At 60.5% G+C, this 55,051-nt stretch carries 60 protein-coding genes and 1 pseudogene (1 of these 61 cut by a window edge); 13 read left to right on the forward strand and 48 right to left on the reverse strand.

The genetic code is table 11. From position 1 onward, the window contains the following. The first annotated feature begins 58 nt into the window (after window positions 1-58). Window positions 59-1,327, forward strand: a complete 1,269-nt coding sequence (locus NATPE_RS19720) for an orc1/cdc6 family replication initiation protein (protein ID WP_015299284.1) — start codon at window positions 59-61, stop codon at window positions 1,325-1,327. Window positions 1,328-1,886: 559 nt separating this feature from the next. On the opposite strand, the gene NATPE_RS19725 is transcribed toward NATPE_RS19720, so the two are convergent. After that, window positions 1,887-2,210: a hypothetical protein gene (locus tag NATPE_RS19725; protein WP_006183420.1), complete on the reverse strand. Its 324-nt coding sequence runs from the start codon at window positions 2,208-2,210 to the stop codon at window positions 1,887-1,889. Between the two features lie 138 nt (window positions 2,211-2,348). Between NATPE_RS19725 and NATPE_RS19730 the strand changes: the two genes are divergently transcribed. Together NATPE_RS19730 and NATPE_RS19735 are read left to right on the forward strand one after the other, a co-directional pair. Then, window positions 2,349-3,275, forward strand: coding sequence for a MarR family transcriptional regulator (locus NATPE_RS19730; protein ID WP_006183421.1), 927 nt, complete (start codon window positions 2,349-2,351; stop codon window positions 3,273-3,275). Further along, window positions 3,272-4,075, forward strand: coding sequence for a DUF6036 family nucleotidyltransferase (locus NATPE_RS19735; RefSeq protein ID WP_015299286.1), 804 nt, complete (start codon window positions 3,272-3,274; stop codon window positions 4,073-4,075). The genes NATPE_RS19730 and NATPE_RS19735 overlap by 4 nt, the downstream gene beginning before the upstream one ends. 11 nt (window positions 4,076-4,086) lie before the next feature. Here NATPE_RS19735 and NATPE_RS19740 read toward each other — a convergent pair whose 3' ends face one another. Together NATPE_RS19740 and NATPE_RS19745 are read right to left on the reverse strand one after the other, a co-directional pair. Then, window positions 4,087-4,902: a hypothetical protein gene (locus tag NATPE_RS19740; RefSeq protein WP_006183423.1), complete on the reverse strand. Its 816-nt coding sequence runs from the start codon at window positions 4,900-4,902 to the stop codon at window positions 4,087-4,089. Between the two features lie 98 nt (window positions 4,903-5,000). After that, window positions 5,001-5,939: an ArdC-like ssDNA-binding domain-containing protein gene (locus NATPE_RS19745; RefSeq protein ID WP_006183424.1), complete on the reverse strand. Its 939-nt coding sequence runs from the start codon at window positions 5,937-5,939 to the stop codon at window positions 5,001-5,003. A gap of 244 nt (window positions 5,940-6,183) precedes the next feature. On the opposite strand from NATPE_RS19745, the gene NATPE_RS19750 reads away from it, so the two are divergent. Then, a complete protein-coding gene (locus tag NATPE_RS19750) occupies window positions 6,184-7,191 on the forward strand; it encodes an arsenic resistance protein (RefSeq protein ID WP_049804980.1) in 1,008 nt (335 codons plus the stop codon). Window positions 7,192-7,227: 36 nt separating this feature from the next. On the opposite strand, the gene NATPE_RS19755 is transcribed toward NATPE_RS19750, so the two are convergent. The 3 genes from NATPE_RS19755 to NATPE_RS19765 form a co-directional block, all read right to left on the reverse strand. Continuing rightward, on the reverse strand, window positions 7,228-7,575 hold the full coding sequence (locus tag NATPE_RS19755) for a hypothetical protein (protein ID WP_006183426.1): 348 nt from the start codon (window positions 7,573-7,575) through the stop codon (window positions 7,228-7,230). A gap of 70 nt (window positions 7,576-7,645) precedes the next feature. Then, complete coding sequence (locus NATPE_RS19760) at window positions 7,646-8,647, reverse strand: DUF6610 family protein (RefSeq protein ID WP_015299288.1); 1,002 nt, start codon at window positions 8,645-8,647, stop codon at window positions 7,646-7,648. Window positions 8,648-8,999: 352 nt separating this feature from the next. After that, a complete protein-coding gene (locus NATPE_RS19765; protein WP_006183428.1) occupies window positions 9,000-9,419 on the reverse strand; it encodes a RidA family protein in 420 nt (139 codons plus the stop codon). Window positions 9,420-9,561: 142 nt separating this feature from the next. Here NATPE_RS19765 and NATPE_RS19770 point away from each other — a divergent pair, with 142 nt between their 5' ends. The 3 genes from NATPE_RS19770 to NATPE_RS19780 are packed head-to-tail and all read left to right on the forward strand — an operon-like array spanning window position 9,562 to window position 11,575. Next, complete coding sequence (locus NATPE_RS19770; protein WP_006183429.1) at window positions 9,562-9,960, forward strand: ArsR/SmtB family transcription factor; 399 nt, start codon at window positions 9,562-9,564, stop codon at window positions 9,958-9,960. Continuing rightward, window positions 9,953-11,116 carry an ACR3 family arsenite efflux transporter gene (gene arsB / locus NATPE_RS19775; protein WP_015299289.1) on the forward strand — a complete coding sequence of 388 codons (1,164 nt, stop codon included), beginning with the start codon at window positions 9,953-9,955 and terminating at the stop codon, window positions 11,114-11,116. The genes NATPE_RS19770 and arsB overlap by 8 nt, the downstream gene beginning before the upstream one ends. Window positions 11,117-11,128: 12 nt before the next feature. Continuing rightward, on the forward strand, window positions 11,129-11,575 hold the full coding sequence (locus NATPE_RS19780) for a low molecular weight phosphatase family protein (protein ID WP_006183431.1): 447 nt from the start codon (window positions 11,129-11,131) through the stop codon (window positions 11,573-11,575). A gap of 13 nt (window positions 11,576-11,588) precedes the next feature. On the opposite strand, the gene NATPE_RS19785 is transcribed toward NATPE_RS19780, so the two are convergent. Both NATPE_RS19785 and merA read right to left on the reverse strand, forming a co-directional pair. Continuing rightward, window positions 11,589-11,804, reverse strand: coding sequence for a hypothetical protein (locus NATPE_RS19785; protein WP_015299290.1), 216 nt, complete (start codon window positions 11,802-11,804; stop codon window positions 11,589-11,591). 178 nt (window positions 11,805-11,982) lie between these two features. Beyond that, entirely contained in the window at window positions 11,983-13,437 is a 1,455-nt protein-coding gene (gene merA / locus NATPE_RS19790) for a mercury(II) reductase (RefSeq protein WP_006183433.1), read from the reverse strand. Between the two features lie 78 nt (window positions 13,438-13,515). Between merA and NATPE_RS19795 the strand changes: the two genes are divergently transcribed. Further along, window positions 13,516-13,869, forward strand: a complete 354-nt coding sequence (locus NATPE_RS19795) for a winged helix-turn-helix transcriptional regulator (RefSeq protein ID WP_081597659.1) — start codon at window positions 13,516-13,518, stop codon at window positions 13,867-13,869. A gap of 54 nt (window positions 13,870-13,923) precedes the next feature. Here the strand turns inward: NATPE_RS19795 and NATPE_RS19800 are convergent, their stop codons facing one another. The 21 genes from NATPE_RS19800 to NATPE_RS19890 form a co-directional block, all read right to left on the reverse strand. Further along, window positions 13,924-14,235 (reverse strand): hypothetical protein, encoded by a 312-nt coding sequence (locus NATPE_RS19800; RefSeq protein ID WP_006183435.1) that lies wholly within the window; start codon window positions 14,233-14,235, stop codon window positions 13,924-13,926. A gap of 97 nt (window positions 14,236-14,332) precedes the next feature. Beyond that, window positions 14,333-15,493, reverse strand: coding sequence for a hypothetical protein (locus NATPE_RS19805; RefSeq protein WP_006183436.1), 1,161 nt, complete (start codon window positions 15,491-15,493; stop codon window positions 14,333-14,335). 168 nt (window positions 15,494-15,661) lie between these two features. Continuing rightward, a complete protein-coding gene (locus NATPE_RS19810) occupies window positions 15,662-16,198 on the reverse strand; it encodes a hypothetical protein (protein ID WP_006183437.1) in 537 nt (178 codons plus the stop codon). Continuing rightward, window positions 16,195-16,350, reverse strand: coding sequence for a hypothetical protein (locus NATPE_RS22870; protein ID WP_006183438.1), 156 nt, complete (start codon window positions 16,348-16,350; stop codon window positions 16,195-16,197). Before NATPE_RS22870 ends, NATPE_RS19810 begins: the two co-directional genes overlap by 4 nt. Then, window positions 16,350-17,036, reverse strand: coding sequence for a DUF6166 domain-containing protein (locus NATPE_RS19815; protein ID WP_006183439.1), 687 nt, complete (start codon window positions 17,034-17,036; stop codon window positions 16,350-16,352). Before NATPE_RS19815 ends, NATPE_RS22870 begins: the two co-directional genes overlap by 1 nt. A gap of 140 nt (window positions 17,037-17,176) precedes the next feature. Then, the gene (locus NATPE_RS19820; protein WP_006183440.1) at window positions 17,177-17,476 is read right to left on the reverse strand and encodes a hypothetical protein; all 300 of its coding nucleotides are present in this window, start codon (window positions 17,474-17,476) and stop codon (window positions 17,177-17,179) included. A gap of 53 nt (window positions 17,477-17,529) precedes the next feature. Then, complete coding sequence (locus NATPE_RS19825) at window positions 17,530-17,751, reverse strand: hypothetical protein (RefSeq protein ID WP_006183441.1); 222 nt, start codon at window positions 17,749-17,751, stop codon at window positions 17,530-17,532. A 49-nt stretch (window positions 17,752-17,800) separates the two neighbouring features. After that, a complete protein-coding gene (locus NATPE_RS19830) occupies window positions 17,801-18,079 on the reverse strand; it encodes a DUF7389 domain-containing protein (RefSeq protein WP_006183442.1) in 279 nt (92 codons plus the stop codon). 23 nt (window positions 18,080-18,102) lie between these two features. After that, window positions 18,103-18,504: a DUF6166 domain-containing protein gene (locus tag NATPE_RS23145; RefSeq protein ID WP_006183443.1), complete on the reverse strand. Its 402-nt coding sequence runs from the start codon at window positions 18,502-18,504 to the stop codon at window positions 18,103-18,105. Window positions 18,505-18,583: 79 nt separating this feature from the next. After that, entirely contained in the window at window positions 18,584-18,979 is a 396-nt protein-coding gene (locus tag NATPE_RS19840) for a DUF7567 family protein (protein ID WP_006183444.1), read from the reverse strand. A gap of 77 nt (window positions 18,980-19,056) precedes the next feature. Beyond that, the gene (locus NATPE_RS19845) at window positions 19,057-19,422 is read right to left on the reverse strand and encodes a DUF7568 family protein (RefSeq protein ID WP_006183445.1); all 366 of its coding nucleotides are present in this window, start codon (window positions 19,420-19,422) and stop codon (window positions 19,057-19,059) included. Between the two features lie 3 nt (window positions 19,423-19,425). Then, window positions 19,426-19,917 (reverse strand): hypothetical protein, encoded by a 492-nt coding sequence (locus NATPE_RS19850; RefSeq protein ID WP_006183446.1) that lies wholly within the window; start codon window positions 19,915-19,917, stop codon window positions 19,426-19,428. Window positions 19,918-20,024: 107 nt separating this feature from the next. Next, window positions 20,025-20,447, reverse strand: coding sequence for a hypothetical protein (locus NATPE_RS19855; RefSeq protein ID WP_006183447.1), 423 nt, complete (start codon window positions 20,445-20,447; stop codon window positions 20,025-20,027). A gap of 121 nt (window positions 20,448-20,568) precedes the next feature. Then, complete coding sequence (locus tag NATPE_RS19860) at window positions 20,569-22,941, reverse strand: heavy metal translocating P-type ATPase (protein ID WP_015299293.1); 2,373 nt, start codon at window positions 22,939-22,941, stop codon at window positions 20,569-20,571. Window positions 22,942-23,001: 60 nt separating this feature from the next. Continuing rightward, window positions 23,002-23,751 carry a helix-turn-helix domain-containing protein gene (locus tag NATPE_RS19865; RefSeq protein ID WP_006183449.1) on the reverse strand — a complete coding sequence of 250 codons (750 nt, stop codon included), beginning with the start codon at window positions 23,749-23,751 and terminating at the stop codon, window positions 23,002-23,004. A gap of 61 nt (window positions 23,752-23,812) precedes the next feature. Continuing rightward, window positions 23,813-24,097, reverse strand: coding sequence for a hypothetical protein (locus NATPE_RS19870; protein ID WP_006183450.1), 285 nt, complete (start codon window positions 24,095-24,097; stop codon window positions 23,813-23,815). Between the two features lie 37 nt (window positions 24,098-24,134). Continuing rightward, a complete protein-coding gene (locus NATPE_RS19875) occupies window positions 24,135-24,797 on the reverse strand; it encodes a DUF6735 family protein (RefSeq protein ID WP_006183451.1) in 663 nt (220 codons plus the stop codon). Window positions 24,798-24,865: 68 nt separating this feature from the next. Continuing rightward, complete coding sequence (locus NATPE_RS19880) at window positions 24,866-25,246, reverse strand: hypothetical protein (protein WP_006183452.1); 381 nt, start codon at window positions 25,244-25,246, stop codon at window positions 24,866-24,868. 106 nt (window positions 25,247-25,352) lie between these two features. After that, a complete protein-coding gene (locus NATPE_RS21805) occupies window positions 25,353-25,541 on the reverse strand; it encodes a hypothetical protein (RefSeq protein ID WP_015299294.1) in 189 nt (62 codons plus the stop codon). 144 nt (window positions 25,542-25,685) lie between these two features. Next, window positions 25,686-26,573, reverse strand: a complete 888-nt coding sequence (locus NATPE_RS19885) for a biosurfactant protein 1 (RefSeq protein WP_006183453.1) — start codon at window positions 26,571-26,573, stop codon at window positions 25,686-25,688. Window positions 26,574-26,673: 100 nt separating this feature from the next. Then, the gene (locus tag NATPE_RS19890) at window positions 26,674-27,600 is read right to left on the reverse strand and encodes a transcription initiation factor IIB (RefSeq protein WP_006183454.1); all 927 of its coding nucleotides are present in this window, start codon (window positions 27,598-27,600) and stop codon (window positions 26,674-26,676) included. 258 nt (window positions 27,601-27,858) lie between these two features. On the opposite strand from NATPE_RS19890, the gene NATPE_RS19895 reads away from it, so the two are divergent. Continuing rightward, window positions 27,859-29,388: an SIR2 family NAD-dependent protein deacylase gene (locus NATPE_RS19895; protein WP_006183455.1), complete on the forward strand. Its 1,530-nt coding sequence runs from the start codon at window positions 27,859-27,861 to the stop codon at window positions 29,386-29,388. A gap of 176 nt (window positions 29,389-29,564) precedes the next feature. Then, a complete protein-coding gene (locus tag NATPE_RS19900) occupies window positions 29,565-30,488 on the forward strand; it encodes a hypothetical protein (protein ID WP_233506125.1) in 924 nt (307 codons plus the stop codon). Between the two features lie 72 nt (window positions 30,489-30,560). On the opposite strand, the gene NATPE_RS19905 is transcribed toward NATPE_RS19900, so the two are convergent. Both NATPE_RS19905 and NATPE_RS22490 read right to left on the reverse strand, forming a co-directional pair. After that, complete coding sequence (locus tag NATPE_RS19905; protein WP_006183458.1) at window positions 30,561-31,034, reverse strand: hypothetical protein; 474 nt, start codon at window positions 31,032-31,034, stop codon at window positions 30,561-30,563. Window positions 31,035-31,149: 115 nt separating this feature from the next. Further along, entirely contained in the window at window positions 31,150-31,326 is a 177-nt protein-coding gene (locus tag NATPE_RS22490; protein ID WP_015299296.1) for a hypothetical protein, read from the reverse strand. Between the two features lie 96 nt (window positions 31,327-31,422). On the opposite strand from NATPE_RS22490, the gene NATPE_RS19910 reads away from it, so the two are divergent. Further along, a complete protein-coding gene (locus tag NATPE_RS19910; protein WP_006183459.1) occupies window positions 31,423-32,070 on the forward strand; it encodes a hypothetical protein in 648 nt (215 codons plus the stop codon). A 480-nt stretch (window positions 32,071-32,550) separates the two neighbouring features. Here the strand turns inward: NATPE_RS19910 and NATPE_RS19915 are convergent, their stop codons facing one another. The 5 genes and pseudogenes from NATPE_RS19915 to NATPE_RS19935 all read right to left on the reverse strand — a co-directional run bounded on the left by NATPE_RS19915 (window position 32,551) and on the right by NATPE_RS19935 (window position 35,919). Further along, window positions 32,551-33,417 carry a hypothetical protein gene (locus NATPE_RS19915; protein WP_006183460.1) on the reverse strand — a complete coding sequence of 289 codons (867 nt, stop codon included), beginning with the start codon at window positions 33,415-33,417 and terminating at the stop codon, window positions 32,551-32,553. A 720-nt stretch (window positions 33,418-34,137) separates the two neighbouring features. Continuing rightward, window positions 34,138-34,639, reverse strand: a pseudogene (locus tag NATPE_RS19920) (hypothetical protein). Further along, the gene (locus tag NATPE_RS19925) at window positions 34,636-35,235 is read right to left on the reverse strand and encodes a DUF7437 domain-containing protein (RefSeq protein ID WP_006183462.1); all 600 of its coding nucleotides are present in this window, start codon (window positions 35,233-35,235) and stop codon (window positions 34,636-34,638) included. The pseudogene NATPE_RS19920 and the gene NATPE_RS19925 overlap by 4 nt, the downstream one beginning before the upstream one ends. Window positions 35,236-35,290: 55 nt before the next feature. Beyond that, on the reverse strand, window positions 35,291-35,629 hold the full coding sequence (locus tag NATPE_RS19930) for a DUF7558 family protein (RefSeq protein WP_006183463.1): 339 nt from the start codon (window positions 35,627-35,629) through the stop codon (window positions 35,291-35,293). Next, entirely contained in the window at window positions 35,629-35,919 is a 291-nt protein-coding gene (locus tag NATPE_RS19935) for a hypothetical protein (protein WP_006183464.1), read from the reverse strand. Before NATPE_RS19935 ends, NATPE_RS19930 begins: the two co-directional genes overlap by 1 nt. Before the next feature lie 200 nt (window positions 35,920-36,119). On the opposite strand from NATPE_RS19935, the gene NATPE_RS19940 reads away from it, so the two are divergent. Continuing rightward, the gene (locus tag NATPE_RS19940; protein ID WP_006183465.1) at window positions 36,120-37,832 is read left to right on the forward strand and encodes an MBL fold metallo-hydrolase; all 1,713 of its coding nucleotides are present in this window, start codon (window positions 36,120-36,122) and stop codon (window positions 37,830-37,832) included. Between the two features lie 109 nt (window positions 37,833-37,941). Here NATPE_RS19940 and NATPE_RS19945 read toward each other — a convergent pair whose 3' ends face one another. Continuing rightward, window positions 37,942-38,700: a creatininase family protein gene (locus tag NATPE_RS19945; RefSeq protein WP_006183466.1), complete on the reverse strand. Its 759-nt coding sequence runs from the start codon at window positions 38,698-38,700 to the stop codon at window positions 37,942-37,944. A gap of 234 nt (window positions 38,701-38,934) precedes the next feature. Between NATPE_RS19945 and NATPE_RS19950 the strand changes: the two genes are divergently transcribed. Further along, complete coding sequence (locus NATPE_RS19950; protein ID WP_006183467.1) at window positions 38,935-39,168, forward strand: hypothetical protein; 234 nt, start codon at window positions 38,935-38,937, stop codon at window positions 39,166-39,168. Window positions 39,169-39,358: 190 nt separating this feature from the next. Here the strand turns inward: NATPE_RS19950 and NATPE_RS19955 are convergent, their stop codons facing one another. From NATPE_RS19955 to NATPE_RS20010, 11 genes are all read right to left on the reverse strand, one after another. Continuing rightward, window positions 39,359-40,630 carry a phage NrS-1 polymerase family protein gene (locus NATPE_RS19955; RefSeq protein WP_006183468.1) on the reverse strand — a complete coding sequence of 424 codons (1,272 nt, stop codon included), beginning with the start codon at window positions 40,628-40,630 and terminating at the stop codon, window positions 39,359-39,361. Window positions 40,631-40,987: 357 nt separating this feature from the next. Further along, entirely contained in the window at window positions 40,988-44,047 is a 3,060-nt protein-coding gene (locus NATPE_RS19960) for a TraM recognition domain-containing protein (protein WP_015299298.1), read from the reverse strand. After that, window positions 44,040-45,167: a hypothetical protein gene (locus tag NATPE_RS19965; RefSeq protein WP_006183470.1), complete on the reverse strand. Its 1,128-nt coding sequence runs from the start codon at window positions 45,165-45,167 to the stop codon at window positions 44,040-44,042. The genes NATPE_RS19960 and NATPE_RS19965 overlap by 8 nt, the downstream gene beginning before the upstream one ends. Continuing rightward, window positions 45,160-48,417, reverse strand: coding sequence for a VirB4 family type IV secretion system protein (locus NATPE_RS19970; protein WP_006183471.1), 3,258 nt, complete (start codon window positions 48,415-48,417; stop codon window positions 45,160-45,162). The genes NATPE_RS19965 and NATPE_RS19970 overlap by 8 nt, the downstream gene beginning before the upstream one ends. A 4-nt stretch (window positions 48,418-48,421) precedes the next feature. After that, complete coding sequence (locus tag NATPE_RS19975) at window positions 48,422-49,618, reverse strand: hypothetical protein (RefSeq protein WP_006183472.1); 1,197 nt, start codon at window positions 49,616-49,618, stop codon at window positions 48,422-48,424. After that, a complete protein-coding gene (locus NATPE_RS19980; protein ID WP_006183473.1) occupies window positions 49,619-50,323 on the reverse strand; it encodes a hypothetical protein in 705 nt (234 codons plus the stop codon). 182 nt (window positions 50,324-50,505) lie between these two features. After that, window positions 50,506-52,266: a hypothetical protein gene (locus tag NATPE_RS19985; RefSeq protein ID WP_015299300.1), complete on the reverse strand. Its 1,761-nt coding sequence runs from the start codon at window positions 52,264-52,266 to the stop codon at window positions 50,506-50,508. 51 nt (window positions 52,267-52,317) lie between these two features. Beyond that, the gene (locus tag NATPE_RS19990) at window positions 52,318-52,803 is read right to left on the reverse strand and encodes a pilin (RefSeq protein WP_006183475.1); all 486 of its coding nucleotides are present in this window, start codon (window positions 52,801-52,803) and stop codon (window positions 52,318-52,320) included. 14 nt (window positions 52,804-52,817) lie between these two features. Next, window positions 52,818-53,087: a hypothetical protein gene (locus NATPE_RS19995; protein ID WP_006183476.1), complete on the reverse strand. Its 270-nt coding sequence runs from the start codon at window positions 53,085-53,087 to the stop codon at window positions 52,818-52,820. 461 nt (window positions 53,088-53,548) lie between these two features. After that, window positions 53,549-54,484, reverse strand: a complete 936-nt coding sequence (locus NATPE_RS20000; protein ID WP_006183478.1) for a WD40/YVTN/BNR-like repeat-containing protein — start codon at window positions 54,482-54,484, stop codon at window positions 53,549-53,551. A gap of 472 nt (window positions 54,485-54,956) precedes the next feature. Continuing rightward, window positions 54,957-55,051: the 3' portion of a DNA-binding protein gene (locus tag NATPE_RS20010; RefSeq protein ID WP_004048632.1), read on the reverse strand. Its footprint extends 73 nt past the window's final position; the window shows 95 of its 168 coding nt (coding positions 74-168); the start codon falls outside the window, past its right edge; it ends in the stop codon at window positions 54,957-54,959.

Consider the following 55,051-nt stretch of genomic DNA (forward strand, 5'->3'; position numbering starts at 1 on the left):
AAATCAATCACACCGAGGGTGGACAACCTATATGTGAATGGGGCGAATTGGTCCGCTCATGCCAAACAACGATTCCACACAAACCACCGTCGACGAGATATTAAATGTCGACGAGGGGGATAGCGAAGATGAATCGGATATTTTTGAGAAACCGTGGTTGCTCGAGATCGATAACGTTCCTGACGCCAATCGAATTGTCGGACGAGACGACCATATCACGTTCTTGGCCAAGAATCTCCGAAAAATGCGGACAAATAGCGTCCCGGATAACGTCCTGGAGTGGGGCGAAACCGGGACGGGGAAGACACTAGTTGCAAGACACGTCTGCGAGCGGCTTGAAGCAGCAACTGCAGGAACGGACTCCCCCATCGTTACTGCCTACATTAACCCAGACCCCATCTCTACGTATACCTCCACCTTCCGAAAGATTGCAGAGCAGGTGAACGCGAAAGCAGAGAATCCGCTTGATGTCCCCTATCAGGGCCTCTCAGCCGAGCATTATCGGGATCAGAAATTGTGGCCCGTTGTTCAGCGGGAGTTTTCTGGCGGTCTTGTCGTCATTATCGATGAAATCGACAAGCACGGAGAAGTGAACGAAGTCCTCTACACGCTATCACGGTCACAATCAAAAGACGACGTTGACTTCCCAGTCCTTACAATCGGGATTTCGAACGACATCGAATTCAAAGGAGAAATCGAGTCACGGGTTCAATCGACTCTCCAGCCAGAACACCGAACGTTCACGCCGTACGAAGAAGACCAGCTCATTGCAATCCTCGAAAATCGACGGGACGCATTTTATGACGGTGTCCTCGATGAGGAAGTGATTCCAACCACAGCTGAACTCGCAGCTGAAGAACACGGTGACGCTCGACGAGCAGTCCGATTGTTCCGGAATGCGGGCGAGATCGCCGACGAAGAAGGCGATGATATCGTGACCGCGAATCACGTTCTCGAAGCTGACGAACTCGTCGAAGTTGAGCTCTTTATGGAGATGGTGAAAGGGACTCCGTTGTCCGGGAAATTACTCCTGTTTGCTCTCACACGTCTTGACCGGAATAACCCGGAGAAAGAATGGTTCCGGACGTCAGAGATTCACGAGGTTTACCAAACAGTAGCACGGGACGTCGAAGTAGAACCCAAGGGGTACAATCGTGCACTTGAGCTTCTGAACAAGCACGTGACGACAGGAGTTCTCGAATCGAAAAAGAAGGAGGGGGGAGATCAGGGGAAGTTCAGGTCGTATTCGCTCCAAGGAGACGTCGAGAGTACACGAACTGGACTGATCAACTCGACGCCGGAACTCCAGACGTTGATGGGATGGTGACACCCCCACCCCTCGGTGTGAATGGTCCCCCATAGGATACGACGGTTGTAGGGATAGAGCGGGAGTCGAGGAAGCAGGGTCGTTTGTCTGAAGGACCTAGTACGGCACGGAGAGCGGCTTACACGTTCTTCCCCGGCAGCTGGCCCGACCCGCTACTGCACCGCACCGCAGCTGTAGTTATCTTTATTATACTACAGTCTAAACAGTCCGCCGAGTAGACGCATTCTGAAAGGCGAGGCCTTGTGCCGAAGCCGAAGGTTCGCCACTGAGGCGAGAACCCTCCCTACGGCGTGAGGACTTCTGCTGTTAAGGGCTTCTTAATCGCGGTACCCTGGGTGGTGGACCATTCACACTGAGGGGTGTGGGGGTAAACGAGGCGTAATCTATCCGCGTGTTGCTCTGTCTTCTCTCGACGTGAAGTCTCGTTAGAGAGTGCCGGTTGGTAGCCCATTCACACCGAGGGGTGTCGGGTAAACTGATTCCATTCACACTCTGGGGGGTGTCATCTGCTACGCTATGAATCACGTTGAAACGACATCAGGCTTCAGTTCCATCTCGTTTACTCGTCGGGATTCACTGGCCCTTTGTACTTCGACGTCACCGAATCGCCTTCCCGCCACTGCCAGTAGTAGTAGCGGTTGTCGTTGATCTCCTTGATCGTGATCGTCGCCTTCGCCGGCACGTCGTCTGGGAGGTCATCGGGGCGCTCCTCGACCTCTTCTTGATCTGCCGACTCCTCGAGACGGGCCTCTCGTTCCTTGTGCTCGGCGAGCGCTTCAGCGTACGTCGCAACGTCTCGGAGCTGCTCCGGGCTCGACTCGTTGAGCGTGTTGACGATCTCCGTCGGGAGGTTCGCCGGTGGGGCCGGGGGTTCGTAGGACATCGGCTACTCTCGTGTTAACCAACACGTCCCACGAATCCATAGTTTTGTTGGTTAAGGCGATGGAGACGACTCTCGTGCCTGCTGACTGTAACACTACTCGAAACTTCTTTATATACAAGTTTCGTACTATGTTACACCGTGCTCCGGCGCATCGAACTCGAGGTCCTCGCCACGGTCGACCGCGGCGACACGATCTCCGAACTCGCGACGAAGCACAACCACAGCGAGAGCTACCTCTCTCGTGCCGTCGCCGACCTCGTCGAAAAGGGACTCGTCTACACGGAACGCGACGGGCGGCGAAAACGAGTCGTTCCGTCGGATGCTCGCGCCGTCGAACTCTACCGGGACCTCGTCCGCCAGCACTCCCATATCGACTTCCCCGAGCTGCTGACCGGGAAGACACTCGAGGTGCTGTACTACCTCGACCAGCCGCGAACCGTCTCCGAGATCGCCGACCGGAGCGACAACTACCGCAACACGGTCAACCGCGTCCTCAAGCGGTTTCGCGACCGTGGGCTCGTCGGGACGGCCGACGGCCACTACGAGTTCAACGCCGACTTCGACCGCCTCCACGAGTTCGCCCGTGAACTCGCACACCATCTGCATCGCCACCGCCTCGAAGCCGTCGCCCCGAAGGGCACGATTCTCTGGGAGGACTACGACGAATTCCTCGCCCAGACCGAGACAGAGATCGATGCGGAGGCGTTCCACGAAACCGGCCTCGCTCGATTCGCGGGCTTCGACCTCCAGTTCCTGCTCACCGGCCATCGCTACTACTTCTACTCCGAGGATCTCGACGCAGTCTCGCCGGCGGAACTTTGCTGTCACACACTACTGATCGACGACGGCAGCCGCCACCGCTCGTACTGTCTCCTCCTGCTCAGCCACGTCGACGTCGACGAGGCGGACCTCCGAGATCAGGCGGCGAAGTATGGTCTCGAAGACGAAATCGACGCCCTGCTCCGCTACCTCGAGACGCACGGCGAGGTCGACGACGACCGGCTCCCGGAGTGGGACGAGTTTCAAAAACTGGCGGCTGACTACGAGGTGCCACTACCACAATGAGACCAACATTCGGACGCGAGTACATCGAGAACGAATTCCAGCGAATCGGGAACGGGCTATCTGAACCGCTCACGGTCTACCTGATCGGTGGTGGCGCGATGTCGCTGCGCGACCTCAAGGGGGCGACGAAAGATATCGACCTGGTCGTCCCAGATGGCGACGCGTACGGTCAGCTGTGGGCGGTCCTGATGGACCTCGGGTATGCGGAGGTCCAGTCGCTGGATCCAGATTACCGGGCGCTTGGCGCGACGAACTGCGTCGAGAACGACGACGGGTGTCGCCTCGACATCTTCAACCAGCAGGTCGCGAACAAGCTCGTGCTCACCGACGGGATGCAACAGCGCAGCGAGCAGTTCCTCGACACGGATCGACTGACGGTCCGGCTGGTCAGCAACGAGGATATTTTCCTGTTCAAGGCAATCGCAGGCCGCGATGACGACATCGAGGACATGAATATGCTCGTGCAGGCCGGGCTCGATTACGACGTCGTCCGGGATGAACTCGAAGCCCAGATCGAACGCCTGGGTGACGATCAGTTCGCCACGTTCGCGAACGAGGCCCTGGTCGAACTCGAGGAGCGGTACGGAGTGACCACGCCGATCGAGGGCCACGTCCAAGAGCTCACGAATAGGTACTACCGGGGGCTCGAAGTCCTCCAGGCACTCGATGAACCGATGACCGTCGACGAACTGGCCGCGGAACTGGAGCTGGATGACGAGGAGGTTCACGACCGGATCGCGTATCTCTCAACGTTCGACCGGGTCCGTCGGGATGGCGACACAGTCCGTCCCGTGGAGTAGTCTGGCCACGACTACGGGGAGGGAAGGCGGCCGTCTGGTCGGGGAACGCGGCCCCGTTTGATCTCGTGATCGACGCGGCGCAGGTGCTTGCAGCCGCCTTCGGGTGAACGTTGCTGCCAGTCGGGACAGGTACACGATTCGTCGATGACGTCGACTTCGTACCGGTTCCCGGACGCAGACTGTACCTCGTAGCGGCCACCCTTCGAGAGGAGTGAGATGTCCATCGCTTCGGCGACGGCACGCTTCGTGCGGGGCTCAAGATCGTCCTCCGACTGTGCGTTCTCGTCGACGACCAGTCGGTCGCGAACATCGCCCGTTCGGCCACCGTCGGGAGCGATGGCTTCCGCAGGCCCCCTGAGCCGCTCGTGGAGCACTTCCTCCACCGGATGGCCTTCCGGCCACAGGTAGTGGACTTCGCGGCGCTCGCGATGGTCATAGGAGCCGCACGCGGCTGCGCTCCCGGTCCAGACGCGCCAGGCACCGAGCGTGGCCATCACGTCGACGATGTCGCGGGGGACCGTCTGGTGGTCGTCCGGGAAGAACACCCGGAAGCGGGTACACGCTTCTTGCGGCGGGACGGTCTCCCACCAGTCTTCGCTGGAGCCCCAGCTGTTGAACATCGCCTCATCGCTCCCGTAGCCGACGGTCACGCCGTCGATCGGCGTCCAGTCTGCTGGGAGGTGGTCCGCCTCTCCTTCAAGCACCCGAAGAACGGCGTATCGGAGGTACTCGTGGGCTTGGTTGTCTGTCGTTCGAGCGACCTGGTCGTGCTGCTCGGCAACGTGCTCGGCTTCCTCGAGGACCGTCGTGAGATAGGGTTCAGTCATCATTCGACGGAGGTCAGAACGCGCCTCCGCCCCTCGGCGGGCGCAAAAAACTTAACCAACACAACGGAAGGACCCCATCACTCTGTTGGTTAACTGTGTTAGGACGAGGATTCGCTTTCGAGCACGTCGATGAGCTCTTCTGCTGTGGAACTGATCCGTCCGAGCCGCTCGCGAACGACCTCGGGATCGTCCGACTCCCACGCAGCGAGGTAGAACGCCGACCCACTAGTGTCGAGCCCGCAGTACCGCCCGACGACGTACGCGACGGCTTCGGCCTCGACTTCGCGTTTCGCCCGCTCGGTGTCGTCGTCGACGTCGAAGTGGAGCAGAGCGTGGGCGTACTCGTGAATCAGCGTCCGCGCGAGGTCGGCCTCGTTCTCCCGATCACGCACCTCGACGAGCGGCTGAACGTCGACGAGACTCAGCTGCTCGCAGATGCCCTTCGCCTCGCCGTGGGTCCACTCCTCGGCTGGAACGATCCGCACCGTCACGCCGAGGTCGTCAGCGGCGGCAGTCAACTGCTCGACGAGGCCGCCGGCGTCCCCGGTTGCTTCTGTGTCCAGGTCGGGAAGCGGCTCGCCCTCGGTCTGGGAGATGTCGAACACCGGCGCGGGCTTGAACCCGACCAGGCCCTCGGACCACTCCTCGGGCGACGTCTCATCGTAGTCACAGTCGCTGTCCTCGTGGTAGCTCGGGGAGTTCTCGCACTCCGGGCACTGTTTCGCGATGATTGGCGCCCAGATCCAGATGGCCGACTCACCCTCCGTGACGTGGCGGTCGAACTCCTCCTGCCACGTCCGGTAGCCCGCCACCCGGCTCGCCTCGGGACACTGCCGCTTGATGAGGAGCGTGTTCCGGTAGGAGTAGTCGTGGAAACGACTCTGGACGTCCAGCCACTCCTGGAACTCCGCGCTGGCTTGCGCGTCGTCGACGCCGGCGACGAGCTCGTCGATCCACTGTTCGATGGTACTGTTCATCTCGTCTGATCGCGTGTCGGTCTGGTCGAAGGAGACCGACGAATCACTGGTCGTAGCCATTGTGTTCACCGAATCACGTTCACGGCGACTGCGTCTGTTCAGACCGCGCCGCACCCCTCAGGGGCGTTCAAAAAACACATCTCCACAGCGCAACTGACTGATTTTAGCGACTCTGCGGGAGAACACTCGAAGAACTCTTACGACAGCTCGGTCACCGATGGGGACTTACGACTGCTCCTACCATCTCTACAAAACGAGGGTCGGGTTGATCGACATCGGTACTGGCCCCTCTCTCCGCTCATCTATGACCACACTCTCGAAACAGTGGATTCAGCACAATCAGGTCGCGATCTACGCCGTCGCCGTTCTCCTCGCGATTGGGGTCGGGCTCGGGCTCCCGAGTGCGAGCTCGGTGCTGGAACCGCTCATCAATCCTGTCTTAGCCGTACTGTTGTACGTCACATTCCTCGAGATTCCGTTCGTCCGGATCCGGCGTGCCTTCCGGAACGGGCGATTCATGGCGGCTGCGCTGGGTATGAACTTCGTGGTCGTGCCGGTCGTCGTGTTCGGCCTCACGCGGTTCCTTCCGCAGGAGCCCGTGCTACTCGTCGGCGCGTTTATGGTGTTGTTGACGCCGTGTATCGACTACGTCATCACGTTCACTGAACTCGCCGACGGTGACGCCGAACAGATCACGGCCGCGACGCCGGCGTTGATGCTTATCCAGCTGTTGTTGCTCCCGCTGTACCTCTGGCTGTTTATGGGCCAGCAGGTGGCCGAGTTTATCGAAGCCGGGCCGTTCATCGAGGCGTTCGTCGTCATTATTGCGCTCCCGCTGACGCTCGCGTGGGCGACTGAGTACTGGGCAGAGCACTCCGAGCGCGGCGATCAGTGGCAGGATACGATGGGCTGGTTGCCGGTTCCGATGATGGGGGCGACGCTGTTCGTCGTGATTGCCTCCCAACTGCCGCGCGTGCAGGATTCGATCGGACAGATCGCCTCGGTCGTCCCCGTCTATGTGGCGTTCTTGGTAATAATGCCGTTGCTCGGCCGATTCGTCGCTGGAGTGCTCGGGATGGAGGCTGGCGAGAGTCGGGCGCTCGTGTTCACCTCCGTCACCCGGAACTCGCTGGTCATACTTCCGCTCGCGCTCGCGCTCCCGTCGGGCTATGCGCTCGCACCAGCGGTCGTCGTCACCCAGACGCTCGTCGAATTGACGGGGATGGTCGTCCTCACACGAGTCGTCCCAGCGTGGTTGGTGCCGGATTCGTCCGACCAGCTCCTTGATCTTGATGTTGGGCAGAGTGACTGAGCTACGCCCTCCCGCGATCCGGACGATGGACTTCAGTCAGCGGAGCTCGTGGCGTTCGTCCGCAAAGCCAACCGAGACGAGGTACTCGAGGAACTCGTCGAACCGCTCGACGTCACTGGGGGTGTCGGTCGCAAGGTGACGTGCCCACTCGATGGCCCATTGGAAGGCGGGATCTGTGCCGCCCTTGCCGTGAATGTACCACCACCGGGCCGCTTTCAACACGACCAGCGGATTCGTCGGCGGCTGCTCACCGGCGAGCCCACGGGTGATGGATTCGATTTCGTCGGGCACGTCGGCGGAATCGACCTCCGCTGATTGCGTGTTGTCGATATCGACCGGGATCTCGTCGATCGAGACGTTGTCGGGACTCTGTTGTTGACTCACTGGAAGTCACCTCTGAGAGCTTTCGAAGGAGCCCTCGCCCTCTCGGGGGCACAATAAACAGGTCGCGAAGTCACGCCGGCGGGAGGTAGACGCTCTGCTCGCCGGCGATTTCCTCCAGGTTGTTCCGGTGACGGTGGCTGAAGTAGCACTCGTAGGTGCAGTATCCATAGATTGCGCCGGTATCGTATTCGGCAACGTACGGGCCGCGTCGAGTTTGCCAGACGTTCGTCCCGCACTCGGTACAAGCGGCGTCCTCGAGATCGGCAGGACTCGGACCCTTGTACTCGACGGTCAGCCCCTCGTCTCGCGGTGTCGTTTCGGGCCAGATTCCGTGGGTCCTCCAAAACTCACGAACGCGAGCGAGGCTGTGGCGCACCGTCTTTCGGACGGTGACGTGGTCGGCGTCGCGACCGCTGTCGTCCCAGCCGTCGGCCGTCCAGAACTCACCGAACTGCGCGCCGCGATGCAGCCCGTTCCAGTCGACGCCGACGATGTCGGCTGGTGGCTCATCCGTGAGTGTCGGCCTGGTCAGCTGTCGAATGGCGTCGAGCTGCTTGGGCGGACTCCCGCCGAGGATGTGGACGCGCCGACCTCTCCAATCGGCAGGGTCAGAGAACTCGTGGGCCAGGCGGTCGGCGTATCCCCGTGAATACCCGAGGACGAGGGGCTCGGGTATCACGTCGATCACCGCCCGCGACTTCGGAACGACGATGATCTCGGCCTCTGGATAGCTCGCTTGGATCTCACGAGCCGCAGCGACGTGGGCGTCGACGTCGTCGATTTCGTCGACGTCCCCGATGACCCCGACCTGAGGTTCGTACTCGAAGAAACGGTCGACGAACCGCTCCAGATCGGGATTCCGGAAATCGTTGTCGAGCATCCCAACGGGGAGGCTAAGGTTCTGATACTGCGCCTCTTGGTACCCACAGTCCTCGCGAAAGCCGGGAAGGAACCCGAGGTCGAAAGCGTCGACGACAAACGGGGCTCGATGCAGAAACGCCACGTAGTCTGCCTGTCTGGCGGCGGCGATTTCGCGGGCGGTGCTGGCGCTGGAGCTCAGCTCGGGGGACATGATTAGGCTCGCGAGGCCGCTGCTGGCTGCCCCGCGTCCCCTGATGGGGGCGAGAAAAACGACTGGCCGCATAGAAATTAACCAACAATATTGAGCAAGTCCCGTGCTTGTTGGTTAATCATGGGAGCACCTCGTTCACGAAGAATTCGAATATCCACTGAACGAGTGGCTGAGTTTGGACGAAGATGATGGACTGCTCTCCTCAGAATCGTCCTCCCGTCATATCCTCTGAGAATTCGACGGACTTCTCTATAGATGAGTGGAGATAGATGCGTCTTCTACGGTCTCAGATTGGGTCGCGATTTGATCATACCCTCTTGTTGAGGAGGTATCTGTGACGACTGCCTTGGCGTTATTCGATGGCAACGACGGCATCAACGGTCACTGTCGCATCGCCGAGCAGGTCACAGACGCCAACCGTCGTCCGGGCGGGATACGTTTCATCGAAGTACTGCTCATAGGTGTCGTTCACACGCTCGTATGCATCCATCTCGGCGAGATACATGGTGAGCTGTAGAACGTCACTCATCTCTTTCCCCTGCCGTTTGAGCTCGGTTTCGAGGTTCTGTAAACACAAGTCAAGCTGACGCTGAGGGGACGCATCGCTCGCGATCCGGTCTCCTTCTTCCGGCAACTGTCCTTCGATGAAGAGGAGGTCCGAGTCTCCCGTTTTCTTGCCGTAGCCGCCGATAAATTCCGTTCCGTCACGCTGCTTGCGGCTACTCTCACTGGCACGATCGAGCTGGGATTCGCTCACTGAGTTCGCCTCCATATCTCGGTTTAGAAAGTATTCAAGTATAATGCTTTCCGTCCGTTCTCAGAAATTGGTGTTACCCAATCAGGGAGGGGCTCGTTCGGGCTACCTGTCGACTGTATCGAAACCATTATTTGAGAATCCACTCAATTCAACACCGATGGCACAAGCTACGGAACGACTTCGACGCTATCTCGATGACGAACTCGGGGAGTGTCGCAGTGAGGATGTCGAGCGCCGCCTCGACGAACTCAGCACCCTTGAAGCGGCACTCGGGACAGCGCAAATGGGCGCTGAACTCGATGTGCTTTCGGCACTCTCCAACGAGATGAGATATACACTCGTCCGCGTTCTCGTCGCCGCAGGGGAGGAGCTCTGCGTTTGTGAACTGAATGCCGTCGTCGACGTGACCGAGAGCGGGCTCAGTCACGCGCTCTCACAGCTCGTGGATGCCGGACTGGTCGACGGCCGCAAGGACGGCCGGTGGAAGAAGTACCGGGCCACCAACCGAGCTGTTGCGCTCGTCACTGTCCTTGAGGGGAGTGTGAGCGATGAGTAATGTCGACGCCCACGACCACGGTCCCAATTGCGACTGTGAGAGCTGTGGCGACCCGCGGTCGATGGACTTTCTCGATAAGTACCTCACCGTCTGGATCTTCGGCGCGATGGCAATCGGCGTGGGACTCGGTTTCGTCGCCCCGTCGGTGACCCAACCGATTCAGAATTTCCACCTCGTCGAGATCGGGCTGGTTCTGATGATGTACCCGCCGCTTGCGAAGGCCGATTACTCGCAACTTCGGACCGTCTTCAGCAACTGGCGCGTGCTCGGGTTGAGCCTTATCCAGAACTGGCTGATCGGCCCGACACTGATGTTCGGGCTCGCAGTCATCTTCTTCAGCGGGCTCGTCCCGGGGCTTCCGGCGCGTCCCGAATACTTCCTCGGGCTCGTGTTCATCGGGATGGCCCGGTGTATCGCGATGGTGCTCGTCTGGAACGAACTCGCGGAGGGGTCGACCGAGTACGTCACCGGCTTGGTCGCGTTCAACAGCCTCTTCCAGATCATCACGTACGGCGTCTACGTCTGGTTCTTCGCGCTCTTCTTGCCGCCCCTACTGGGGATGGAGTCCCTGGTCGCCGGCATCACGACCTTCGACATCACCCCAATCCAGGTGTTCGAGGCAATCGTGGTCTTCCTCGGGATTCCGTTCGCCGCTGGGTTCCTGACACGCTACGTTGGCACGCGTGCCAAGAGTGAAGCCTGGTACGACGACGAGTTTATCCCAAAAATCGATCCGTTGACGCTCATTGCGTTGCTGTTCACCGTCATCGTGATGTTCGCCACGCAAGGTGAGAACATCGTCGCCTCGCCCGGTGACGTGCTCCTAATCGCGGTGCCCCTGACGATCTACTTCGTCGTGATGTTTCTCGTGAGCTTCGGGATGGGGCGGGGCATCGGCGCGGATTACTCGACGACAACTGCAATCGGATTCACGGCGGCGTCAAACAACTTCGAGCTGGCCATCGCTGTTGCCGTGGCCGTGTTCGGTGTCGGCTCCGGCGTCGCATTCGCAACGGTTGTCGGCCCACTCATCGAGGTCCCCGTCCTGCTTGCGCTGGTCAACGTCGCCCTGTACTTCCAGCGGAAGTTCGACTGGGGCGGCTTCGACACTGGGAGCCTCGATTCCTCCGCATCTGAACCGACGACTGACGACTAACCCCTCAAACCTATGTCAACCAACACTGAAACAGAGGACCTGATTCGTATCGCCTTCATGTGCGTCCAGAACGCTGGCCGCTCGCAGATGTCCACGGCGTTTGCAGAACGTGAACGAGAACGACGTGGCCTCGAGGACCGCATCGAGATCCTCACCGGCGGAACTCACCCGGCCGACCACGTCCACGACGAAGTCGTCGAGGTGATGGCCGAGGAGGGATTTGACCTCTCCGACCGGACGCCTCGTGAGATCACGCTGGACGAACTGCGCTCCTGCGAGTACGTTGCTACGATGGGCTGCTCGACCCTCGATGTAGGCGATGTTGGCGAGGACGTCGATGTTCGTGATTGGGCCCTGGAGGACCCTGACGGCCAGGACCTTGACCGGGTACGCGAGATTCGTGACGAAATCGAACAACGGGTTATCTCGTTGTTCGACGAAATCAGCACAGCTGAGTAAATCGTCCTGAGTATCACTCTTCGTCTTCTCGCAACTCTTCCGCTTTCCACTGGAGCCGACGCAGGATCTGCGTCCGATTCTGGTGGGCGTTCTCGTAGGCAACACACTGCTGGAGGGTCTCCATATCCGGAATCGTCGCGATTCCTGCCTTGACCAGGCGCGTATTCGATGCTTCAAGCCGGTTCTCTGGCGGGAATTCGTCATTTTCGGCATCGTCTGCTCTCTCCATTTCGGTGCCCTCCACCCCTTGAGGGCCAACAAAAACGATACTCTATACAGCGCCGGCTGGTTTTCCAAAAAAGGTGGCTGCCGAGCGATGATCCTCAGCTGGAATCTCAAACCAGAATTTCCTCCTCCTACGCAACTTCGATTCACGATATCTCGCTACCAGTGGCAATGAGCCCGTTTCATTCGATACAGCAGCTCATCGTCGATGTGTCCCGACGGAACGCCTGACAGGCCTGTTTGAACGCCTCGGAGAACGTCGGGAACGGGTGGACAGTATCGATGATGTTGTCGACAGTCAGCCCGAACCTCACAGCCAGTGTAGCTTCCATGATCATGTCGGCGGCACGTGGGCCGACCATGTGGACACCGACGATCTCGTCAGTCTCGTGGTGCTTCACCACCTGAACGAGTCCATCCGTATTCTCGGCGGCCTTTGCCCGAGGGACATCTTCCATCTGAACCGTCCGGCAGGAACAGGTACCGTGTTCGTCCATATATTCGCGTTCAGTTGTCCCAACGGCTGCTACCTCGGGACTGGTGAAGACGACTGCCGGGACGGCGTCGTAGTCGATGTCCACGCTTTCGTCGCCGAAGGCATTCTTGACAGCGTGGTTGCCTTCCTTGGCGGCGACCGTCTCCAGTTCGGGCTCGCCGATCACGTCGCCAGCCGCGTAGATGTCGGGGTTCGTCGTCTGGAAATGCTCGTCGACGCGAATCGCGCCATCGGATTCGGTCCCGACGCCGACTGCTTCCAAGCCGATGTCCTCGCTGTTGGGCTGGACGCCGGTCGCGACGAATAACGCCTCTGCGGTGAACGCTTGCTCCTCGCCCTCGATGACAGTCTCCACAGCGACGCCCTGCTGACCAGGGTCAGCACCACTGTCGGTAGCCACATCCTGAACCTGCTGGAAGTCGTTACTGGTCACGACGTCGATTCCCTCCTCGTTGAAGGCTCCTTGCATCTCCCGGCCGAGCTGACCTTCCATATCTGAGAGCACGTGACCGGAGCGCTGGAGAACCGTCACGTCGACGCCGACACGGTGGAGGATCTGGCCCCACTCCAGCGCAATGTATCCGCCACCGAGCATCACGATGCTTTCGGGAAGGTCGCGCTCCTCAAGGATTGTCTCGCTCGTGTAGTAGTCAACGTCGTCGAGGCCGTCGATGGGTGGCGCCCATGGTGAACTTCCGGTCGCGACGAGCGCTTTCTCCCCAGTGATGCGCGCGCCCTCGTAGGGACCGTCGACGACCTCGATGGTTGTGTCGTCGACCAGCTGGCCGTAGCCCTCGTAGATGTCGGTCTCGAAGTGTTCGGCGACATCGACGTAGTTCTCCTGGCGGAATCCCTCGACGAGGTCGTCGGTCCCCTCGAGTGCGTCGGCCCAGTCGATAGTCGGTTCCTCAGGGTATCGAACGGCGTCGAAGGGATTCTCCGACGCTGCAGCGCCGCTCTCGGCGACGGCGAGCAGATGCTTGCTCGGGACACAGCCGACGTTCACGCACGTCCCACCGATGGGCAGGCCGGTGTTCACCATCGCTGTCGAGAGGTCCCGCCGACTTGCTTCAGTGATCGCGGCGAACGCTGCGGCGCCACCGCCGAGAATCACTAGATCATAGTCGGAGGTGTGGGTCATCAGTGCCTATACTTTACGACGGGAAGTTCTTATACTCCAGAGTCCGAAGCTATAGAGTAGGTTGGAGGCTACGAAGCTATGGCAGATACTACTTCACCGGCGCCAATGTGCGATGTTGAGGGGACGTGCTACTGTCCGCTTACAGGAGTTATCGACACGTTGAGCCGAAAATACGCGATGCAACTCGTCAGCATCATCGGCGCACACGACTCACTGCGGTTCGCGGAGATCGAAGACCACCTCCCAACGGCGAGCACGTCGACAATCTCGAAACGCCTAAACGAATTCAAGGAGGCAGGGCTCGTCTCCCGGACGCAGTACAACGAAATCCCACCGCGTGTCGAATATGCGTTGACAGAGGATGGCTACGAGGTCCGAACACGACTGGAACCGTTACTCGAGTGGGCGACAGCAAATAGCGGAAATGCGTAAACCGGGCCAATGCAAAAGAGAAACCAATTCTCCACGGACTCCCCTTAAGTCTGGTTAGGCCTCTGGGGATTCGAGTACTGTGAGATTCTGGACTGGAAAGGGATTGCCTTCGCCGGCGAACTCGTCCTCAGGGACGTAATGCCAGAGGTGGCCGTTTACCTGGTAGAGAAACGACTCGCCGCCTTCTGCTTCAACTCGTACTCGCTTCCCGACATTATCGTCTTCTTCCCAACCGATGACAGTCAACGGCTCGACGGGCCACTCAAAGAATTTGACAGAGTCACCACGCTCCAACTCTTCAAAAGTCTCTATATCCCCCTGCTGTGGCTCTCGCGCGTCGAGAGTCGGATTATGCTCAATAGACATGGTCTCTGGGTACGCCCCTACTCACTTAATACTGTCAGCAGTGGATTCCAGCCGCTAGAACGGAAGCACGCCTGGCGAATCATCTCTTCAACTGGTCTTAGCCCATCGCCTCTTGGAACCGCTCACGCAGTGCGTCCTCACGTTCTTCGAACTGCTCGACTTTCTCCTGCAGGTCGTCGCTGACGCGCTCGATGCTCGCCAGCGCTCGTTCGCCGGCCAGCGAGGCTTGCGACCCGTCCTCCCCGTCCGCCTCTAGCTGCTGCTCGTACGCCTGCTCAACGCGCTCGATCGTGCCTTCCGGGTTGAACAGGATGTCGTTGGCGATCCGAACGTACTGATCGAGGGACGCCCCCTCTTTCCCCTGGAAGAAGTGGGTGAGAGCGTACGTCGCGCCGGAATGCAGCGTCCACATATCGATCTCGAAGGGGGACGCCGCATTGGCTTCTGCATCGCCGGCGGCACGCTCGGCCAGGTAGTCCGGGAACCCCAGCAGGGTGTAGAACTCCGTGACGGTGAACGGGAGCTCCGAGAACTCGAGATCAATCTCCTGCGCATCTCGGATGAACTCGAAGAGATCGTCAGCGACGAGCTCGACCTGTGCGAGAATCTCTTCCCACCAGGTCCGGAAGTCCCGAACGTCCCCGACGTGCTTGATGACCTCCTTATCGGTGAGCGAGCGCATCGAATTCGAGCAGTACCCGTCCTGAGCGAATCCCTCTACGTAGACTGCGTGCTCACCGAAGAAGTCGTAGCCGGAGGTCACGGCCATCGTGATCGGGTCCGCCCGGCCGGGAAGCCGGACTTCGAGGCCGTCGAACATCACGTCCATATGGACCTCGCCACCGCCCCGGTAGCGCCGGATTTCGCCGAACATCACGTCATCCAGCGGCGTCCCGTCGATGGTCTCCTCGCGAAGGACCTCTTCCAAGGGCCTGTACACGTCCACCGGGTTGATGATCGCGTAACTGTCCGTGGGGACGTGAAATAATGGGTCTGCGCCGGGCTCATCGTCTGTCGCGTGGTCGCGCGCTCTCGTCGGCTCGACTAAGGCGTTGAAGCGATCCGTTTCGACCCACTCGTCGGAGTAGGGATTCCGGTATGCGACTGTCGTCTCGACGGCCTGGGGGAGGTCACGAATCGTCTCGGCGAAGGACTTCGGTTCGTCGACCGTTTTCTTCCGGCGGTACCAGTCGGGTAGTTCTGTATCGGTTCGTCCGTCGACGCCGGCGAACACGGTTCTGGATTCTGGGTCTTTCATCTTGTCTCCTCGAAATTGAATTCGTCACCCGCGACAGCGCTCTCATCACGCGCCCTGCGCCCCTCTCACGGGCGCAAAAACAACCTCTTAACCAACATTCTACCCAAAAATCCAGTACTGTTGGTTAATCATCTGGACGGTCCCGACACCTGGCTTCGGCTCTTCAATTCACTCGTCGGCTTCGCGTCGACGGCGCACCTGTTCAGGATTTGGCACCCACGGATGGTCGTCCCAGCAGTGGAGGGCGTGCTCTCGTGACGTGTCGAACAGCGTCTCACACGACCCACACTCGTAGGCGGTCTCAGGCCAGCGTTCCGTGACGAACATCGCCGTCACCGTCGACCTGACTGGATCTGGTGCGGCCGACCGCTGAACATAATCATAGCCGGTCACTGTCCGTCGACGAAGCGCTGACTGTGCCAGCCGTTCGGGCCGGTCTGCTGGGAGATACACCCAGCGGACGAACGCCTCTTCTGAGTCCTTCGCCGAGGGTTGAAGGATGAACCACCGGTCGTGATCGTCGCGGAAAAGATACCGTTCTGTTCCCCGATTTTGGAGATAGAGCGGATCCTCGCGACCGGGAATCACCCGCAGACCGATGGACGGGGATATCGGGGCGAGGAGTCGCTCTTCCAGCGTGAGCGAGCGAGACTCACCGGCTGAATTCTCGCCCTCGAAGTAGTCAAGCGTCGCTTCGTCAGTCATGATTCGCTGGGATTCGTCTCATCTGTGTCTTTCCCAGCTGTTCGCTCATGCCGGTCGTTGTATCGCTCGAGTTCTCGGCCGATGCACTCCAGCGCCGTGACGGCGCGTTCGATGAGTTGGTACGTGGCCCGCGAGAGTCGGATGTTCTCCATCAGATGTCCTCCTCTGGCTCGACGAGATCGTTACTCTCAGCGACGAGTGCCTGCACGGTTGAAGCAGGATTGTTCTCGACCGGAAGTGTTCGATGGTCGAGTGGGGCGGGATACGCCCGGTCCCCCTGCGCACAAAGTATGATCAACCACTCCTCGCTCCCTTCGGCGAGGACGACGTAGTGGTCGATATCCCGACGTTGGAAGACTGTCCGATCTGTCCGGCTCACCGCACTCCAGTTCGCCGGTAGTGACGATGACGGCGTCCCACCATCTGGCGTGAGTGCTCGGTACTCTTCGAATTCAGCGAGTGCCGCCTCGATATCCTCCCCGGTGAGGTGCCAGCAGTCGGCCGGGCCATCACACACCAGCTGACTGACCACGTCGTTGCGGAACTGGATGTAGTGATGCTGGGCGACAGTTTCGTCGTCGGTATAATCGAGGAGGAGCGCACAGGCGAGCTGTGCCGGTCCGCTCCCGACGTAGCCCCAGTCGAATCCCGCCGGGCTATGCCGCACGAGACCGAGACTTTGATGGGGGGAGAGGCGTTCGTGTGCGGTGAGGTTCAGGACAACTGGCGTTCCGTCGACACGCATCCCGACGTACTCGACGCGGTCTGTACTCGCCTGACATCGCTCATCCGTATCCTGTACGACTGCTCGTGGGTCGGTAGTCGAATTCGTCTCCATCGGTTGAATGCGGGCGTTCGGATTCCCCGCACCCCTGCTGGGGGTCGAAAAACCACCACCGGCTATTAGACCCTCAACGTCGCTTCAAAGTTAGAATTCAGTATAACAATTCATCAGACAACCAACTGATAGAGGCAAGCCTATTCTTCGAAGAGACAGCGAGCGGCTGCATCGTCGCCAGCGAGGGTCTGCTGATCCTCGTCCGTATCAGCGAAGAGTGTTGACTGATCTCCCTCGGATGTTTGCTCAACTTCGGGTCGATCGTCGACGCCGAACTCACACGCCTCGGGCTGATCAAGACGTGAATCCCGGTCACGATGATCCACGTCAGCGCCGAAGTCCTCAAGCGAGGTCTCGACGCTTGTTTCGGTTACTTCGAGTTGGCCATCGTCACCGAATGCGGTCTGTCGTTGAATCTCGATCTCTGGTCGATCGCTCATCTGGATTGAGCCTCCACCCACCGAGGCTCCGACAGACACCTCCGGGCGTTGGGTCAATCGTCTTGTGCGCGGAGTTCGCTGGCCCGCTGTTCAAGCTGGCGGAGGATCTGGACCCGTTGCTGATTCGCGTTCTCGTAGGCGACGCAGGCTCGCAGCGTCTCCATATTGTTGATCGTCACGATACCAGCGTTGATGAGTCGCGTATTCGATGGCTCGAGCCGTTGTTCTGGCGAAAGATCGCTTGCGTCTGTTGTTTGACCGTCTGGATTGCTCACTGATGATCGCCTCCGTCACTGCTGAGGCGACAAAAAACAGCCCCCGCCGTTACTCGTCTTCTTCCTCGGGTTGGATCTGGCGGGCGTCCTCAGCGAGATCGTGGATGTACTCCCGAAGAATCTCCATGTCCTCGCGAGCGTCTTCGAGAGTCTTGCCTTTCGCTTTGGCCACGATTTTGTCCTGATCGCGGGTGCCCGTCCCGCGAGTAAGCTTCACGGTGAGGGAGACGCCGACGTCACTGCGTTCGACGTACTCCGTTCGTGTCGTCTGTTCACTGGCTGCGGTCGATTCGTCATCCGCACGAGATGGTTGGGTATGTTCTGACATGGGTTACCTTCGGTGATTGATATTCAGATGGACGGTGCAACCGGCTCTCTGGATGGTTCGTGAAGGATTGCGTCGATCTCGGGTCCGGTGAGTCGCCAGCGTCCAGCAGACCCAGCACAGTCCAGTTGGCTCACGACCTCGGTTTTGAATGCCTGGTAGTGGTCGAGGGCGAACGCTTCGTCACCTGTGTAGTCGAGGAGGAGTGCGAGCGCGAGTTGTGCCGGACCACTACCACCATATCCCCATTCGAATCCCGAGGGACTGTGATTCACCAGCGCGAGACTCCGCTCTGGTGTGAGCCGTTCTTGGCCGGGACGTTTCTCAACGATAGCCTGCCCGCTCTGCCGATACCCGACGTAGGCGATGTCGCAGTCGCTCGCTGGGTGTGTCTGTTCAATCGAGTGTGTGTCGCTAGGTCTACTCATTGGTCTGTTCGGGAGCTACTCGTTCGAGCACCCCCGCACCCCTCAGGGGGTGAAAAACAGTCACAGGGACTGCTTGCCCCTACGCGAGATGGGAGATATCGGCTGGTTCGTCGACCTCATCGAATTCACCACGCTCGACCGGCTGCCAGTCATCGCCGGGTGCTGGACTCCACCAGTCGACCTCGTAGGCACCCGGTGCGCCGAGGATCTTCACCCGTGCCGACCCATCGGGTAGATCGCGACGGAGCTTTTCGTCGACGTGGAGGTTCCACGTTGAGTGGGTGTCGAAGCAGGCGAGCACGGCCTCCTCGTAGCCGCGTGTCTCTCGGGATTCTTGGAGTTCGACCTGTGTGTTGCAGTTCTTGCAGAACACACCTTCGAACGGAATGTGACTGAATATCTCGTGCCCGCAGACGGGACACCAGAGGAACTCGAACAGTGCTTCGCTGTGGCGGTCGATGACTTCCAGACTCATCTGTGAATCTGGCCCGATTGAGACGGGCCACCCATTCCGGCCCAAAATAAACGTCACCGCAGATACGCTCCTATCAATCAGCGCTCGGCGCCGTACACGATTCGCGAGGATGTTTCGTACCCACAGTTCCGACACTCGACCCAGCGCTGAACCTTCGCACCGTCAGCCGTTTTCCCACCGATTGCTATATCGCTGTTCGGACACTCGGGACAACTCAGTTCGGGCGCTGGCCGGTCACGGAGCTCGTCACGGAACGATTTCGCGTCTTTCGTCTCGTACCCCCGCGACCACACTGGGTAGCCGTCGACGAGGATTACGCCACGCCACTTGTAGCGGTACGAATCCGGTGCTCGGTGTAAGACCGCCCGAGCGCCGGTCTCGGTATTCCGGTATGCGAGTGTGGGCGTGCGGCTCTCGCGTTTCCAATTTGTGATCCGGGACATCTGTTAGAAGTGGACGTCGGCGGGCACGATCCAGAGCTCCTCGCTCTCCTCCAGCACTCGATCCAGCTGCTCGCGATGACGGATCCCGTTCGCATATTCGTTGTACAGGAAGATCGTTGGCCCGTCGTAGGCGCCAACCTGGTGGAAGGCGTGCCGAGCGAGATCTTCGTCGCGCATAATCTCCTCGTCGGAGAGCTCGTCGATGGCCTCTTTCACCCGGTCGAGATTCCGCTCGAACTCCTCTTTCGTCGCCTCCCAGCCACGCTCAAGCAGGTCTTGGCCGGCATCGGAGTCGACGGGGGCTGCAGTCGGCAATTCACCCCATCGCGCCTTCCCCGCAACGGACGTGTCCTCCTCATCGAACGTCACGTGGTAGTCGAAGACTGCGCCGGCGTGTGGGTCCGCGCCGACCAGGCGGTCGAACACCGACTTTCCGCTGGCCAGTGCGTCGTCGTGGGTCGATTCTTCTACCAGAGCGTAAATTACCATGTGCATCTCGAACACCTCGAAACGCCGACGCACCGGGAGTGGTTGATCGTTCGCTCCTGCTGCGCCGGCACCCATCGCCGGCGCTCGAAAAACCCTGATCTAGCGGTCGATTCTTAGGACTCGTTCGTTCGATCGACTGTGATGGTCAGGTTTCCGGACTCGTAGTCAGCTTCGAAGTCGACGGTGAACGCATCCGAGTCATATGCGGCGTGGTAGGCGCGGTGACGCCTTAGCGAGCCCGTCGCCTTGAAGTGGAAGAACGCAGCCGACGTGTAGGGCTTACTCTGCGTCTCGATTTGCGTCTCAACTGACGCCGGAAGTGCAATCTGTGGCGTGTCGGTGTCAATACTCGCAGCGAACTCCTTCGCTTCCTCGACGGTCGCCTGTGAATGTGCGGGCGTCTCGCCAGTGAGCACGTTCACCGGTGTCTCCGTCTCATCGGTGAACAGGACATCGTGGAAGGTGCGCGTCCCGAGGACTGCGTCGGGATCTAACTCGCAATCGTGGAATGGATCGTCGTCTGAATTCTCGGGCATCAAATCACGAGCCAACGGTGGGGCTCAGTCCTTTCTGCCCCAGACAAACCACAACTAGTCTCGATGTAGCGGAGGTAAGTCCCGAAAGAAGAGCGTCCTGCCCGCACTTCCCGCCGCAGAATCAGGCGTCGATGATTCGATCGGGCTCGATTCGTGACAACCGCATCGCGTTCCCGGTGACGCCGAGGCTCATCCCCATATCTCCGACAACGACTGCCAGCGCAACGCTGACCAGGCCCAGCGGCACGCCTAACGCGAGCAGAAGCTTCACGCCGAGGCTCGCCCAGATGTTCTGCCGGATCACGCCGTTGGCCGTATGCGACAGGTCGTACAGGTACGGGAGTTTCCCGATGTCGTCGCCCATCAACGCAATATCAGCCGTTTCGAGGGCGGTGTCGGTGCCCGCCGCGCCCATCGCGATGCCGACCTCCGCAGTGGCCAGCGCGGGGGCGTCATTGATGCCGTCGCCGACCATCGCGACCTCCCCGTACTCCGCCTGTAACTCCTCGACTGCGTCGACCTTCTCGTCGGGTAGGAGTTCGGCGCGATATTCATCGACACCGACCTGCTCGGCGATGGCGCGGGCGGTGCCCTCGTTGTCCCCGGTCAGCATCACCACGCGCTCGACGCCCAGCTCGTGCAGGCGTTCGACAGCCCGCTTCGAGGCCGGGCGCACCTCGTCGGCGATGGCGATTGCACCCAGCAGTTCCGACTCCGTCCCGACGATAACGACCGTCTTGCCCTCCCGCTCCAGTGAGGTGAGCGCGTCCTCGGCGAACGCCCCGTCGTCGGCCTCGGTCGCCTCTTCCGCCACGACGCCGCCGTCTGTCTCGCGGCGTGCTCGAGCGAGGTCGAAGCCCAGCTCCTCGAAGAGCGCGGGCTTGCCCGCATAGTACGTCTCGCCGTCGATCTCGCCCCGGATGCCCTTCCCCGTGAGGCTCTCGAAGCCACTCGGGTCGGGCAGGTCGCCCACGCCCGCCTCCTCAGCACGGGCGAGAATCGCCGCAGCGATGGGGTGCTCACTGCGCCGCTCCAGCCCGGCGGCGCGACGGAGCAGATCATCCTCAGTGGTGTCGCCGACCGGGACGACATCGGTGACGGCGAGTTCGCCCTTCGTGAGCGTCCCCGTCTTGTCGAGCGCGACGGCATCGACTTCGCCCATCGCTTCGAGGTAGTTGCCGCCCTTGATCAGGACGCCGTTCTTCGCGGCGCTGGTGATGCCCGACACCACCGAGACGGGTGTGGAGATGACGAACGCACAGGGGCAGGCGATTACCAGCAGGGTGAGCCCGCGGATGAACCAGGTCTGCCAGTCGCCGGCGAAAGTGAACCCGTACCCGGCCACGTCCACCGAGATGGGGTCGGCGATAACCAGCGGCGGGATAGCGGCGGTCAGGATTGCCAGCACGACGACGAGGGGTGTGTAGTAGCCGGAGAAGCGGTCGACGAACTGCTCAGACTCGGTCTTCTTCGCCTGTGCGCCCTGTACCATCTCGATGATGCGCGAGAGCGTCGAATCGCCAGCGGTCGAGGTGACCTCTACCTCGAGGTACCCCTCTTCGTTGATCGCGCCGGCGTAGACCTCGTCGCCGGCAGTCTTGTCGACGGGGACGCTCTCGCCCGTGATCGGCGACTGGTCGACTGCACTCTCGCCGTCGATGACCGTTCCGTCGAGCGGAATCTTGTCGCCGGGGCGGACGACGACGGTCTCGCCAACGTCGACCTCCTCGGCGGGAACGGTCACTTCCTCACCATCGCGAAGGACGGTCGCCTCGTCGGGCGAGAGTTCCATCAGCTCGCGCAGGGAGTCCCGTGCCCTGTCCATCGCGTAGTCCTCGAGCAGCTCGGCGATGCTGAATAGGACGGCCAGCGTGGCGGCCTCGACGAAGTAGCCGATACCGGTCGCCGCGATGATCGCCGTCCCCATCAGCAGGTCGATGTCGAGGCTTCGGTTCTTCGCGGAGTAGTACCCGCTACGGACGACGGGGATGCCGCTGGCGGCGACGGCGCCGAGGAACAGGACATCTGCGATGTGGAGCGGGTACTCGAGGACGCTCGCCACCGTGACGTTCTGTCCGGTGAGGAGGAATTCGAAGAGGAGGCCGAGCGTGACGAACGCCGCGCCGAGCCACGTCTTCTTCGCGCGAGGACTCGTCCAGACCTCCGATGGTGGCGCGATGTCGACGCCGTCGGTCGCCTGGTTGTCCTCATCATCGCCCTCAGCGTCCGAGCCCCCGACGACCTCGTAGCCGGCGCCTTCAATCGCCTTGATTACGTCGGCTTCGCTAGTCCGATCAGGGTCGTACGTGACGTTGGCCGTGCCGGTGGTCGGCTGGAGCGTGGCGTCAGTAATGCCGTCGACACGCTGGAGGCTCTTGTCCACCTTTTGGGCGCAAGAGGGACAGTCCATCTCGGGAACGGCGAGGCGGGCGGTCAGCTCACGTCGCTGTCCGCCGCCGCTCGTTTCTCCTGCTGCGTCCGGATTCTCTGTCATTACCTCACGGTAGGAGTGGGAGTTCCATATGTCTTTGTTGGAATATTCCAACTGCGGCCCTCAGTGCGATGCCAGCCGTTCTTCCGCTACCCGCTCGCCGGCGACATGTTGCTTCGCCAAATGTTCTTCCGCCCGACGGAGTCGGTAGGTGAGTGTTGACCGTGGCACGTCGAGATGCTCGGCGAGTTCGCCGACGTCGACCTCGCGGGGTGACTCGTAGTAGCCGTGTTCGACAGCGGCCTGGAGTGCGGCCTCCTGTGCTGGCGGCAGGCCGCTCGGTGTCCCGTCGCCTCCCCCAGCTGATGTCGTCGTATCCGCGGTGCGGAGCATCTCCATCTGGGCGCATTCCCCGACGGCAACCCCGAGGGAATCGAAGAACGCCGCCACATCGCCCTCGTCGGAGTGAATGAGCCGCCACGTGTAGTGGCGGCCCTCGTGACGGGTCTCGAACAGCACACCGTCGCCGAGGTGGTCGCGGGCGATGTGGGGGACTGAGGCACAGGCAGGGGTCCGCTCCCAGTCGGAGTAGAGGATGAGCGTGTCGTCCGTGCGGTCGAGGACACGGGTGGTCTGGGTTGCGCCGCAGTCCTCGGTGGCGAGACAGTCGGCGTAGTAGTCGCTGTTGCGAAACGCGTCCTCGATGGCGTCGAGTGCGTCCGGAGTGCCGGTGGCATGGTCGACTCGCCAGAGCTGGTCGGCAGTGGCGTGCAGCGAGAGTGAACGAACGCGAGCGTCGGGGTGGTCTGCGAGGGCGTCCGCCACCCTGTTGCAGCCGGGCTCGTATTCGAGAGCGAAGACGAGTTCGCGCATACCCCGACTAAGGCCTGCCACGACATAACCCATGGCTTGGGGCGATGTCTACTGGCGGGTATCAGATCACGTCGTCCGGGTCGTGAACCTCCTGCATTCGCTGTGCTTCGGCCGCGTATTGCTCCTGGAGGTCGGGGTCATCGACCATGCCAAGATTGCCGGGTTCAGCATCGACTGCTGCTGTCGTATCTCGGACGTCGGTGAAGGACGTGAGTGCGCGTTCCTTCCGATAGTACTGTTCTCCATCGGGTGTTGCGTAGGTGAGGATGATCAGGTTCTGCTCGTCATCGGAGTACGTCCGTTCGACAAGCCAAACACGAACGTCATCTTCAGACTGATTTGACATACTTAGACGTCCCCCGATATCCACTAAGGGATTGGTGTTACGGCTTGCCGAGACTCGCTGTCTCGAAGGGTGATTCTCCGGTCGGAATGAGCAGCTCCTGTCGGTCTCCGACCCGCTCAGCGAGCTTCCGTTTCAGATACTGTATCGCCGTTGACGGCGTGAAGACGCCCTTATCGAGCATGTCGCCGACGACGTCTTTGAGGGCCGCGAACTGTCCCTGTAGGTGGCCGTCGCCGACCGGCTTGCCGTCGTACCAGCGCACCGTCGCGAGCGCGCCGTTCCCGACGGTCTCTCCCTGTTCGACCGTCTCCGAGTCGTACTGCAGCCCGAACCACAGCGTCCGATAGGCGGTCACCTCGAAGGTGGGTGACACCACGAAGATCGCCTCGTGGTGGAGATAGTCGAGGTGGTCCGCGACGATCTCGTCGAGGGTGAGCCCGGTGGCACGGGGCTTCGGCTTGACGACCGACGACGGACGATCCTCGCCGGCGAGGTAGCCGTCGACGCCATCTGCTTCGAGGCCATCGGCCAGTTCCGCCAGCAGCTGTTTCGCCCACTTCGAGTCGGTGTCGTCGCCACCGAACGGTGTTTCGGCCGAGATTCGGTGCTTGAGCTTGAGATTCGCTGCACCCCAATGAGAGTAGTGGAGCGTGTACTGTCCGTCTGTGCGTTCGTACGCAACGAGTGCGCGGTGGCCCATTGAACAATCTCCTTGCAGGACGACCCACGACTGGATCGCCCCGCACCCCTCCCGGGGGACGAACAACGCTACTCGTCGATCGGGTCGGGGGAACTGAGGTCCGCGTGGAGGACTTCGCCGTCGCGAACGACGTACCGTTTCGCCAGCACGGGAAACCGGCACTTGGTAAATCCGGCTGTCTGGATGTCGAATTCTTCGTTCGGTTCGAGATACTCCGCGAGCGACCGGAGGAACTCGTGAGTGACGATGCCACCGTCGTAGTCAGGAAGACCGTTCTCACGGGCCTCGTACACTTCGAAGCTGTCGTAGCCCCAGATAACGAGTTCGCCGTCGTCGTCCACTTCCCAGTTGAGCGTCCCGAAGCAGTGGTTCTCACAGAGCTCGCGGACTGCCTGTGGATCCGATACGAGCGCGCCGGTCGATGTCGTTGCGGCTTGCAATGTTGCCATGGATTGTTCTCGGGAGCGGTCTCGCGCCCCCGCACCCTTTCAGGGGGCGAGCAACTGCTCACGCTGTGACGGCCACATGACGTTGCGCTGCCGATGCGTCGAGCTGTCAGGATTCTCTGTTGATGTCACCGTCCCTCGTCGTATTCGGTTGGGTGAGAAAATCTACCTGCTCGAGGAGCGTCGTCGCGGTGCTAATTCGCCCTCGATCAGCGGGCTCCAATTGGTCGCTGTCGATACTGGTGAGGCTACTGAGCGCGCGGTGGAGTCGATAGCCGGGGGTGTCTCGTGGATCCATGTGTGCGCCTCCGCCAATTCTCGGCGCCGAAAAACACCGGCGGGCAGTCAGCAGGTGTGGTATCGTCGGGTGGTCGCGAGCTGGCTTCTGTTAACCAACAACTCCGAGCCGACACCAGAATTGTTGGTTAATTTGACGTCGTCTTTACTGATCGGCTTCGGGTTCGGGCCCGTAGCGTGGCGTGCCGCACCGCTGACAGCCCCACATTGGCTGCCCGGTCCACTCGTCATCGGGGACAGCCTCGAATTCGCGGAATCGATGCTTAGTCTCCCGATCACACTCTCGACACTCGAGGTGAGTTCTGTTTGGGCGCTCGCGTCGTGGCTGTTCGGTATCGGTCTTGTCAACGGATTTCTGGAGCGCAATCGCTGGCACCAGCCAGAGGTCGTTGTCTGCGTCCTCACGTAGGCTTGCAAGACGAGCTTCGGTGCGAACCTCGCTCCCGGTTTCGTCGTAGAGGAACGTCGTGTGCTCGCCGTCGTGACAGGACTGCGTCGTCTCTGTCCACGCCGTCCGCTCACGAGCAGCCGCGAGCAGCTGATTACCACATTCAGACGTGACCCGTGTCGCCGAGGGGAGCGAGGGCCACTGATCGACAAGCCGTGGGGCCGGTTCCTCGTCGAGATCATAGATTAGCTTGCAGTCATCGACTACTGGGTCATCGTCTGCCTTCGCGAGGAGGGTGGCCGCAGCAGATCCCTTCCCGACGGCGCCGTAGAACGTCGACGCCTCAACGACTATGTGGATGATATGGAGGAGAGTCTGTTCGGCAGTCGATGTGTCCTGATCGTCGGCTGCTTCGAGATGGTTCGTGAGACAGAACCGGCACTTCGACTGGCCAGCGGGGATCGACGCTCCACAGGAATCGCACTCGGTCTCACCTTCTGTCGGGTCGTCTGGATAGTCCGTGTCGACGCCACCAGAGCGTTGCCGCCGGGGCTCGCCACTACTACTGGCGAGTTGATCGTCGGGAACGTGGGTCGCTTCGCCGAGCGGTCGGAGGGCTTCGTAGTCGGCGTACTGGTCGGTCATAGAGTGATCTGGCCGTATCATGCTTCGTCTTCGGGTTTAAACAATGGCTCTCACATCAATCAGCCTACAGACATACAATCGAAAATCAGCAGTGTGGGCGTTAGACAGCCAGTTCGTCCAGCGCGTCGCGGTGGGTCCGTACGGTGACCACCGAGACGTTCGCAACGTCAGCGACGTCCGACTGGGTGAGCCACCGTCCGTCTTCGCGTCCGGCCTTGTACAGACAGGCTGCGGCGAACCCGGACGGTCGAACTCCCGTGGTTGCTCCGGTCGATTCGGATGCTTCCGCCAGCTGCCGAGCCCGCTGCCGGATTTGATCGGAGACGTCGAGCTCCGAGGCCAACCGCGGAACGAACGCACTCGGCGTCACGGGTTGGGCTGGCAGGCCAAGTTCCGTATTCAGCGTCGTGTATGCGTTCGTCACCCGCGATTGCTCGACGCGCGCCGACTCGGTGATGTCGTCGAGCGTTCGCGGCCGCCCGTTACACCGACACGCCCCGTAGACACTCGCGGCGGCCATCGCCTCGATCGACCGGCCCTGCAGGAGGTCCTCGTTCTGAGCGCTGCGGAATAGCTGGCAGGCCTGGTCACGGATCGTCTCGGATAGTTCGAGCGCACTACTGATCCGGCGGACTTCACTAAGCCCGTGTGCGAGGTTGCGTTCAGCTTTCGACTGAAACCGCCCACGGGTCTGTTCACGCCGCATCCGAGTGAGCCGCCGTCGCTTCTGTCCTGAGAGTTCGTTCCCGTTCGCATCGGTTCCGCGGCCGATCTCCGTCGACAACCCTCGATCGTGTCGTGCCGCCGTCAACGGAGCGCCCGTGCGCTCCCGTTCGTCTTCGTCGAACGCTCGCCACTCTGGCCCGTGGTCGATCCGCTGCTCGTCGATGACCAGGCCACAGTCCTCACAGATGGTTTCTACTGCGTTGGTGGTGACTCGACCCTCGCACTCGGGACACTGGTTCGCACTCGATTCCGTTCGGACGTCTTCGTCGAATCCGCTCTCGTAGATGTCTCTAGTTGCCATCGTTCTCACCGTGATTCGGGAACTCGCCAGTACAGCGAGCCCCTCACCCATTGAGGGGTCAATAGAAATTACCCGGTAGGTCAAATTGGTTGATGTGCGACGTAGTTCTCGACTCCAATTCACACCTCATTCCTATTGAGGAAGAGACTGTCCGGCCTCTCGATCGTATACCCACGCCTTTTTCGGTCTCAGTTGGATTGGGTAATTGCCCGCACGTATTCCCACACTGTCATTAGGTAGGGGAATTGATTTGATCGTATGACTGACTTCGAGGAGTACCGAGAAGAGATGGTCGCCGATATTCAAGAGACAGTCACGAGAGCCAACTGTCAACCCGTTATTTTCGCTGGCACTGGCCTCTCTATTCGGTACTTCGGGGCTCCCAGTTGGGATGGACTATTAGAGACGCTCGTGGAGGACTGCAACGGTATTGAACAGAAGTACGGTTTCTACCGGCAGACTAGAGATCCACCTGAAGTCGGTCAGTTTCTCGCTGAACAGTATGCCGAGTCGGCGTGGAGCGACTACGGTGAGTACGACGAGGAGGACGACGAGAGCGAACTTGTCGGCTGGAATGAAAATATATTTGACCACGAGAACGACCGTGACGTCTTCCTGAAGGCCAAGATTGCCGACCACATCCGGGAAAAGACTCCCGAGATGGTTGGTGATCTGGACGAGGAAACCGTTCACGAGAAGATCTCGCTCGACGTGGCCCTACGGGAGATTGAACTGCTGCAGGAGATACAGCCTCACGCGGTCATTACTACCAACTACGACCGCTTCTTTGAAGCCATCTTCAACGAGGAAGTCACCGACGACAATCTACTGGACGATGACCGTGTGGGAAGTGCTGGCTTCGACAGGGATGGAGAGGTTGACCCCGAAGAAATTCCCTCCTACCGGGTCGTTGTCGGCGAGCAAGTGTTACGAACGCGGTACCGAAACATCGGCGAGATTCTGCACATCCATGGTTCTGTTTCCGACCCAAGGTCTCTCGTACTCACCGAGGAAGACTATCACGAGTTCAACAACCGCCGACGGTACCTCAGTTCAAAGATGCTGACGTACTTCGCCGAACACCCGCTCCTGATCGTTGGTTACCGACCAGACGACACCAACGTCCAACAGGTACTCACGTGGGCCGACGAGGTACTGAGCGACGACCAGACCATCACAGAAGACATCTACTTCCTCCAGTGGGACGAGGCTGCCGAAGATCGAGATGAGTACCCGCGAGAACACGACATCAAATTGGATGACGGTGGTCACCTCCGCGTGAAGAGTATCGTCGCCAACGACTTTGACTGGGTGTTTGAGGCGTTTGCTGAGGGAGACGAACTGGCTGTCGATCCCCGGTATCTTCGCAGTTTGCTCGCGCAGACCTACGATGTCGTATCTTCAATGTCATCAGGGGGTGAAGTCGTGGACGTTCAGCGGTTGGAGGATGTGGCGACTAATCAGGGTGAGTTACGGACGGTGCTGGGGTATCTCGGTGATGACGTTGATGGGGTACCTCCAGTTGAGTTTGACCACACCATCCCCCCCGAGAAGGCTGCTGAGCGGATCGGGTTTGATCACTATACACCCCTGAATCAAAATATAATCGCCCAGATCGAGGAGGAGACTGGTGTCGACATTCGGGCTTTCAATAATCGCTATCACATCAACCTCGAAGGAGGTGGGAATCCTCGTCGGTATTCCGAGGAGGCTATCGAACTGTTTCGGAGGGTAAAGAACGGTGAGGATTACAGTCTCGACATCTCTGACGAGCGGATACCAGACTAATCCCGATCTCGGGAGAGGAGTAAAAGGACGGCCACCACGGCCTCGAGTGATGTGTCAATGTAGTGGCCAACTGGATTACTGGCCGTGTGTGGTTGGTGGTCGACGACAAAGGATGGGACATGTCGCTTGTGAGACGACGGAGTCCTTTTTTAATCCGTTACCGTAATCTGGAGAGTATGTCTACCCGTCTCCGTTCTCTTGCCGACCGTCTCCGATCGCGTCTTGCTGTCGCTCGCTCGAAACTGCATATGAGAAGGGCTGGTCTAAAACGACACATCCGCTTTGAGTTGGATGGCTGGAAACCGAAGGTAGTCCTCGACGAACGGTACGAGAGCTTCGCCGTATGGGGCTCTAGAACAGTCACCGCTCTAGGTATCCTTACGAGTCTTCTTCTAATTCCTCCACCGATCAGTGTCGTCCTCGCAGTCGCGTTGGCCTCCCTCGACCTGTTCTTTGAACGCATCTCCCTGATGGTGCAGAGTATGTTTGTCCAGCCCTTGCCGGAGACGTGGGATTCGGATGCGTGGCAGGGCAACCTCTACCAGTATGACCGCGGGATGTGGGGCATTGGCCTGTTGTTCGACGACAAGGAAATTGCCCGAGTCGCGCTCGAAACCATTCGGGCGTGGAACTACGACGAGGACGTTGACCGAGATGGCAACATCAAAATGAGCTTTGTCGAACTGAACGATGGGGGGTATATGACCTACATCTACCCTTCTGATGAACGAGAGAGTCTGAAAGAGGCCGCGAAGGAGGTCGAGCGGAAACAGATTGAGGAAGGGAAGATCAGAGAGCACTACCAGAATCGGTTTCAGGTGATAATGGCGCAGGACTTCGACAACCCTCTGGGTTCACATTTCAGGCGGTTCAAGGACCACTACGAAGGCGACCGGGTGATGCTGAACACGTTCACTACCGAGCGATTGGTGGACAGAGGGTCAGGGCCGATGGACGGCCTCCCGGACGAGTTCGGTGGTGTGGAGTCGATAGACCCCATCTCGCTGAAGGAGGTTAGGATCGCGCAGGAAAGCGATCTCGAACATAACTCAGTGGAGTACCAGCATCTGAAGTACGTGATGCCACTGTTAGAAAACTAGGTCCGGATGTACGCCGACATTCAAACTAACGGAAATGGTTTGTGAACGGTGCGCCCGGTTCCACGGATGGGATCAGCGACGCTCCAGGCACGTAAAAGTCGTCTGTAAGGAATCGTTCCCGGCTGGCGTCTCCACCTCGATTGTTGCTACAATTTCATCCGGGTGAGAGTTGGGGAGCGTGGTGGTCCCTCTGAAAGACAATTCACGTGAAGCGTGGCCGTCGAATTGGGTTGCGTCGCTTTGCTCACCATCCTGCAGTTCCACCTCCGCCGGGTCTCCGTGCTGAGGGGTGAAAGTCACACGAGACACGCTGAAGCCGTTACGCCCTTTATTCTCCATCTCTACGGAGAAGTTGAACGAGGCTTCCCGGAGTCCATCGGATTCCCCCAGACTGCGCGAGCGGAATTCTGGATTGATCGCGTGTATGAGTGAGGGTTGAGCCGGGCGTTTGCGAAAGTCCTGAATCTGAAAGTAGCCCGTGGTGGCGGCGACGGCGAACGCGAGGATGGTCAGAATATCATTCCAGTGCGCCAACGGGTCGGCCATATCCCTTCGTTTTCATCAATTATACAAAATTCTTCTCAATGCGCCACCTCGATTTTTATTCTCCCTCCGTAGTTGACGTTATTTACGCAATCGATCTACGAGGAGCTGCCCTTCTTTATCGCGCACCGGCCATCGCCTGCTCGACCGCAATGTAGCTGGCAATGGCGACGACGAGCGCGACCAGCCAAACGGCGAGCTGGGCGTCACCGGTGAACGTTGTCGGGAGCATCCCCGCGAATACATTTGTCAGTGCGAACATCGCTACCGCCGCGAGTAGTCCAAGTCCGGACATACACGACCAACCAGAACGAGGATGAAATTAATCAATTTGCACCCTGAGCCTAGAAACTAAGTAATCGGGGAGAATAATTAGCTGGTAAGCTAATATATGTCCGAAGAATTCGATTGGGTCGAACGAGACCGAGGTGTCCTGACCAAGCGCGACCGGGAAATCCTTCTCGGTCAATCTGGTGAAAATCTCGACAAGAATGCCCAGAATGTACGCCGATACAATATTCGAGAAAGGATCAAGAACTCCCTCTACGACTTCCACATCATTGCCCAGAACCTCCCTCTTGCAGACATCCAGCAGCTGTTCGAACCCGCCTACGACTGGTCGCGGGAGCGTCGACAGTTGGACGAAGAGGGACGGACATCGGCCCAACCAGACATTGACCAGTTGCTCTGGAGTTGGTTGACTCTTTTCGAGTTCTTCAGTTACGGGATGTACGCCGGAGGCAAGCAGGAGACACAAGTCCTGATGCAGGGACTTGTTGAGGGAGGTATTGAGCGGGGATACCGTGAGTACCAGCACGACAACCTCCAGACGTACCGGGAGATCGATGTCGATCTCGGTCTCAACTACGGGAACCTCGTGCTGCGGAACAACTACCTTCGGGGTGTTCAGCAGGACTTGCCGTCAGAGACATCAGAGATAGCCAAGGAAGTGTTGCGACTCCGCCGGTTGCGGAAGATTTCACAGATAGATGCGTCTCGCTGGTTCGATGAGTACGTCCGGAAGCCAGAGTTTGATTAAGTGATTGCCCCCCGATTCCGAAAAGAGGCTCAAACTGTTTCTCTTATCGTTTTCACTCACATCTGTGTTGTTGGATCCGCTCTGGAAGCCCGACCTTCCCACAGACGGGACACTCCCGCAGAGGTGTCGGCGGCAGGTCGTTCCAAGCGTCCAGCGCGGCGGCTAACTGAGCTTCCACGATTGGCGAGTCGGTCGTGCGGCGGGCTTCGCGGAGGTGAATGCGAAGCCGTTCACGGGCCGTGAGGGTACGTTCTTCAGACATTGATGCTTGGGGTCATGTTTTGGTGTGCCCTCCGCCCCTCCAAGGGGCAAATAAACAGACTGCGTCGCGACAGCGGTCTTGTTTCTGGGTACACCACTCCCAAAGCTGTGACTCCGGTTGTGGCTGCCGGCCGACTGGAGGGAGGCCGGGAGCGGAGGGTGGGGCGGTGGGGCTTGGGTCTGGTCTGGCACTCAAAAAGAAAGAGACTGCGTCGCTCGCTATTCTTCCCACCAGCGGCCGCGTTCCGGGAAGTGGATATCCGACCACCCGGTCAGCGCGATTGAGCACCGGCCCTCGTACCAGTTTTTGGCTGCCGCTCGGAACCGGACCGTTTCGCCTTCCTGCACGACTGTTTGGTTGCTCTTCTTCCAGCAGGTGAATTTGATTTTCCCGCTTTCATCCGCTATCAGCCCGACTTGCTGTATCGCGCTACTGCTCGGCTCCCAGAGGGTCTGCACAGTTCCTTCAACCGTCACCTCCCCGACCGGGACATCCGGCACGTCCGCGATGGGCACGATCGCCCCCGGCGCAGCCTTCAGTTCTTCGAGGGTCTCCAGCACCGCCTTCGTGACGTCCCGTCCGCGCTGCACCTTCTCGGCCAGCTGCTTCGCGACGACCGCTCTCGACCAGCCGCCCTTCACCTCGTCGCTGATCCGCATTGCTTGCTCGTTGACCTCCGCGAGTTCCTCTTGCGTGAGCTTCTCTCGGGGATCCGTGCGCTCCGCCGGCGCCGGTTTGTCACGACCACACTGCTCGCTGACGACCTCTCGCGTGCGCTGCTCCCGACCGTCCTGCGTTCCCAGCTCGGCCTGGGCACTGATGCGCTCCAGTTCGGCGTCCCGCGCCCGAATGCGCTCCTCCTGTTCGAGGGTGACACCGTGAATCCGGTCCTCGCTCGTGTCCGCGATCCCGTCCGGGTGGTTCGCATCGACCTTCGCCTGCGTCTCCTGCTCGACAGCCGCCTCGAACGCCGGCGTCTCGTCGACGACCGGGAAGCCATCTTCATCGACCGCCTGACCGCCCGCTTGCTCGAATGCCTGTTCATCGACCGAAACTACATCCGTGGTGGCGTTGTTACTTGACATTGGAATCTACCCTGATTCCTGAAGGCGCTCAGCGCCCGACACCGCGATGCCTCTACATCGCGGATTTCCTCGATGGACTACGACCGACAGACTCGTCTGCGCGCTCTCGCTCGCGCCTTCGCGAGCGCCCTGTGGGCGCGAGCGAGAGCGCGCCCGAGGAGGTCAACCATCCAGCACCGCGCGCCGACCCGCCCGGAGCGAGCGGCCAGCGGGATATGCCCGCTCGTGTCCGGCCCGGACTGCGGGTCCGTGTCCAGGGCGACTGTCGCCGAGAACGCGCGCCGCGGTGTGGCGCGCGCCAGCGCAGGCGGCACCAAGCGCTGGAACGCGAAAGCCCGCGAGGGGCGCAACCGACGGGGATACCCGCTGGCGCCGAGGGCACATCCATTTTAGCCCGGAACGGGCGCTCGCGGTGCGGAGAGCGCCCGCATGCCCGGAATGGTCGGTCGCGAGCGACGCGGAGGGCGGAATGCGGCGAGCGGGGCGGGCCGTACCGAACCAACTGAGCACCCGAGTTCGACGCTCGGTGACCCAGCCGGCATCCTGGTGGACTCAGAAAGGGCGAGGCCGTCTCGGTCGTCCCCCGACCCCGCAAGCACCACAGGTACGAGGAGCGCAGCGCGGGTCGCGGGATGCCGAGCGGCCGAGGGCTTTCGAGAAGCGCACGACTGTCGTTGCCGGACTACCAGTAACCGGTAGACGGGCTCGCCCGGAAGCGGACTACTCGAGCAGGTCCTCGACGAACCGGAAGCCATTCACATACGTCACCGAGTCGCCGTACCCCTCGCTTGCGAGGACTGCTTCAGCCTCTTCTCCAGCGAGCGAATCCGTCGTGTAGATGTACGCGTGGTCTGCAGCCCCCCTCGACAAACGCATGGGCAGCGACGCCTGCCAATGCTGGATCGGCACGCTCGATCTCGTCGGCCGGCCGGTCATCCGCGTTCGCAATGTATCGCTGGACGCCATCCATCGTCCGCGACACCAGTCCCAGCGAGTAGTCCAGCGGCGCTGCCACACGCGTCCATCCCTCCTCGATCGCCGTGTCGATCGGCGGGGTCTCGACGTCGTCCACCTCAACAGTCAATTCGTCGTATACTCGCTCGGGGAGGACGAATGTGATGTCGTTCCGGCGGGCGAACGTACGGACGGCCTGATACCGCCGGTTCGACGGTTGGCCCATCGCGACGAACAGGCCGGCATCCGCGATATGGATGGCGGTCACGCGTCGTCGACGACGTCCTCGTCGACGCCGCCGATATCCGCGCCCGACGCGCCCGACGTCTCGATGTCGAAGTGCTCGAGGACGACGGGCCGGAGTGCCTGCAGAATGATCTCGGCTGCGAGCGGCGAGATGTCGAGGTCCTGGGCCATCAGGCGGTGGGTGATCTCGCCCCGTTCGCGGTCGACAGCGTAGGTGAGCGCCGTCGCGAGCCCGGCGATTCCGTGCCGGTCGATGTACGTATCGATGTCGTCGTCGGTCGCCCGCCGGCCGACGGCGTCGATGAGCGCCGGCGTGATCGTGTACTCACGGTCGCCAGCGGCCGTTGTCACGGTCAGGTCGATCTCCCGCGCAACGTACCGCCGGGGCTGTTCCTCGCTGGTTGCCTCGATGACGCCGGCGTCGACGAGCCGGTTGACGTAGGTGTAGGCCGTGCCCTGCGCGAGGTCGAGGGCGTCCATTAGTTCCTGGACGGTCGACTCGCCCTCGCGAGCGAGATACGCGTACAGCTGGGCGAGGGCTGGTTCTTCGAGGAGGTCCGCGACCGAGAGGAAGTCGCGGATGACCTCGCCGTCGGCCCGGTTCGAGGTGCGTGACATGGCTTCGGCAGTGATTACAGTTTACAGCGAATCAATAAAGAATGTTGGGGTCAGTTCACCCCGACTCGGGCGTCGAGACGAGATGGTCGTCGAGCTCCCGCGTCCAGTACGTTGCCGGCCCACCTGGACTACAGCGGACACAGAGGTGTAGCGGTCCCTCGAGATGCCCGAGCTCCACGCGGAACCGAGTCAGCGCAGCGAGCGTGTCGACAACGAGGCCACAGCTGTCACAAGCATGGTGATCTCGGTCCACGGGCTCAGCCTGCTCCTGGATGGCACAGTCGACGCAGATCGCGTGCGTAACCCGCTCATCGGCACCCCAGGTATGGGCGTCACCGATCTTCGAACCAGAGGGCGCGTCACAGAACGCACACCCGGAGAGCGTCTGTTGCATTACTCATCCTCCGCGCCGGCGTCCTGCGCGGCCGTCCATCCTCGATGGAAGACAGCTAGCTGGCGGATCGCGTCGAACGCCTCGCCACTCGGTTCGTGAACGAGGACTCGCTGCTCGGCGACCGCCGTCACGAGATCGTCGTCGACGAGGTCACTGACGAGCTGTCGCGCCGTCGTCTCGTCGACGTCCGCCGTCGAGGGGCGGGCTGCATCTCGGTCCTGGGCGAGGAGTTCGGTTTCGAGTCGTTCATAATCGGCTGTCGTATCGTCGAATGCGTCTGGTTCAGTCATGGGTACTCTCGCGAAGCACGGTCAGGAGCGCGCCTCGCGCCTCCTGGCGACGATAGACATGAAGCAGAGATCGGGAGCGAAGGGAGGTGACTGCATGACGCAGACTCGTCCACTGTACCTCGACGGAAACCTCACAACGCGGTATGTTCCACCGGTGAGGCGATGATATATTGTGCCGGCCGCTGATAGGACAGATATCGATGGAGATCCAGTTCCAGCACGCGAACCCGTATTCCGGGCGCGAATCCGTCGTCCTGCGGATCGATGGGTTGCTCGCCGACCAGACGGTCTGCGTGCTCGTCGATGCTGGCCAGAACGTTTCGACCGACGATCTCCTCGACGACGACGCCGACGAATATCTCGCCGCGATCTGTCTCACCCACGCCCACCTCGATCACTACCAGTCGCTCGGCGACGCCCTCGCCCACGGCGCGCCGGTGTACGCCGCCACCGACACGGCCACCATGCTCGAGGACGTCTTCGCTGCCGGCGCCGCCCACTACGACCTCACGAACACGGACCGTGTGCTCGACCAGCTGGAACCAATCGCGGAGTGGACGCGGATCGTGTCCGGCCTCCGCGTCCATCCCGTGCCGGCCGGCCACACGCCGGGCGCAGCGGGTTTCCTCTTCGAGGTCACTGCCGACGACGAGCGCCGAACGATCCTCGTCACCGGTGATTTCACGACCCGACGCGCAGCCGGCTATCCCGGTTTCGATCGCGACCTCCCCGTGAACGTCGACGTCCTCGTGCTGACCGCTGCGACGAGCGAGACGTTCGAAGCGACGCTCACCGACGCTGTCGGGGCGATCTGTGAACGCGTCTGGGCCGGCTCGACCGTCCTCACGACTGCCAGCGGCCTGACTGGGCTCCACCTCGCGTACCTCCTCGGCCACCTCGCCGACCAGTGGGACGAACGACTGCCCATCACGCTTGCTGGCCACGTCGCGAAGCTCTACGACCGCCTCGAGTACACCGTCCCGAACGTCGAGACGTCCGCCGAGTTCGCTGACCCAGCAGCGGTCTTGGAGGCGGATGGCGTGACGATCGCCGGGCCGGAGGTACCGATCGACGGGAGCGCCAAACGCCTCTTCGAGACGATTGCCGACGACCCCGGCGCGACGCTCGTCCAACTCATTAACGGCGGGACTGATCCGGTGGCGAGCGCGGCGTGTACGACCCACCAGTTCTCGCTCAGCAACCACCCGACGCCGCAGACGATCGACGATGTCGTCGAGGCGCTCTCGCCGGTCCACGTCGTCATCACGCATCAACAGGGCGCCGCCGCGGACCAGTACAAGGACAAGTACGATAGTTTCGTCTGGGCGACCGACGACACGGCCTGCTACACGCTCTTGGACGACTCGGGCTGGACGCCGCCACCGTGGGTGACGGCGTCGACGAAACGTCGGGTGCAGTCTGGGCCGACCACGATGGGCGGGACGCTCGGCGACGCGCTCGCGGACGAGGAGATTCCGCTGCCGTCGGTAACGCGACTTGAGGACGTGGATCTCGAGGCGGAAGGACTCGACCTGGAAGCGCTTCGCGACCGGCTCTCGGTGGAGCGCGACGCGCAGACGCACCAGGAGACAGCTACCACCCAGCAGGATGCCGACGGACGGGAGGATGCGGCAGGCTCAGCGCTGGCTGACGGGTCGGCCGAGGACTGGGCGGCGACAGGCGACGACCCGGACATCGAGACGGCCCTCGGGGGACTGGATGCTCGTCTCGACCGGATCGAAGCGGCCGTCACCGACCGTGGTGTCGACGCCCGCGTCGTCGATGCGGGCAACGGCACGCTCTTGCTTCGCCTCGAAGACCCACCAGACGATCTCGAACACGGGCAGCGTCTGCGGGTTGTTCTCCCGGGCGGACGGGTTTCGGATGACGACGACCACGCTGACCAGGAATAATCGCCGCTCTCGGCTGTGTTGAAGCCTATTCGTTCGATACGTTTCCTATTGGAACAACCGTTGGATGGCTCGTGCGTATTAATCGTTCAACCTCGGTGGAGGTGAATGTCTACACAGAACGACGTTCATTCTTGATGTGATCAACGTAGGTATCAACCACGTTCTGAATGATGGTTTCGCCGGCTTCAGCGGTTGCTTCAGCCGGATCGCCAAGCACACCGTTTTGGGTGATGGTTTTGAACCCCTCGCTCAGAAGGCGAGCGGTAGAAATCTTCCCTTCAGGGCCGGACTCGATGTTCTCCAGCCTTACGAGATCCTTATTTACCGCCAACACCACCGCCGTCTCGGCTGCACCGGCGTGAATCACGTCTTGATTGTATTTGATCCCCGCCTCGCTGAGGCCATCATTCAGTAACTGCATATGCTCATCGAGGTCAGCCAGGGGAATCACAGTGGCTTCGATTTCCCGAGCGACATCTGGTGCGACAGTCTTGACCGGACCGAAATTCCCGCCGTGCGTCGGGACTAAGACGATATGTTCGAAGCCGTGGTCATCGAGCGACCGGCAGTATGCTCTGATCACATCCATCAGTGTCTCGGGCGGGATAGTGATAGTGCCCGGGAACTCCATGTGGTGTCCTGAGCAGCCGGGCCGGATCGTTGGTGCAGCAAGGGCATCTCCCAGTTTCTCCGCGATCCGCTGCGAGAGTTCGTCACCGTCCAGTGTGTCCATGTTCAACGGGAGGTGGGGACCGTGCTGTTCGATCGAGCCGACGGAAACGATCGCCGTCCGTGTTCCGTTTTCGAGCGCCGATTCGACTTCTGGCCATACCATCTCCTCAAGGAGTATTGACCTGCGAGAAGGCATGCAGTTAGTGGTGCTCCCGCATAGTTTAAAATTCCTGTCACACAGAAGGAGAGTGGCTCGGATCGTTCCGGGCGTAGTCGCGATCTACGTCCCCTATACTTACCGTTTCAACGTGTCTGTCCTGTTAGCGGCTGGCGATTTTAATCGAGCTCCGCTCTAAGGGACGGTGGAGCGAGTGGCTGTCGCTCGACGCTCACCCGAATTCCTAACCCCTGGCCACCGTAGGCAGAACTAATGCGGGATTCGGGAACGCCGATTAATTCCAGTGAGGAAGCCGCGCTCGAGCACCTCGAGCAGTACGTCGACACGCTGCCGGATGACGAACGCCTCACGCGAGCGGACGCAGTCGCGCATCTCGTGGAGCAGGGGAGTGAACGTGCCGACGCACGAGAACACATTGAGCAACTGCTCTTGAAGGGCTATCTGTACGAAGTCGACGACGAACTGCGGATTCCGACACGACCCTGACGAGGAAGGGCAATAACTGCTCCTTGCTGCCAGCCATTACAGCCAGATTGTCGCGACGACGACAGTGAGGAACACGAGTGCAATCCACGACTCGTGGTCCAGCGCGTCGATCCCGCATCCGGGCGAACCGCTTTGCAGCTGACTGTCGTTTCGCGCCAGCCGAGACGTACGCTTCGTCGCAGTCTCGCTGTTACTCGGAGCTACTCCCGAACAACCCTTTTGCCCGGCCCCACACGGACGCTGTCTCGGACTCGGTACCGTCCTCACCAGAATCGACAGTGGTCGCTTCGTGGGGATTACTTGGCTCTTGGTCACGGTCTGTGGGTGCTTCGGTGAGTCGCTCGACTTCTGCTTCGAGGGTGTCGATCCGCTCGTTCTTCTCTGCCAGTGTCGCCTCGAGTTCGTCGACGCGCTCGGTCAGCAGCCGGTTCTTCTCGACCAAATACGCCCGACTCCGCTCCGAGTCATCGGTATCAGTGGCTGCCGACGAGTCGGTAGCGGGGTCGTGGGCGTCCGCGGTGTCGTCGCCGGCGTCTGGCTCGTAGAACTCCGAGGTACTCGTGATTGCTCGCTCGATGGTCTTCTCTCCATACGTTGATCCATCCGCGTAGTGGACCTCATCCCACTTCTCGCGAAGCAACCCGGACTCACGGAACAGTTGATCCATCTGCGTCCGGTCGCCGCCGGTCCAGAACGCCAGCAGACAACACAGCGCCATGTCAGCCTCCGACTGGCTATCGTACCCGACCGTGTTCCCGTTCCAGAGCCGCTCGAACTTCTCGCCGTTCGACGCGTTCCGGGCCTTCTCGAGGAGCACCTCATCCTCGAGGTCAACTTCGACGTTGACTGCACCGCTCGTTGCTGACTCCCCGTTAGTCGCGCCACGGGGCTCGGACTCGGACGCCGTGTCGCTGCCAGTGTCCTGGACGTACTCGCGGTGAATCGCCGCGAGCGCGTCCTGCCGGCGGGCGACGTGAGTCGGTGTCTCGTCAACGTGGTCGCCGGTAACGGTGAAAAACCGCGCCGTATCGTACAGTTCGATGCTCCCCCGCCGATTCCGGCCCTCCGGGAGTTCACCCCTGAGGAGAACGTGATAGCCGGTGCCGGACGGCGACACCTCCGTGTAGGAATCCAATCGGTCGATGATGTCTCGCGCAGCATCGTCGACGTCGCCGGTCTCCGGATCGCGACAGTCGTCCAAATCGACGCCGACGATGGGGTCGTCGTCGGTGAACACGAACCCGACGCCGTCCGCGTGCTCTGTCTCGGTGTACTCGAGTGCCGTCTCGAAATCACTCCAGGTATCTGATTCCGTCGACGACGCGAACCCACCAGCCCCCGGCGTCACCGGAATCTTCGTCGGTTTCCCATCTCGATCCTCTTCGCGCCAGCACACCCACTGCTCGCGCTCACGCACCCCCTCGGGGAGCCCCGAGACAGCGAGCGACGACTCAGACACCATCGATCCCCCTCGCGGTGAGCGTCCATCTGGACATCGTCCACTCACTATCACGATGTTGATAAACACCCAACCATCCGGTGGGCTGTTCGCTGTCCTGTCCAACGGGGACATCCCGTTCTATACTAGTTGGTTTTGGCCTTCGATTTGCCCTGAACATTGCTCCCGTCCTGTGATTTTCCCCTGAACAACCCTCGGATTCCTGACCTGAACGGCTGCTCTGCCCTGAACAAACCCGATAATGGACCAGAGATTGGTGGATAGAACGGCTAACAAGGGATGATTGGGATAAGGGCGATGCAGCAAAGTGAGCCAGTCGGCGACCCTCGTGGATTGCGTTCATAATTCTGATAAGAGGAGTCATTCAAGGAGCTGTAATCCGTCTGTGGTCAGATCGATACCAGAGTAGACCGTCACCAAATCGTCGCCGTCTCTGACACGGTCATCCTCATACTCGATGACGTTCGAAAGCTTCCGACCGAACCAGCTCGCGTTTGTCCCATCGATGTCGTGCTGGTCAGTCCACTTCGAGTACGCTTGAAACAGGGTCGCCTTCGGAACCTGCGCTCCATCAGCCTCTCTGATGTACATCGCCGCGAACGCCTCGATGCCGTCACCATCTGGCTCGATTTCCACTCCCTCCGCTACTGATGAACCTGATCCAGCCGACGGGGCCGACTCCGCAGCCTCCCCCGAGTCTGGAGTCTGACTGTGCTCACCGGTAGGGTCGTCAGGCCATAGCTCGTCGTTGTCCGGTGATGCAGGCAGTTCGTGTGTGTCACCCTGCTGGAAGAGTGTGGGACTGCCGTCTTTTGGCAGTATCAGCACGAGGTAGCTGTCGCGCGAATACTCCGCGTCTGGCAGGTCGACGTCAGGGAGGAACGGCCGTTTGATCGGTGTCCACTCCGCCTCGAACTCCTCGCTTGACTCGTACGTCCGCGTTTCGCCGGGTTGATGGACGGTATACTGGCCGGATTCGCGGTCGTGACTGTAGTAGGCTGGCACGTCATCTTTCGAGAGCGGTCCATCATCCGGAACGCGGGCGAACTCCGTCTCACCGTCCGACAGTACGCGTTCACCGCTCTTGCGTCTCCAGACTGTCCGATTCGTGTCGGACGTACAGGGTCGAACGGCGGTGACGCCACCGTGGGCTGTTGCACCACCGCCGAAGGTCACGACCTCGTCGCAGTTGTAGAACTGTTCGGTGCCGTCCGCTCGCTCTCGCAACGGTACCGAGAGAATGTTCTCGACGCGTGATGCCCACTCTGTTTCGGGGTCACCTGGGCGAACGACGAAAATCGGGATGCGATCTGCGTCGTGCGCTCGTTTGAGGTTCTGCAAGACTTTCGCGGGCCGATCCGGTGTCGTCGTCTCGGCCTCGATGTTGAACACGACGTCGTGATCTGGGTGCGTCGCGATGGCGTCGGGTTGCTCGCTGCCGTCTTGTTCGAGGATATCGACGCTAAACCCGCGCTCGGTGAGGCCCCGCTCGGTCTCCACGAGCACTGCATCGTGGTCAGACCCGCCTGCCGACTCGACGTCGCCCGTTTCAGGTTGCACTTCTGCTTCGCCGGCCTCGGACAGTCGCGTCACGACATCACCATCCTGCAACTCGACGTCGATCAACCGCGACGCGTTACGGACCTCTGGTAGGTCATCGTCCGCGTAGTCGATGTCGGAATGAGCGTTCTCAAGGCGCGTCGCCAGTTCCTCGTCGACAGCCGTGACGTCCACCCAGCCATTTGCCTCGCGGACGTCCGCTCGGATTTGGACGGCGCGAATCGCGTCAGCCATCGTCTCGGCCAGGATTTTCGTCGGGTCCGCTGCTTCGTTGGCGTCGCTGTAGATGAGATTCTGCATAATCTCCGCGTCGGTCAACGGGTCGGTTCCATACCGGTCCAAACTCGCCTCGATGATATCGTCGACTGCATCCGATGACCGTAGTGGGGGATACGGTGGGAACGTCCGGAGGAGGACAGGTTCGGAGTACCGACCGCCCTCTAGTGGGAGTTTCGTCCAGGCCTGGTACTGATCGGTCGAGATGAGGTCTTCGGCAGTGTAGTCGCGGAATCGCTTCATCAAGAGCTGGGCGTCGTCGACGTCGTTCACGGAGAAGGCGATGAGGTTGTCGCAGTTGTTCTGCATCGCCTTCCGCGTGTCCTCGCCGAACTGCGAGGGATACTGAGAGGACAAGGTCACGGAGAGACGCATCGATCGGGCGCGGGCGAGCATCGACTCGATATCGAGGTTTTCGCTCGCGATGTCGTCGAACTCGTCACAGAGCACGAAGTAGGGATCTGGATCGGTATCGTGCTCGTAGGAGCGTTGTTGGATGGCACTCCAGAGGTTCCGCATCACGCCGAGCGTGACCATCTTCTTGATGTCTGTGTTCTCGACGGGCGTCCGGACGATGACGATCCGATCGTTGTCGATGATGTCACGGAAGTCAATGGTGCTCTCGCGGTGGGAGATGATCCGCCGGATGACCGAGTTTTCGACCCACGACTTGATGCGTTTGAGCAGCGGGCGGATCGTCTCGTCGTCCATCCGCGCGATTTCGAAACAGAATTCCCTGACGTAGGGATCCTCGACGTCGTAGGCGAACTCTTCGCGGCGCTCGGCGTGCAACAGGGTGAAGTACATATCGATCACCGAGAACGGCTGGTCGGACTGCATCATCGCCCGGCCCATCGACTCGGTGATCGACTCCATGTTGATCCCCCAGTACTCGTCCGTATCGAAGATCGCTTTCAGGTTCTCGATGCGATTCTCGATCTCGTTCTCACGCTCCTCTTCAGTCTCGCAGTCGGGGACTTCGAGGAAGTTCAGCCCGACCGTCTTGTCGTGCTCGGATGAACCAGGTTCGATCCAGACGACGTCTTTGAGCCGGTCTTCGGGCAGCATCCGCAGGAGTTCGCGTGAGTCGCGGCCTTTCGGGTCGAAGTATACGAATCCATACCCTGAATACGCCCACTGGACCATCATGTTCAGCAACTCTGTGGTCTTCCCGTAGCCGGTGGTTCCCGTAATCCAGATGTGCCGGAAGAGAGACTCGAAGCGGAGCGGGGCTTCGCGGAACCCTCGTTGGGCGTCCTCGTCGTACCCAATCCACAGCGGCGATGGAGCTGTATCGACACCCGATTCTAGCATCTCGCGGACGTGTGATCCGGCGACGGTGCCCTCGTTCAGCGTCTCAGTGACGACTGGCTTGCTCCCGACGTAGTCCGTCTCCTGTTCGGTGATATCGTACGTTTCGCCAAGCAGCGACTGTGGACCCGGACTGGTCCCAGTCATCCGACCTGCGTCACCCTCGAAGCTCTCGTCGGACCTCGCTTCACGTGGCGTGTCGTCGCTCTCTGACGTGCCTTCCGACGTAGCGTCCTGGTCGGCGTCGTCGCGACCGAAGAAGCGATCAAACACGATCCTCTCCTCCCTGTCTGGCCGGTCGCTCGTCAGACCGGTGTCTAGTCGCAGATTGTTCGTACTGGTCCGTATCTGCGGGGACGCGGTCGCCGCGCTGGGTGTAGCGCCAGTCGATATTCGGCGTCTCGATCTCGTTGTTCGGGATATGGGCAACGCCGGCGAGCTCGTCGACAGTCATGATCATGCGCCGGTCGGTCCACTCGCGGTCAGCCATCCGAGTGACGTGCTGGCGGAGCTGTTTCGCGCGCTTGCCGTCCTTGCGATGCCAGACTGGCGTATCGTCGAGACCCTGCTCGGTGATGGCGTTATAGTACTTCCTGAACATCCCGGCGACGCCACGGGCACGGGCCTCGGCTTCGTCTTTATCCGTGGACGCTGCGAGGACGCGGATGTTGACGTGGAACGCCTGCTGGCCGCGCTGCTGCTCGATGGTTTCGGCGGCCTGTTTGTCCTTCTCGCTCGCTGGCCGCGTGCGGGGATTCAGCCACCCTACAGAGGTTCCCTGTCGGAGTGCGTGAGCGAGGTCGTCGACGCTGTTGTGCTTGAATCGGTCGCCGTCCGTCCAGGACTGCTTTGCCGGTCGGAAGACGACCTGCGTGACGACCGTGCTGTCGTCGAGTGTGAGCATCTCGCTTGTAATCTCGCCGTACGGGTCGTTCGCCCATTCGTCGCTGTTGTGGTGGCGAATCGGGTAGTACGGAAGTTTCTCCATTTCGAGCCACGCACCAGCGACGTACTCGTCGGGGTCGATAACGGGGAAGGCAACTCCTCCGTCGACGGGGAACACCTCGCTGTTGGCGTAGTTGTTGCCGACGCGGCGGCGGAACTTGTCGGCGGCCGCCTCGGTCGCGGCGTGCATGTAGAACGTGATCTTCCCCTCGTCGAACCAGACCTCGAAGGAGTGGTGGTCGCTCGTGTTCTTCCCCCGGAAGTTCGTCGTAACGTCGTGAACTGATTGGAGTAGCCCGGCGCCGTCGACGACGCCCTGGTTCTCTTTGAACGGGCGAATTCGGAGCAAAATCCCCGGCGCATCCGCCGGCTGCTGGACAAGTGGTTCTTCGATCGGTAGCTGTGTGGCGTCGTACTGCGAGGTGCCGCCGAAGAGTCGGTTAATCATCGTCACTCGCCTCCTCCTCGGACTGACTAGCGTCCTCGCCGCCATCGGCGAGCGCGGACGTCTCCTCCGTGCCGTTCCGCCGTGCGTTTGCGACCACCGCCTCGACGATCTCGTCCTCGGTGAATCCATCATCGAGAATGCGAGTGGCCTCGTCCTCGCAGAGATCGTAGCGACTGGTGAGGGCATTCATCCGCGCCTCGTTCTCCACGAACGCCTCGAAGTCGACCAGTTCTTCAGACTCATCGCTGATGGCTTGCTGGATGAACTCCTTATCTGCTGGTTCGTAGTCGATGACGCGTTTCTCGAAGGGGTCCGCAACGACGTGGAGCGGATACGTCCCGTGTTCCTCGACGCAAACGAGCGCCTGACTGTAGCCGAGATCCTCCTTCCCGGCATCCGCCCCACGAACGTACTGGCGCTGCTCGCGCGTCAGCCCGATTTTGTCGGCCGTTTCGTCGTCCAGATCGGGCAGTTTGTGGAAGACTTTGATCGGGCACATGCCGAGGATCTTCTCGGCCTGGTCGGTCTCGTAGAACTCCTGGGCGGTCTGCGACAGTAAGACCATCCGGAGGCCGGCGTGGCGCTGGTGGCGGAACGCCGTTTCGAGGAAATCGAGATTCGCTTGGTCTTCGAAGAGGTAGTGGGCCTCGTCGATGGCGAGTTCGACGTTGCGGTCGGTCTTCTTCGCCTGCTGGTAGACCGTCGACAACAGCAACTGCATCAGGAACGTCTGCCGGTCGATTCCCGACGCACTCCCCTCGATCTGCCCGAGGTCGATATAGACGACCTTGTTGTCACCCTCGAGGATATTGACTTCTGAGCGTTCCGCGAGGTTGTCGTACGATCCGCCCTCACGGAAGGGCTGGAATGCGATCGCCAATTCGTCCGCGTACTCTGCAGCACGTTCGCGAGCAGATTCGGACGCCGCGATGTTGTGCTCGTCAGGGTTTTCCGCGACATCAGCGAGAATCCGATGGACGTCGGTCATCGTCGGCGAGTTCTCGGGCGTATGCGTCGAGATGTCGTCTTCGACGACACCGGCCTGACGGTACGCCTCGTCGATGACGTACGAGAGTACGCCCGTCTCAGTCCCGAGGTCGATGTCACGAGCGGTCAGGAAATTTTCGAGGACGGCGTAGACTTCGTCTTTCTTCGCGGACAGTGGGGAGATGCCGTCCTCGGCGTTGAGGACTTCCTGTGGCGTCTCACGGATCTCCAGGGGATTCAGATGTGTGTCGCCACCCACCGTGATCGTCTTCGCGTCCAGGGCGTCGGCGATGCCTCTGAACCCTCCGACTGGGTCGATCATCACGAGCATCGTATCCTGCTGGCGTTTCATCATCCGCAGGTGACGCATGATGTCACCGAACGTCTTCCCGGCGCCGGGCATTCCGACGACGAGTTCGCTGTGGCCGGTTTCGAGGTTCCACGGGTTGATCTGGACGGGTGAGCCGTTGTGGCCGTGGTAGCCGTACTCGACACCCTCGTCCATCATCATGTAGTTCGACGAGAACGGGAACATCGCCCCGATGGCTTGATTCGTCAGCGTCGACATCCGGTCGCGACCGAGTTCGTTCGCACCGAGGGGCGAGACAGTTGCAAGCCCTTTCTCCTGCCAGCGGTTCGCGACTTTGAGTGTGCAGTTCGCCGGGGCGTCCTTGACGATCGAGCGTAGCCTTGTCGTCTGGTTATCGAGTTCCTGCTTGCTCTCGGCGGATAGTCGGATGAAGACGCCGCCACGGTAGAACGACGCCTTGTTCGCACGGACGAGTGACCGCATGAATTTCCCACGGTCGATATCGTCCTGGAGGTCCTCGGCTTTGAGACTGTTGGCGTCGTGCTGGTTGACCTTCAGATCCGAAATCCAGTCGGCCATCATGTCCTCGGCCGATTGGGTGTCGAATGGGTCGAGATGGATGCTGATGTCCGTCTGTAGCTCAGTCTCCAATAGAAGGCGCTCGAACATCCCGTCGGCAGGCTCTTCTGGGAACTGTTCGATCCAGAACGTCCGAACATACGTGTCGTCGTTGATGACGGCGTAGGTCGTCTCCCAGTCGACCGTCGACGGCGCGATCACCGATTGATGTAGCGTCGACGTGTCGCCGAGGCGGTCCTGATCAGCGATCTCCGTTTCTGATGCCTTACTGTCTCCACTATCGAGGTCGTCCATCGCATCGACGACATCGTCTGGATCGGGCGTCGACGGTACGTCGTCGCTAATGCCGTGGGCGACGACTGGGAACGTGCCGATTGCGTCAGTGATGTCGCCATACTCCTCAGTCCGTCCCGTCCAGTACTCTTTGGTCACACGGGTGAGGTCGTAGGCGTCGACCGGACTGACTGAGCAGCGGTACAGCGAGGACCCACCGCGGCGAATCTGGCCGAGGCGGGATTCTAACTTGTCTTCCTTGAGTCGGTCACGTTCGGCCTTGGAGAGACCATCAGACTGGAAGCGGCCAAACACGCGCCCCACGACAGGGATGTCGGCGAGGTAGGCGAGTACGCTGTCGCCGGTTTCGTCGAGCTGTTCGACGTCGGCGTCGCGAACGGCGGTGATAATGTAGTATTCGCGGATGGTCGTGCTCTCGGAGTCGATATCGCCGTTCTGGTCGGTGTTGGTGGTGATGTACTCGTCGAGCAGTCGCTTGAGGACGGGCCGTGAGCGGACGTCGGCGTCACCGAGGCGACGCTGGTGGTCGCGGACGCTGTCGTCCTGGTCGACCTCCCGGCTAGTGATATAGAACTTCACGGGGAAGTCGATGGTCGCGTTGACGAACTCGGAGAGCGAGTCCACGGCTTTCGCCCACGCCTCGTCATCCTCGAGGGCCATGTTCGCCGGCTCGATCTTCATCGCACCGACAAGCGCGCCGTCTGACCGCTCGATGGCATGCGGGAAGACCTGCCCAACGCGAGTTAGATAGCGGACCTCGCTATTGTCCTCGCCGTGCGTGTACTCTTTGTTCTTGACTGCCCAGCCGAGCCGTGCGGCTAGCCACTCGGTGAGCCACAGGTAGGAGGGCTTCACTTTGTGGAGCACTCCGAGGACGAGGCCGAGCATGATGCCGAACCCGAGAACGGGAATGGTGAGTGCGGCCGGGACGAGTGCTGCACCGACGAGCGTGACGAACGCCACGCCGACGAACAGCATGATCTCGCCAATCGTGTACCCCTGGAAGAACGCTGTCGTGCCGCCGAGTGACTGATGGATCCGTCGGGCGCTGTACTCCTGGTCGTCAGTGTTCGTACTCATGAAATTACCACCGTGAGACTTTCTCTTTCGTATTTTTGAACGCCTGCTTCGACCGGGCCTTCGCCGCCTGCGATGCCCGACTTGCGTCTTCTTTCGCCTTATCGCGCATCCGCCCGGTCTTCGATTGCCGCAGGTTGTTGTAGCGGCCTGCGTGATCCGTCGCTGACTGGGCGGAGGAACCTAGTTTGTAGGCGTTCGAGTCGCCGCCCCCGAGCTGGGCCTGTCCGCTCTTTGTCACTGGACCAGATTTGTTCTGCGCGTATCCTCGATGCACGTTCCGGGCACCGCGAACCGATTTCCCAGTTCCTTTCTTCGCGGCTGAGGCGGCAGCTGCCGGATTCGTATGGGTAGCTCCCCGACGGGCGATTGTCTGAATCGCGGGGGCAGACCAGTAGACGGTCATAATCGAGGCGATACAGGCTGCCGGAATGAGCACGAGTCCGAGGAATAGCGAGAAGATTCCACTTGCGCTCGCTGTGAGATCCATCTGCCAGCCGATCCGGAAGAGGACTGCAGCAGGAAGTCCCGCGAGAACCAGACCAGGGTAGATGCCGGCGGCACGGCGAGCAATCTTCGAGGCCGGGGTGAGGGGCCATACGTCGAGGGCCCAGAAGACGCCGAGCAACGGCATCAACGGGGTGAGCACGAGAATGCCCAGCCAGCGGAGGCCGTAGACGAGGCCAGCAACGATGAGCAGGAAGTTCGAGACGAGAGCCATGGCGAGAACGACGAAGAGGCCACCGACTGCTGACTCGATGAGACTCCCAAACCCTGCCGACATATCGTTGATTGGGGCAAGCGTGAGGCCAACTGCATTGACGAATTGGAGCGGGATCGACACAAGGGGGAACCAGACGAACGATCCCATGAATACGAGCCCGATACGTCGGAGAAGACGCTTTCGTCGGTAAGGACTGATCGACCCTGACCGCAGACCGATGTAGGCGAGCCCGACGATGAGCAACATTACCGTCAACGGCAGGATATACTGGAGATAGAAATCTGCGTACAGGCTCTGCCATGGCGCATTATCAGGGGTGCCGACGACGATGTACCGGGAGTTGGATTCCGGCGCAGGGACACCGACAATCGGATTGAGAAGGGCCCTGAAAATGTCGTTCGCGAACCCGAGGAGTGCCTCTTTGATGCTGTTGATGACGTTCTCGATGGCGTCCTGTACCTGTTCCTCAAGCCATCCCATTCAGGCATCCTCCCCGTTCGACGTCGTCTGGGTCGAGTCAGTCGGGCCACCGTCGACGATGGTGAGCTCGCACGAGTTGTTCGTTCCACCGTACTCAATCGTCTGTGAGTACGACGGGTTCGCCCCGGCCTGGACGGCTCCAGTTACTGTGAGTGGAGCCGTTCCGAGGTCGCTACAGTTGACGTGTGCCCCCATTCCAAGACGCCCCTCGGTCTGGTAGATCGGAGCCGACGAGTAGACGGTCGTCGTCTCACCGGCCGGAAGGAGTGTATTGTGGCCGAATTCCATCGTCTCCTGTGACTTCACTCGACAGAGCGGGGCGTCCGTCCACCGGGCCATGGTGAGGAACGACGGAGCATTCCCCGTATTCTCGATAGAGAACGCGGCGAGTTGCTGCCACGTCGATCTGTCTTTGTCCCAGTCCATGTCCGGGTGATTCTGGGCCCACATGACGTCTGTAATCGTGAGTTCGGGCTCAAGGGAGATCGTCGTCTTGCCGATGGGCTCGTCACCAGCGACGGCGACGACTCGGTACTCTCCGGGAGTGTACCCGTCTTCGGCTTCGCCGAGTAGCTGAAATGTAACCTGTGTCGCTCCCTCTTGCACTCGCTGAAGCGAGTTCATCTCACCGTTCGGGTTGATGAGATTCACCGAATCAGCGTTAGTGTCGCTAGCGAGTTCGACGACGAGGCCGGTCTCGGTCATCGCGACGCGCTCGAAGGCATCGCTCTCGCCTCCCGGTGGGGGCGACGTCTCAGAACCCGGACTGGTGGGTTCGGATGGCGATGAGGAACACCCAGAGAGCGCGACGAGAGTAGCGCTAAGGCCACTGAGAACTGTTCGACGGTCAATACACTTGCCGTGAGTGGGAGCTGTTGTGTTGTCGTTCATGTTCGGTTTGTGAGTCCGAGCAGCGCCCCGTCGGACATGTAGTCGAAGCCGAAAACCAGGACTCCAACGGGGATGAACCAGAGAACCGTTACGACGACGAGCTGGATGAGCGTCTGGAGGTCGGGGAAGTTCGCTGGTGTCTTCGTGACATCCTCCGACGCAGCGTAGGGCTGGTCAGTCCGCCACCAAGCGGTCGGGGTGTATTGGCCCCGAACGACAATCGCTGGGTCCGAGATGGTAACGACGGCCATCCCACTGCTGTTGAGCGCCGTGGTCTGGTTTCCGATGGTCAGGCGGCCGGTCGTGACAGCGTCGCCAGTTGCGCTCTCCGTAACCACCGCACGAACGACCGCGTGGGTCGCGTTTGTTTCAGTGACTGTCAGGGTGAGATTCGTTTCGCGGACGGTCTGCTGCTCGGCGAGGGTGACTGTTCGCGATTGTCCGCGGACGATGCCATACACTGTGACTTCGCGGAGGGCACTCCCATCGAGGGTTGTGGAACTCAGCGCAATCGAATCTGCGTTCACGTACGGATCCGCAGACTCAAGGACGATGTTCGACGGCAGTGACGGCCCTGTCTGTTCGGTTCCCCACGTTTCCTCGATAGTGAGCGGGCGCTCACCATCGTCGGTCAGTTCAGTTGGTACGTACGGCGCTTGCCGGCTCGGGAACGCGTGAACTTGGACGGGGCGCACCGACGACTCAGCACGAGACGTGTTGGTCGCGGTGCTGGTGACCATCGTCTGCCAGCCGGATCGCCCGGCCGTGTAGAACCACCAGTTACTCCGGGCCCGAACGTCGCCGTCAACCGTGATCGACGACCACTCCGTGTTCGGATGGACGACCGCGCCGACCCGGTCTTCGTGGGCCTCGAACTGGACGCGTTTGCCAGTGATGTCCGAAAATTGATTGACAACGACGGACTGTGACGTCGACACCGTTTTCGACGCTTCGAGGGTTTCGATGTCGCGAGTCCAGTCGCCGTCACACCCGGATGTCGATGAGTTCCAGTCCGGACAGTCAAGCGTTATGTGGCGGAGCCGTACCGTGATATTAGCCTCGACGGTCAACTGCTGCGATTCCGAAAGATCGGTGTACTGGAGCGTGGCCTGATGTCCGCTCCCCGAGTCAATAGTTCTCCCATCAGCGGAGAGTTCAACGGACTCGATGCTCGTTCGCTCGATCGACCAGCGTTCTCGATGCGATCCGTTCGTATCATCTTGGGGGACGGCAACGCGGTGGTCACTGATCGTGCGGACCTGGCCGTCCGGGGCAATGTATCGCGTCGTTCCGTTCGCGTGATGGAGAATCGTCGACGGCTGAACGCCGAAGATGCTAACATACGCATCCTTGATGTACACACCGTCTTCGAGGAATGCACCGGCAGGATGGACCGAGGAACCTCGACCACCAGGGTTGTAATCTCCGAAATCGCCGCTGTTCCAGTTCGAAGCAGCCTGTGGTGGGCGAGCGAACGGGATGTCCGTTGACCGGGCAAGCCGATGTGCGAACTCAGCCCGCGATGAGACGTTTGTGTCATCGAAATCGTCGACCGAGAGGTTGCCGTTGTCGACGTCTTCCGACCAGAGCCGCTGGAAGGTGCTGTTGTTCACGCCGTAGGCGGGCCCGTCGTCAGGAACAGAATCCCCGGGATCCGAGGGGGTGACTCCGTCCATCCCTCCGGCGACGACAATTCCAGCGGTGCTACTCACGAGGAGGAGGGCAAGCACGGAGGCCATCGGGCGGGGGGCGTGCATTCTATTCCTACGAGGGTCGCGGGGACAGTTCGCTGGCGATCCCAGATGGGGTTAGAAAGGCTTCACGCAGTCCGAGAAGCCAAAGCCCATCTGGCTGCCGACCTTGTCGATGAGTTCGGGCGAGACGAGCGCAAGGACGACGATGCCAAAACCGATACCGGACATGACGAGTTTTTCTTTGGCATCGTTCTTCTTCTCAGGGTTACCGCCGGCGCGCATATATGAAAGACCAGCTTTCCCAGTGTAGAAGCCGGTTGCAGGAAGACCGAGGCCAGCGACCGCGCCGAACACAAGGTCGATCCCGGTCGCGACGCCGGTGTTGCAGTACACGTCGCCGACCTGATTCTGGGCAGCGGCTGGACCGACAGCGACGACGAGGAACGCGAGCCCCATCGCGAGGGATACAACTCGCGGGGGAACACGGGTGAGGGTCGGTTTGAGATGGCTGCTGTCCGAGGACTCGGTCGGCTGGTCGTCGGTGGAGGGCGATTCAGTGGCCGTTGCATCGCTCGCCGGGTCAGGGGGTGAATTGTTCATGCGGGATTTGTCTGCTAGTCGGTGGAGGGATCTGTCTCGAGCAGGGCGTTTAGGTCATCGATGCTGGAGGTCTGTTCAAGAAGGTCTTCGAGGTCTCGACTGGTATCGGTGAGCGCCTCCTCGGCGAGTGTCGAGAGTTCGTCCCGATCGATGTCTCGATACGTCATCTGCTCGGTCAATGCTTCACGGAAGAGCCCGGATGCGTTGATGCCGGTCGCCCAGCTGAGGAATAAGGCATCGGCGGGCTTGATCGATACAGTAGTGTTGACAGTGTTCCGTGACATTTGTCAGCTGAGTATGTGTGATTGACCGATATTGTGTGTTGTTCCGTGCTGTCATATATGCTTTTTGTGCGAGTTGAATACCGGTGAATAATACATACTCTCAGTTATATAAGAAACACTACTGTGGTAGGTCTACAATAACATAATCGCAATACAGCAATACGAAGTGAATGACTCTAACTTCTGCGGGTTGGTCTACACAGTGAGATTAAGACGCCGGAGGAGAAACCCGTCATACGATGGATAGATGCGGTGACTGTGGCAGTGGAATCCTCGATGGCTATCGCTGCGAAAATTGCGGGAGTTTCACCTGTGAGGACTGTTTCGAATATCTCCCCACGAAGGGGCTAATCGTAACCAATCACAAATGCCCCCACTGTGACGAGTGGGCCGTGCTCGATCAATACGCGTAATACAGCTTAGACGCGCTCAAGTCACGGAGCTCCAGTACTGTACTCAATTTAGTAGACTGCCAACGACCGAATCCCCGCTGGCACTTGTCCCGCATCGGTCCACATCCCATTGGCATCGCGGTTGATGAGTCTGCCGTCGTTCGTCCCTGCGAGTACAGTCCCGTCGATAGCCGTCCACGCGAGGACAACTTCCTCCGGTTCACCCGGATACGAGACCGCCTCTAACGACTCGCCGGAGTCCGTCGACTCGACCAGTATCCCGTCCGCACCGTTCTTCCCGCTCCACGTCCCTGGCGAGCTTCGTGCTGCCGCTGCGTAGAGCCGGCCATCGAGTGCGAAAGCCTCGCGGAAGTACCGATGATCGAGGTCCGTATCGAGGCGCGTCCAGGACTGACCTGTGTCGCGTGTTCGGTAGAGGCCATCACCGGTCGACGCGACGTACTCGTCGGGGCCCAGGATGAGAACGTGATGGACGTCGTCGTGGACGCCTTCGCGACGCTCGGTCCAGGTTGCTCCGCTGTCGTCGCTGATGTGGACGCCGCCGACCTCGACACCGGCGACCACGCGGTCGGGTGTCTCGGGATGCACACCGAGACTCCGGATGTGGGCCTCGTTGCGGTGGCGCGGCGTATGCCACTGGTCACGGGACGGAAGGTCCTGAAAGCCCTCGAGTTCGGCCCACGAATCGCCGTCATCGGTCGACACGTAGAGATGCGCCGGGTGAGTTCCCGCATAGAGGCGCTCACCATCTGCACTCGCGACGACCGAGTAGACTTCCTCACGTGGAATACCTAGATTTTCCCACGTCTGGCCGTCGTCCACGGAGCGGTACAGTCCTGACTCCGACGCGGCGAACACACCGTCCACGGCGGGGAACGTGCAGATACGGGGGGTGTCACCGCTGTCGAGAACCTGGTTGGCGTCCTCGACGGGGACTGCTGCTGTGCGGTAGACACCGTCTCGAGTGCCGACGAGAATTGTCATGGTGGGAGTACGTCCGCTGTCTGAATAACCCTCGGGGTGAGCCAGGTAGGGCTTAACCAACAAACCGTGAGATTCTACCGAATCTGTTGGTTAAGTCTTTGCCGTCAAAACTGTGCTACTCAAGGTCCACGATGTCTCCACTACCGTCATCGAGAGGGTCACGAACCTCTGTGAGGCGTCGCTGCCCTTCCTCGTAGAGATCTCCTCATTCGTCACGGTCGCATTCAGTCGTATCGTGCCGATCGATGATCTCGTCGATGCGTTCCAGTCGCTCTGTGATCTCGGCGTCTTTCGCCATCCTCAGAGCATACCCAGTCAGAGGCCCGTAATGATGAGTAGAAACAGCACGAGGATGAGTTTCGACTACTTGCCGTTCGGTATCCGGTGCGTCCGCCATCTCCCTTTCCTAACTTCTGAACAGGAATCTCAAAAAGCTACGTTCGAGTGCCGGGGTTGGCTGCGTTACGCAGGCCTACAGGTCGCGGGGCTGGACCGTCTTCCGGTCGTTGGCCTCAGCACGCTCTGCGGCGTCGTCGAGCAGTTCGGCGACCTCTTCGTTGAGGGCGT

It is taken from the genome of Natrinema pellirubrum DSM 15624 (assembly GCF_000230735.2).
GTDB lineage: Archaea > Halobacteriota > Halobacteria > Halobacteriales > Natrialbaceae > Natrinema > Natrinema pellirubrum.

What these genes read in the sequence shown, in the direction of transcription:
- NATPE_RS19925 (WP_006183462.1), bottom strand. Translation starts at nt 35,235, where the DNA reads ATGTCACGCACCTCGAACCGGGCCGACGGCGAGGTCATCCGCGACTTC.
- NATPE_RS19785 (WP_015299290.1), bottom strand. Translation starts at nt 11,804, where the DNA reads ATGGAGAGAGCAGACGATGCCGAAAATGACGAATTCCCGCCAGAGAAC.
- NATPE_RS19970 (WP_006183471.1), bottom strand. Translation starts at nt 48,417, where the DNA reads ATGAGTACGAACACTGACGACCAGGAGTACAGCGCCCGACGGATCCAT.
- NATPE_RS19915 (WP_006183460.1), bottom strand. Translation starts at nt 33,417, where the DNA reads ATGTCAAGTAACAACGCCACCACGGATGTAGTTTCGGTCGATGAACAG.
- NATPE_RS19885 (WP_006183453.1), bottom strand. Translation starts at nt 26,573, where the DNA reads ATGACCGACCAGTACGCCGACTACGAAGCCCTCCGACCGCTCGGCGAA.
- NATPE_RS20000 (WP_006183478.1), bottom strand. Translation starts at nt 54,484, where the DNA reads ATGACAATTCTCGTCGGCACTCGAGACGGTGTCTACCGCACAGCAGCA.
- NATPE_RS19795 (WP_081597659.1), top strand. Translation starts at nt 13,516, where the DNA reads ATGGCAGATACTACTTCACCGGCGCCAATGTGCGATGTTGAGGGGACG.
- NATPE_RS19840 (WP_006183444.1), bottom strand. Translation starts at nt 18,979, where the DNA reads ATGAGTCTGGAAGTCATCGACCGCCACAGCGAAGCACTGTTCGAGTTC.
- NATPE_RS19865 (WP_006183449.1), bottom strand. Translation starts at nt 23,751, where the DNA reads ATGCGCGAACTCGTCTTCGCTCTCGAATACGAGCCCGGCTGCAACAGG.
- merA (WP_006183433.1), bottom strand. Translation starts at nt 13,437, where the DNA reads ATGACCCACACCTCCGACTATGATCTAGTGATTCTCGGCGGTGGCGCC.
- NATPE_RS19900 (WP_233506125.1), top strand. Translation starts at nt 29,565, where the DNA reads ATGTCTACCCGTCTCCGTTCTCTTGCCGACCGTCTCCGATCGCGTCTT.
- NATPE_RS19780 (WP_006183431.1), top strand. Translation starts at nt 11,129, where the DNA reads ATGTCAACCAACACTGAAACAGAGGACCTGATTCGTATCGCCTTCATG.
- NATPE_RS19770 (WP_006183429.1), top strand. Translation starts at nt 9,562, where the DNA reads ATGGCACAAGCTACGGAACGACTTCGACGCTATCTCGATGACGAACTC.
- NATPE_RS19820 (WP_006183440.1), bottom strand. Translation starts at nt 17,476, where the DNA reads ATGAGCGATCGACCAGAGATCGAGATTCAACGACAGACCGCATTCGGT.
- NATPE_RS19860 (WP_015299293.1), bottom strand. Translation starts at nt 22,941, where the DNA reads ATGACAGAGAATCCGGACGCAGCAGGAGAAACGAGCGGCGGCGGACAG.
- NATPE_RS19805 (WP_006183436.1), bottom strand. Translation starts at nt 15,493, where the DNA reads ATGAAAGACCCAGAATCCAGAACCGTGTTCGCCGGCGTCGACGGACGA.
- NATPE_RS19930 (WP_006183463.1), bottom strand. Translation starts at nt 35,629, where the DNA reads ATGCAACAGACGCTCTCCGGGTGTGCGTTCTGTGACGCGCCCTCTGGT.
- NATPE_RS19845 (WP_006183445.1), bottom strand. Translation starts at nt 19,422, where the DNA reads ATGTCCCGGATCACAAATTGGAAACGCGAGAGCCGCACGCCCACACTC.
- NATPE_RS19850 (WP_006183446.1), bottom strand. Translation starts at nt 19,917, where the DNA reads ATGCACATGGTAATTTACGCTCTGGTAGAAGAATCGACCCACGACGAC.
- NATPE_RS19940 (WP_006183465.1), top strand. Translation starts at nt 36,120, where the DNA reads ATGGAGATCCAGTTCCAGCACGCGAACCCGTATTCCGGGCGCGAATCC.
- NATPE_RS19880 (WP_006183452.1), bottom strand. Translation starts at nt 25,246, where the DNA reads ATGGCAACATTGCAAGCCGCAACGACATCGACCGGCGCGCTCGTATCG.
- NATPE_RS19750 (WP_049804980.1), top strand. Translation starts at nt 6,184, where the DNA reads ATGACCACACTCTCGAAACAGTGGATTCAGCACAATCAGGTCGCGATC.
- NATPE_RS21805 (WP_015299294.1), bottom strand. Translation starts at nt 25,541, where the DNA reads ATGGATCCACGAGACACCCCCGGCTATCGACTCCACCGCGCGCTCAGT.
- NATPE_RS22490 (WP_015299296.1), bottom strand. Translation starts at nt 31,326, where the DNA reads ATGTCCGGACTTGGACTACTCGCGGCGGTAGCGATGTTCGCACTGACA.
- NATPE_RS19810 (WP_006183437.1), bottom strand. Translation starts at nt 16,198, where the DNA reads ATGACTGACGAAGCGACGCTTGACTACTTCGAGGGCGAGAATTCAGCC.
- NATPE_RS19995 (WP_006183476.1), bottom strand. Translation starts at nt 53,087, where the DNA reads ATGTCACGGAACACTGTCAACACTACTGTATCGATCAAGCCCGCCGAT.
- NATPE_RS19740 (WP_006183423.1), bottom strand. Translation starts at nt 4,902, where the DNA reads ATGACTGAACCCTATCTCACGACGGTCCTCGAGGAAGCCGAGCACGTT.
- NATPE_RS19935 (WP_006183464.1), bottom strand. Translation starts at nt 35,919, where the DNA reads ATGACTGAACCAGACGCATTCGACGATACGACAGCCGATTATGAACGA.
- NATPE_RS19985 (WP_015299300.1), bottom strand. Translation starts at nt 52,266, where the DNA reads ATGCACGCCCCCCGCCCGATGGCCTCCGTGCTTGCCCTCCTCCTCGTG.
- NATPE_RS23145 (WP_006183443.1), bottom strand. Translation starts at nt 18,504, where the DNA reads ATGAGTAGACCTAGCGACACACACTCGATTGAACAGACACACCCAGCG.
- NATPE_RS19725 (WP_006183420.1), bottom strand. Translation starts at nt 2,210, where the DNA reads ATGTCCTACGAACCCCCGGCCCCACCGGCGAACCTCCCGACGGAGATC.
- NATPE_RS19990 (WP_006183475.1), bottom strand. Translation starts at nt 52,803, where the DNA reads ATGAACAATTCACCCCCTGACCCGGCGAGCGATGCAACGGCCACTGAA.
- NATPE_RS19945 (WP_006183466.1), bottom strand. Translation starts at nt 38,700, where the DNA reads ATGCCTTCTCGCAGGTCAATACTCCTTGAGGAGATGGTATGGCCAGAA.
- NATPE_RS19965 (WP_006183470.1), bottom strand. Translation starts at nt 45,167, where the DNA reads ATGATTAACCGACTCTTCGGCGGCACCTCGCAGTACGACGCCACACAG.
- NATPE_RS19745 (WP_006183424.1), bottom strand. Translation starts at nt 5,939, where the DNA reads ATGGCTACGACCAGTGATTCGTCGGTCTCCTTCGACCAGACCGACACG.
- NATPE_RS19890 (WP_006183454.1), bottom strand. Translation starts at nt 27,600, where the DNA reads ATGGCAACTAGAGACATCTACGAGAGCGGATTCGACGAAGACGTCCGA.
- NATPE_RS19870 (WP_006183450.1), bottom strand. Translation starts at nt 24,097, where the DNA reads ATGTCAAATCAGTCTGAAGATGACGTTCGTGTTTGGCTTGTCGAACGG.
- NATPE_RS19910 (WP_006183459.1), top strand. Translation starts at nt 31,423, where the DNA reads ATGTCCGAAGAATTCGATTGGGTCGAACGAGACCGAGGTGTCCTGACC.
- NATPE_RS19875 (WP_006183451.1), bottom strand. Translation starts at nt 24,797, where the DNA reads ATGGGCCACCGCGCACTCGTTGCGTACGAACGCACAGACGGACAGTAC.
- NATPE_RS19830 (WP_006183442.1), bottom strand. Translation starts at nt 18,079, where the DNA reads ATGTCAGAACATACCCAACCATCTCGTGCGGATGACGAATCGACCGCA.
- NATPE_RS19980 (WP_006183473.1), bottom strand. Translation starts at nt 50,323, where the DNA reads ATGACCGAGACCGGCCTCGTCGTCGAACTCGCTAGCGACACTAACGCT.
- NATPE_RS19800 (WP_006183435.1), bottom strand. Translation starts at nt 14,235, where the DNA reads ATGTCTATTGAGCATAATCCGACTCTCGACGCGCGAGAGCCACAGCAG.
- NATPE_RS19760 (WP_015299288.1), bottom strand. Translation starts at nt 8,647, where the DNA reads ATGTCCCCCGAGCTGAGCTCCAGCGCCAGCACCGCCCGCGAAATCGCC.
- NATPE_RS19855 (WP_006183447.1), bottom strand. Translation starts at nt 20,447, where the DNA reads ATGCCCGAGAATTCAGACGACGATCCATTCCACGATTGCGAGTTAGAT.
- NATPE_RS22870 (WP_006183438.1), bottom strand. Translation starts at nt 16,350, where the DNA reads ATGGAGAACATCCGACTCTCGCGGGCCACGTACCAACTCATCGAACGC.
- NATPE_RS19735 (WP_015299286.1), top strand. Translation starts at nt 3,272, where the DNA reads ATGAGACCAACATTCGGACGCGAGTACATCGAGAACGAATTCCAGCGA.
- NATPE_RS19815 (WP_006183439.1), bottom strand. Translation starts at nt 17,036, where the DNA reads ATGGAGACGAATTCGACTACCGACCCACGAGCAGTCGTACAGGATACG.
- NATPE_RS19905 (WP_006183458.1), bottom strand. Translation starts at nt 31,034, where the DNA reads ATGGCCGACCCGTTGGCGCACTGGAATGATATTCTGACCATCCTCGCG.
- NATPE_RS19955 (WP_006183468.1), bottom strand. Translation starts at nt 40,630, where the DNA reads ATGGTGTCTGAGTCGTCGCTCGCTGTCTCGGGGCTCCCCGAGGGGGTG.
- NATPE_RS19950 (WP_006183467.1), top strand. Translation starts at nt 38,935, where the DNA reads ATGCGGGATTCGGGAACGCCGATTAATTCCAGTGAGGAAGCCGCGCTC.
- NATPE_RS19720 (WP_015299284.1), top strand. Translation starts at nt 59, where the DNA reads ATGCCAAACAACGATTCCACACAAACCACCGTCGACGAGATATTAAAT.
- NATPE_RS19975 (WP_006183472.1), bottom strand. Translation starts at nt 49,618, where the DNA reads ATGGGATGGCTTGAGGAACAGGTACAGGACGCCATCGAGAACGTCATC.
- arsB (WP_015299289.1), top strand. Translation starts at nt 9,953, where the DNA reads ATGAGTAATGTCGACGCCCACGACCACGGTCCCAATTGCGACTGTGAG.
- NATPE_RS19765 (WP_006183428.1), bottom strand. Translation starts at nt 9,419, where the DNA reads ATGGAGGCGAACTCAGTGAGCGAATCCCAGCTCGATCGTGCCAGTGAG.
- NATPE_RS19895 (WP_006183455.1), top strand. Translation starts at nt 27,859, where the DNA reads ATGACTGACTTCGAGGAGTACCGAGAAGAGATGGTCGCCGATATTCAA.